Origin of the sequence: Cryobacterium algoritolerans, from assembly GCF_004402785.1 — a bacterium.
Taxonomy (GTDB): Bacteria; Actinomycetota; Actinomycetes; order Actinomycetales; family Microbacteriaceae; genus Cryobacterium; species Cryobacterium algoritolerans.
In genome coordinates this window covers 1-56569 of the sequence record NZ_SOFP01000071.1, presented here as the reverse complement: position 1 = coordinate 56569, position 56569 = coordinate 1, and the positions used below count along the sequence as shown (strand labels likewise).

Annotated in this window: 52 protein-coding genes, 1 tRNA gene and 1 riboswitch (1 of these 54 cut by a window edge); of the genes, 23 read left to right on the top strand and 30 right to left on the bottom strand. The window is 68.8% G+C overall.

Translation table 11 applies throughout. The annotated features are described in order from the left end of the window. From pstS to pstB, 4 genes are all read left to right on the top strand, one after another. Positions 1-529: the end of a phosphate ABC transporter substrate-binding protein PstS gene (gene pstS / locus E3O19_RS14450; protein WP_134568715.1), read on the top strand. Its footprint begins 566 nt before the window's first position; only the last 529 of its 1095 coding nucleotides appear in the window; its start codon lies beyond the left edge, outside the window; the stop codon is at positions 527-529. Between the two features lie 135 nt (positions 530-664). After that, positions 665-1609 carry a phosphate ABC transporter permease subunit PstC gene (gene pstC, locus E3O19_RS14445; RefSeq protein ID WP_134568713.1) on the top strand — a complete coding sequence of 315 codons (945 nt, stop codon included), beginning with the start codon at positions 665-667 and terminating at the stop codon, positions 1607-1609. Next, a complete protein-coding gene (pstA, locus tag E3O19_RS14440) occupies positions 1609-2697 on the top strand; it encodes a phosphate ABC transporter permease PstA (RefSeq protein ID WP_134568711.1) in 1089 nt (362 codons plus the stop codon). The genes pstC and pstA overlap by 1 nt, the downstream gene beginning before the upstream one ends. A 38-nt stretch (positions 2698-2735) precedes the next feature. Then, positions 2736-3515 carry a phosphate ABC transporter ATP-binding protein PstB gene (gene pstB, locus E3O19_RS14435; protein WP_134568709.1) on the top strand — a complete coding sequence of 260 codons (780 nt, stop codon included), beginning with the start codon at positions 2736-2738 and terminating at the stop codon, positions 3513-3515. Positions 3516-3721: 206 nt separating this feature from the next. On the opposite strand, the gene E3O19_RS14430 is transcribed toward pstB, so the two are convergent. The 4 genes from E3O19_RS14430 to E3O19_RS14415 all read right to left on the bottom strand — a co-directional run bounded on the left by E3O19_RS14430 (position 3722) and on the right by E3O19_RS14415 (position 7023). Next, positions 3722-4609, bottom strand: coding sequence for an aminodeoxychorismate lyase (locus E3O19_RS14430; RefSeq protein WP_134568707.1), 888 nt, complete (start codon positions 4607-4609; stop codon positions 3722-3724). A gap of 23 nt (positions 4610-4632) precedes the next feature. Next, on the bottom strand, positions 4633-5523 hold the full coding sequence (locus tag E3O19_RS14425) for an anti-sigma factor (protein WP_241981392.1): 891 nt from the start codon (positions 5521-5523) through the stop codon (positions 4633-4635). Next, the gene (locus tag E3O19_RS14420) at positions 5520-6116 is read right to left on the bottom strand and encodes a sigma-70 family RNA polymerase sigma factor (RefSeq protein WP_134568705.1); all 597 of its coding nucleotides are present in this window, start codon (positions 6114-6116) and stop codon (positions 5520-5522) included. Before E3O19_RS14420 ends, E3O19_RS14425 begins: the two co-directional genes overlap by 4 nt. 277 nt (positions 6117-6393) lie before the next feature. After that, complete coding sequence (locus E3O19_RS14415; protein ID WP_134568703.1) at positions 6394-7023, bottom strand: DNA-directed RNA polymerase subunit beta; 630 nt, start codon at positions 7021-7023, stop codon at positions 6394-6396. Positions 7024-7131: 108 nt separating this feature from the next. Here E3O19_RS14415 and E3O19_RS14410 point away from each other — a divergent pair. The 4 genes from E3O19_RS14410 (at position 7132) to E3O19_RS14395 (ending at position 9481) form a co-directional block, all read left to right on the top strand. Beyond that, positions 7132-7204: transfer RNA gene (locus E3O19_RS14410), tRNA-Lys, on the top strand. Positions 7205-7302: 98 nt separating this feature from the next. Beyond that, complete coding sequence (locus E3O19_RS14405; protein ID WP_134568701.1) at positions 7303-7686, top strand: hypothetical protein; 384 nt, start codon at positions 7303-7305, stop codon at positions 7684-7686. Between the two features lie 22 nt (positions 7687-7708). Then, entirely contained in the window at positions 7709-8881 is a 1173-nt protein-coding gene (locus E3O19_RS14400; RefSeq protein ID WP_134568699.1) for a cation:proton antiporter, read from the top strand. A 147-nt stretch (positions 8882-9028) separates the two neighbouring features. Beyond that, positions 9029-9481 (top strand): hypothetical protein, encoded by a 453-nt coding sequence (locus E3O19_RS14395; RefSeq protein WP_166804589.1) that lies wholly within the window; start codon positions 9029-9031, stop codon positions 9479-9481. Positions 9482-9505: 24 nt separating this feature from the next. On the opposite strand, the gene E3O19_RS14390 is transcribed toward E3O19_RS14395, so the two are convergent. The 3 genes from E3O19_RS14390 to E3O19_RS14380 all read right to left on the bottom strand — a co-directional run bounded on the left by E3O19_RS14390 (position 9506) and on the right by E3O19_RS14380 (position 14267). Next, the gene (locus E3O19_RS14390) at positions 9506-10735 is read right to left on the bottom strand and encodes a GAF domain-containing protein (RefSeq protein WP_134568695.1); all 1230 of its coding nucleotides are present in this window, start codon (positions 10733-10735) and stop codon (positions 9506-9508) included. A 113-nt stretch (positions 10736-10848) separates the two neighbouring features. After that, entirely contained in the window at positions 10849-12150 is a 1302-nt protein-coding gene (locus tag E3O19_RS14385; RefSeq protein ID WP_134568693.1) for a DUF445 domain-containing protein, read from the bottom strand. Between the two features lie 173 nt (positions 12151-12323). Further along, entirely contained in the window at positions 12324-14267 is a 1944-nt protein-coding gene (locus E3O19_RS14380; RefSeq protein WP_134568691.1) for a primary-amine oxidase, read from the bottom strand. Positions 14268-14421: 154 nt separating this feature from the next. Here E3O19_RS14380 and E3O19_RS14375 point away from each other — a divergent pair, with 154 nt between their 5' ends. The 3 genes from E3O19_RS14375 to E3O19_RS14365 all read left to right on the top strand — a co-directional run bounded on the left by E3O19_RS14375 (position 14422) and on the right by E3O19_RS14365 (position 17782). Next, positions 14422-15018, top strand: coding sequence for a TetR/AcrR family transcriptional regulator (locus E3O19_RS14375; RefSeq protein ID WP_134568689.1), 597 nt, complete (start codon positions 14422-14424; stop codon positions 15016-15018). 120 nt (positions 15019-15138) lie between these two features. Further along, positions 15139-16101, top strand: coding sequence for an AraC-like ligand-binding domain-containing protein (locus tag E3O19_RS14370; protein WP_241981395.1), 963 nt, complete (start codon positions 15139-15141; stop codon positions 16099-16101). 181 nt (positions 16102-16282) lie between these two features. Continuing rightward, positions 16283-17782 (top strand): APC family permease, encoded by a 1500-nt coding sequence (locus E3O19_RS14365; protein ID WP_134568687.1) that lies wholly within the window; start codon positions 16283-16285, stop codon positions 17780-17782. 27 nt (positions 17783-17809) lie between these two features. Here the strand turns inward: E3O19_RS14365 and E3O19_RS14360 are convergent, their stop codons facing one another. After that, positions 17810-18814, bottom strand: coding sequence for an aldose 1-epimerase family protein (locus E3O19_RS14360; protein ID WP_134568685.1), 1005 nt, complete (start codon positions 18812-18814; stop codon positions 17810-17812). 9 nt (positions 18815-18823) lie between these two features. Continuing rightward, positions 18824-19675, bottom strand: coding sequence for a DeoR/GlpR family DNA-binding transcription regulator (locus tag E3O19_RS14355; RefSeq protein ID WP_134568683.1), 852 nt, complete (start codon positions 19673-19675; stop codon positions 18824-18826). Positions 19676-19760: 85 nt separating this feature from the next. Here E3O19_RS14355 and galT point away from each other — a divergent pair, with 85 nt between their 5' ends. Both galT and galK read left to right on the top strand, forming a co-directional pair. Then, a complete protein-coding gene (gene galT, locus E3O19_RS14350) occupies positions 19761-20981 on the top strand; it encodes a galactose-1-phosphate uridylyltransferase (protein WP_134568681.1) in 1221 nt (406 codons plus the stop codon). Next, complete coding sequence (gene galK, locus E3O19_RS14345) at positions 20978-22141, top strand: galactokinase (protein ID WP_134568679.1); 1164 nt, start codon at positions 20978-20980, stop codon at positions 22139-22141. Before galT ends, galK begins: the two co-directional genes overlap by 4 nt. Before the next feature lie 23 nt (positions 22142-22164). Here the strand turns inward: galK and E3O19_RS14340 are convergent, their stop codons facing one another. Next, entirely contained in the window at positions 22165-22641 is a 477-nt protein-coding gene (locus E3O19_RS14340) for a YbaK/EbsC family protein (RefSeq protein ID WP_134568678.1), read from the bottom strand. Positions 22642-22860: 219 nt separating this feature from the next. On the opposite strand from E3O19_RS14340, the gene E3O19_RS14335 reads away from it, so the two are divergent. Next, positions 22861-23409, top strand: coding sequence for a gamma carbonic anhydrase family protein (locus E3O19_RS14335; RefSeq protein WP_134568676.1), 549 nt, complete (start codon positions 22861-22863; stop codon positions 23407-23409). 33 nt (positions 23410-23442) lie between these two features. Here E3O19_RS14335 and E3O19_RS14330 read toward each other — a convergent pair whose 3' ends face one another. Then, a complete protein-coding gene (locus E3O19_RS14330) occupies positions 23443-25140 on the bottom strand; it encodes a flavin monoamine oxidase family protein (protein WP_134568674.1) in 1698 nt (565 codons plus the stop codon). After that, positions 25137-26639, bottom strand: coding sequence for an APC family permease (locus tag E3O19_RS14325; protein ID WP_134568672.1), 1503 nt, complete (start codon positions 26637-26639; stop codon positions 25137-25139). Before E3O19_RS14325 ends, E3O19_RS14330 begins: the two co-directional genes overlap by 4 nt. Before the next feature lie 169 nt (positions 26640-26808). Here E3O19_RS14325 and E3O19_RS17870 point away from each other — a divergent pair, with 169 nt between their 5' ends. Both E3O19_RS17870 and E3O19_RS17865 read left to right on the top strand, forming a co-directional pair. Next, positions 26809-27036: a hypothetical protein gene (locus tag E3O19_RS17870; protein ID WP_166804588.1), complete on the top strand. Its 228-nt coding sequence runs from the start codon at positions 26809-26811 to the stop codon at positions 27034-27036. Between the two features lie 12 nt (positions 27037-27048). Then, positions 27049-27477: a hypothetical protein gene (locus E3O19_RS17865; protein ID WP_166804587.1), complete on the top strand. Its 429-nt coding sequence runs from the start codon at positions 27049-27051 to the stop codon at positions 27475-27477. On the opposite strand, the gene E3O19_RS14315 is transcribed toward E3O19_RS17865, so the two are convergent. The 9 genes from E3O19_RS14315 to E3O19_RS14275 form a co-directional block, all read right to left on the bottom strand. Continuing rightward, on the bottom strand, positions 27399-28226 hold the full coding sequence (locus E3O19_RS14315; protein ID WP_241981390.1) for a nitrilase-related carbon-nitrogen hydrolase: 828 nt from the start codon (positions 28224-28226) through the stop codon (positions 27399-27401). The two genes, E3O19_RS17865 and E3O19_RS14315, sit on opposite strands and share 79 nt — an antisense overlap. A gap of 220 nt (positions 28227-28446) precedes the next feature. Beyond that, entirely contained in the window at positions 28447-29331 is an 885-nt protein-coding gene (locus E3O19_RS14310; protein WP_134568668.1) for a bifunctional methylenetetrahydrofolate dehydrogenase/methenyltetrahydrofolate cyclohydrolase, read from the bottom strand. Between the two features lie 162 nt (positions 29332-29493). Beyond that, on the bottom strand, positions 29494-30792 hold the full coding sequence (glyA, locus tag E3O19_RS14305; RefSeq protein ID WP_134568666.1) for a serine hydroxymethyltransferase: 1299 nt from the start codon (positions 30790-30792) through the stop codon (positions 29494-29496). Between the two features lie 42 nt (positions 30793-30834). After that, positions 30835-30924, bottom strand: a riboswitch (ZMP/ZTP riboswitch). Positions 30925-30927: 3 nt separating this feature from the next. Beyond that, the gene (gene mnhG, locus E3O19_RS14300; RefSeq protein ID WP_241981389.1) at positions 30928-31287 is read right to left on the bottom strand and encodes a monovalent cation/H(+) antiporter subunit G; all 360 of its coding nucleotides are present in this window, start codon (positions 31285-31287) and stop codon (positions 30928-30930) included. Then, on the bottom strand, positions 31284-31547 hold the full coding sequence (locus E3O19_RS14295) for an MrpF/PhaF family protein (protein WP_134568665.1): 264 nt from the start codon (positions 31545-31547) through the stop codon (positions 31284-31286). The genes mnhG and E3O19_RS14295 overlap by 4 nt, the downstream gene beginning before the upstream one ends. After that, positions 31547-32137 carry a Na+/H+ antiporter subunit E gene (locus E3O19_RS14290; protein WP_134568663.1) on the bottom strand — a complete coding sequence of 197 codons (591 nt, stop codon included), beginning with the start codon at positions 32135-32137 and terminating at the stop codon, positions 31547-31549. The genes E3O19_RS14295 and E3O19_RS14290 overlap by 1 nt, the downstream gene beginning before the upstream one ends. Further along, a complete protein-coding gene (locus E3O19_RS14285; protein WP_134568748.1) occupies positions 32134-33693 on the bottom strand; it encodes a Na+/H+ antiporter subunit D in 1560 nt (519 codons plus the stop codon). The genes E3O19_RS14290 and E3O19_RS14285 overlap by 4 nt, the downstream gene beginning before the upstream one ends. Before the next feature lie 5 nt (positions 33694-33698). Continuing rightward, on the bottom strand, positions 33699-34145 hold the full coding sequence (locus E3O19_RS14280; RefSeq protein WP_134568661.1) for a sodium:proton antiporter: 447 nt from the start codon (positions 34143-34145) through the stop codon (positions 33699-33701). Further along, entirely contained in the window at positions 34142-37069 is a 2928-nt protein-coding gene (locus tag E3O19_RS14275) for a Na+/H+ antiporter subunit A (protein ID WP_134568659.1), read from the bottom strand. Before E3O19_RS14275 ends, E3O19_RS14280 begins: the two co-directional genes overlap by 4 nt. A 143-nt stretch (positions 37070-37212) precedes the next feature. Here E3O19_RS14275 and E3O19_RS14270 point away from each other — a divergent pair, with 143 nt between their 5' ends. Further along, on the top strand, positions 37213-38811 hold the full coding sequence (locus E3O19_RS14270; RefSeq protein ID WP_134568657.1) for an amino acid permease: 1599 nt from the start codon (positions 37213-37215) through the stop codon (positions 38809-38811). Between the two features lie 23 nt (positions 38812-38834). Here the strand turns inward: E3O19_RS14270 and E3O19_RS14265 are convergent, their stop codons facing one another. Continuing rightward, positions 38835-40124, bottom strand: a complete 1290-nt coding sequence (locus tag E3O19_RS14265) for an MFS transporter (protein ID WP_134568656.1) — start codon at positions 40122-40124, stop codon at positions 38835-38837. Positions 40125-40299: 175 nt separating this feature from the next. Between E3O19_RS14265 and purU the strand changes: the two genes are divergently transcribed. Continuing rightward, positions 40300-41172 carry a formyltetrahydrofolate deformylase gene (gene purU / locus E3O19_RS14260; protein ID WP_134568654.1) on the top strand — a complete coding sequence of 291 codons (873 nt, stop codon included), beginning with the start codon at positions 40300-40302 and terminating at the stop codon, positions 41170-41172. Positions 41173-41276: 104 nt separating this feature from the next. Beyond that, a complete protein-coding gene (locus E3O19_RS14255; RefSeq protein WP_241981388.1) occupies positions 41277-41627 on the top strand; it encodes a YrdB family protein in 351 nt (116 codons plus the stop codon). A 5-nt stretch (positions 41628-41632) separates the two neighbouring features. Here the strand turns inward: E3O19_RS14255 and E3O19_RS14250 are convergent, their stop codons facing one another. From E3O19_RS14250 to E3O19_RS14235, 4 genes are all read right to left on the bottom strand, one after another. Beyond that, the gene (locus tag E3O19_RS14250) at positions 41633-42850 is read right to left on the bottom strand and encodes an MFS transporter (RefSeq protein ID WP_134568652.1); all 1218 of its coding nucleotides are present in this window, start codon (positions 42848-42850) and stop codon (positions 41633-41635) included. A gap of 145 nt (positions 42851-42995) precedes the next feature. Next, positions 42996-45995, bottom strand: a complete 3000-nt coding sequence (locus E3O19_RS14245; RefSeq protein WP_241981387.1) for a S8 family serine peptidase — start codon at positions 45993-45995, stop codon at positions 42996-42998. Positions 45996-46293: 298 nt separating this feature from the next. Then, positions 46294-48189 carry a heavy metal translocating P-type ATPase gene (locus E3O19_RS14240; RefSeq protein ID WP_134568650.1) on the bottom strand — a complete coding sequence of 632 codons (1896 nt, stop codon included), beginning with the start codon at positions 48187-48189 and terminating at the stop codon, positions 46294-46296. Between the two features lie 110 nt (positions 48190-48299). After that, positions 48300-49514: an NADP-dependent isocitrate dehydrogenase gene (locus E3O19_RS14235; RefSeq protein WP_134568648.1), complete on the bottom strand. Its 1215-nt coding sequence runs from the start codon at positions 49512-49514 to the stop codon at positions 48300-48302. Between the two features lie 143 nt (positions 49515-49657). On the opposite strand from E3O19_RS14235, the gene E3O19_RS14230 reads away from it, so the two are divergent. Beyond that, entirely contained in the window at positions 49658-50110 is a 453-nt protein-coding gene (locus E3O19_RS14230) for a GNAT family N-acetyltransferase (protein ID WP_134568646.1), read from the top strand. Between the two features lie 30 nt (positions 50111-50140). Further along, positions 50141-50527, top strand: coding sequence for an MGMT family protein (locus E3O19_RS14225; protein ID WP_134568644.1), 387 nt, complete (start codon positions 50141-50143; stop codon positions 50525-50527). Here the strand turns inward: E3O19_RS14225 and E3O19_RS14220 are convergent. Next, complete coding sequence (locus tag E3O19_RS14220) at positions 50428-51315, bottom strand: CPBP family intramembrane glutamic endopeptidase (protein ID WP_166804586.1); 888 nt, start codon at positions 51313-51315, stop codon at positions 50428-50430. The genes E3O19_RS14225 and E3O19_RS14220 overlap by 100 nt on opposite strands. 168 nt (positions 51316-51483) lie before the next feature. On the opposite strand from E3O19_RS14220, the gene E3O19_RS14215 reads away from it, so the two are divergent. Both E3O19_RS14215 and E3O19_RS14210 read left to right on the top strand, forming a co-directional pair. Then, positions 51484-51924: a cupin domain-containing protein gene (locus tag E3O19_RS14215; RefSeq protein ID WP_198413925.1), complete on the top strand. Its 441-nt coding sequence runs from the start codon at positions 51484-51486 to the stop codon at positions 51922-51924. A 197-nt stretch (positions 51925-52121) separates the two neighbouring features. Next, the gene (locus E3O19_RS14210; RefSeq protein ID WP_134568640.1) at positions 52122-52541 is read left to right on the top strand and encodes a cytoplasmic protein; all 420 of its coding nucleotides are present in this window, start codon (positions 52122-52124) and stop codon (positions 52539-52541) included. A 101-nt stretch (positions 52542-52642) separates the two neighbouring features. Here the strand turns inward: E3O19_RS14210 and E3O19_RS14205 are convergent, their stop codons facing one another. The 3 genes from E3O19_RS14205 to E3O19_RS18160 form a co-directional block, all read right to left on the bottom strand. Continuing rightward, entirely contained in the window at positions 52643-54448 is a 1806-nt protein-coding gene (locus E3O19_RS14205; protein WP_134568638.1) for an ABC transporter ATP-binding protein, read from the bottom strand. Next, the gene (locus tag E3O19_RS14200) at positions 54445-56166 is read right to left on the bottom strand and encodes an ABC transporter ATP-binding protein (RefSeq protein ID WP_134568742.1); all 1722 of its coding nucleotides are present in this window, start codon (positions 56164-56166) and stop codon (positions 54445-54447) included. The genes E3O19_RS14205 and E3O19_RS14200 overlap by 4 nt, the downstream gene beginning before the upstream one ends. Positions 56167-56318: 152 nt before the next feature. Then, positions 56319-56569 (bottom strand): hypothetical protein (locus E3O19_RS18160; protein WP_206750943.1); only part of this gene is annotated, 251 nt, incomplete at its 5' end.

Here is a 56569-nt window from a genome sequence, read left to right as displayed (position 1 = left end):
CACGAAGAACTTCTCCGACTACCTGAACCAGACCGCACCCGACGTGTGGACCGAGAAGCCGGCTGACCCCTTCCCGTTCAAGACCGGTGAAGGCGCCAAGGGCACCTCCGGTGTCGTCGACGCCGTCACCAACGGCACCGGCACCATCGGCTATGCGGATGCGTCCAAGGCCGGCAAGCTCGGCGTTGCGAAGATCAAGGTCGGCGACAAGTTCGTCGGCTACACGGCCAAAGCCGCTGCCGCCGTCGTGAACGACTCGCCCCTCGTCCAGGGCCGCGACGCGAGCGACATCGCCATCAAGATCGACCGTCTCACCACCGACCCGACGCACTACCCGCTCGTGCTCGTGAGCTACGCGCTGGTCTGCACCGAGTACGCCAAGCCCGCCCAGGGTGAGCTCGTCAAGGCCTACGTCAGCTACATGGCGGGCACCGACGGCCAGTCCGTCGCAGCCTCCGCCGGTGGCGCAGCGCCGCTGTCCGCCGACCTGGCCGACAAGGTCGCCGCGGTCCTCAAGACCGTCAAGTAACACCGCTTGAAGTCTGCCCGGCCCGGGAGTCGCATTGCATGCGCCCCTGGGACCGGGCACACTTAGGTTTGCGGCCAGCGGCTCGAACCTGCTCCCCCCAATCCAGCACCTCACCACTCCAGGGAGACGCCCGGCATGACCACCATCGTTGCCCGTGACTCCATCCGGGCGCCCCAGCGGGCCGGCGATCGGATCTTCTCGACCGCGACCGTGGTGGCCGGCAGCCTCATCCTCGCCGTGCTCGCCGCCGTGGCAGCCTTCCTCCTGATGCAGAGCCTCCCGGCGTTCGTGGCCACACCCGCCGACTTCAACGGCGACGCCACCAACTTCTGGGCCTACGTCTGGCCTCTGGCCTTCGGCACGCTGTGGTCGGCACTGCTCGCGCTCCTGATCGCCATCCCGCTGGCGATCGGCATCGCCCTCTTCATCTCGCACTATGCCCCGCGCAGGCTCTCCCAGGGCCTCGGCTACATCATCGACCTCCTGGCCGCCGTGCCGTCGGTGGTGTTCGGCCTGTGGGGCATCGGAGTGCTTGCCCCGCTCCTGCAGCCCTTCTACACGAGCCTGGTCGAATGGTTCGGCTGGATCCCGCTCTTCGCCGGCCCCGTCTCCGGGACCGGGCGAACGATCCTCACGGTCTCGATTGTGCTGGCCGTGATGGTGCTACCGATCATCACCGCCATCTGCCGGGAGATCTTCCTGCAGACCCCCGTGCTCTACGAGGAGGCCTCCCTGGCCCTCGGCGCGACCCGCTGGGAGATGATCGCGATGGCGGTGCTGCCTTTCGGCCGCTCCGGCATCATCTCCGCATCCATGCTCGGCCTCGGCCGTGCCCTCGGCGAGACCATGGCCGTCGCCATGGTGCTCTCGCCCAGCCCGCAGGTCATCTTCCAGCTGCTCACGTCCCAGAACCCGACGACGATCGCCGCGAACATCGCCCTGAACTTCCCGGAGGCGCACGGGACCGGCGTGAACATCCTCCTCGCCACCGGGCTCGTCCTGTTCGTGATCACCCTGGCCGTGAACATGGTCGCCCGGGTCATCATCAACCGCCGCAAGGCATTCTCTGGAGCGAACTGATGAGCACCACGACTGTGGCGGCGCCCCTCCCCAACTCGCTCACCGCCGGCAAACTGCCCAAGCATTCCTCGCCGGTCGTGCTGCTGGCGAGCTGGCTGGTCACCGCGGCCGTCTTCCTCATCGTGCAGCTCTCCAGCGCCGGCACCAGCTTCAACGTCGCCGGCACCCTGTTCTTCGGTACGGTGCTCTACTGCGTCGCGATCTACCTGCTCTCCTATTTCGTAGAGGGCGTGCGGAAGGCCAAGGACCGGCTGGTCACGGCGCTTGTCACCGCCGCGTTCGTAATCGCCCTGCTCCCCCTGATCTCCCTCGTGGCCACGACGGTCATCAACGGGCTTCCGGCCTTCCTCACCCCGACGTTCTTCACGTCCTCCCAGCGCAATGTCGTCGGCGCCGGAGGCGGCGCGCTGCACGCCGTCATCGGCACCCTGTTCATCACAGGCCTCGCAACGCTGATCTCCGTGCCGATCGGGCTACTCTCGGCGATCTACCTGACCGAGTACGGCCGCGGCCGGCTGGCGCGGGCGATCACCTTCTTCGTCGACGTGATGACGGGCATCCCGTCGATCGTGGCCGGCCTGTTCGCCTTCGCGCTGTTCTCGCTCCTGTTCAACGACCCGGGGATCCGGTTCGGGTTCGGCGGAGCGATCTCCTTGTCGGTGTTGATGATCCCCGTGGTCGTGCGCTCCAGCGAGGAAATGCTCAAGCTCGTGCCCAATGAGCTGCGTGAGGCCGCGTACGCGCTCGGCGTGCCGAAGTGGCTGACCATCCTCAAGGTGGTGCTGCCGACATCCCTCGCTGGAATCGTGACCGGCATCATGATCTCGATCTCCCGGGTGATCGGCGAGACTGCGCCGCTGCTCATCATCTCCGGTTTCACCGCCAGCATGAACTACAACCTGTTCAGTGAGCGGATGATGACGCTGCCGGTGTTCGTGTACACCCAGTACGCCAACCAGGGCACAGACACGCAGGCCTACCTCGACCGCGCCTGGGCCGGCGCGCTCACGCTGATCCTGATCGTGATGCTGCTCAACGCCCTCGCCCGGCTGATCGCCAAACTCTTCTCCCCCAAGCTCGGCCGATAGCCTCCACCCGGCCGCTGGCCTCCAACTCGAAGGAATGCATGTCCAAGCGCATTGAAGTCAACGACCTCAACGTCTACTACAGCAAGTTTCTGGCTGTCGAAGGCGTGTCGCTGACGATCGAGCCCCGCACCGTCACCGCCCTGATCGGGCCCAGCGGGTGCGGCAAGTCCACCTTCCTGCGCACGCTGAACCGCATGCACGAGGTCATTCCCGGCGCGTACGTCAAGGGTGAGGTGCTCATCGACGGGAACAACCTCTACGGCCCCGGCGTCGACCCGGTGCTCGTGCGGCGCCAGGTCGGCATGGTCTTCCAGCGCCCGAACCCGTTCCCGACCATGTCGATCGGCGACAATGTGCTGGCGGGCGTGAAACTGAACAACCGGCGGATGGCGAAGTCAGACGCCGACGACCTGATCGAGAAGTCGCTCCAGGGCGCCAACCTGTGGCAGGAGGTCAAGGATCGCCTCGACAAGCCCGGCTCGAGCCTCTCCGGCGGCCAGCAGCAGCGCCTCTGCATCGCCCGGGCGATCGCGGTGCAGCCCGACGTGATCCTGATGGACGAGCCCTGCTCTGCCCTCGACCCGATCTCCACCCTCGCGATCGAGGACCTGATCGAAGAGATGAAGGCCGATTACACGATCGTCATCGTCACGCACAACATGCAACAGGCCTCGCGGGTCTCGGATCGCACCGGGTTCTTCAACATCGCCGGAACCGGCAAGCCGGGCAAGCTGATCGAGTACAGCGACACCACGACGATCTTTTCGAACCCGAGCATCCAGGCCACAGAGGACTACGTCTCCGGCCGCTTCGGCTGACCCGCCCGCTCCCCGCCCGCTCCCCGCCCGCTCCCCGCCCGCTCCCCGCCCGCTCCCCGACTCCGTGCCCTCTCCCCGCCTCCGTGCCCTCTCCCCGCCTCCGTACCCGACTCGCGAGAGTGCAGTTTTCGCCCTTTCGGGGCTGCTGAGAGGGCGAAAAGTGCACTCTCGCGGATGAGGATGAGGGATGAGTCGGGTGGGGTAGATCAGGCTGTGCGGGCGAGGAGGTAGGCGTTGAGGGATCGGGTCAGGTCGATGTCCGTCGGGCAGGGCTCGCCGTCGATGGACGTGACGACCACAGCGAGGCGCACGCTCGAGACCAGCCAGACCGCCTCGGCGTTCCTCAGCTCCTCGACCGTGACATCCCGGTATTCGGTCGACTCCCCCGCAGCCTCGAGGTACTCGAACACGCTCTGCTGGGTGGTGCCGTGCAGGATGGCGCCGCTCGGCGCCGGCGTGACGTACACGCCGCCTGTCCGGATGATCACGCTTGACGTCGGCCCCTCCATCGCGTAGCCGTCGTGGGTGGTGAAGATCGTGTCGTCGGCGCCGCGGCGCTTCGCCTCGCGGATCGCGGCCATGTTGATGGCGTAGCTGAGCGTCTTCGCGCCCATCAGCAGCCAGGGCGCCACTTCGGCCACCCCGCGGGGGTAGCCACGGTCGAGGGTGACGACGCGCACGCCCTGCTCCCGCACGGCACGGTAGTCGGGCGCCGCCGTCGCGTGCAGCCACGCCGTGGGGGCCGGCCCTGACTCGACACCGCGGCTGAGCACGAACTTGAGCGCGAGTTCTCCCTCGCCGGGGATCCGATCGACGGCGTGCGCGATCGCCGCCCGCCACTGCGCGGCGTTGGGCACGGGCAGTTCGCAGATCTCGGCCGAGTTGCGCAGCCGGCTGATGTGCGGTTCGACCTCCTGCGGGTGGCCGTTCACCACGCTGAGGGTCTCGAAGATGCCGTCACCGCGCTGGGTGCTCAGCTCTCCGACCCGCAACGCCGGCGCCGTCGATTCCATCTCGTGGAATGTGTCCGCGAACTCGGTTCGGGTGGAATCCGCCGGAACCGGGTCGATCAGCAGGGTGAAAGGCAGCGTCATACCCCGAGCCTACTTCGATCGAATCAGGAACTCTGGATGGCGACAATCGGGTCGGTCGTCGGCTGCTTGGAGCCGCCCTTGGGCTCGACGGTGACCCCGATGAGGTCGCCGACCGTGATGCTGCCGTCCAGTACCCGCCACACCGTTCCGGTTCCGGAGGAATCGAAGGTGCCGGCCGACACCGCTCCCGTCCCGCCGATGTACCAGAGCTGGTAGTCCTTGTCGGAGGGCAGTTCCGGCAGGTCATCGACCAGCAGTGCGGAGAGTTTGCGTTCGGTGGACCAGACCAGGGTGGCCTTGTGGCCGTCTGAGGTTGTGGTCGAGGCGCGCTTGGAATCCGGCGCCGAGTTGATCTGGGCCAGCCCGGCCGCCTGCTGCTGCGGGAACTGGTCGGAGTTGAACGCCTGACCGGCGAACGCGCCACCCACGAAGAGTGCGACGGCCGCGGCCGCAGCGACGAGCATGCTGACCGGTCCACGGAACCAACGCCGCCTGGCCCGTTCGGACGCGGTGCCCCCTGAAGACGCCGCCACCGGCGTGACGGGGCCGGCGGATGCCTCGGCGGGTCGCTCGGCGGCGGGCTCGACGACATCCGGCGGCACGGGCACGGCGCGGACGACGGCGGGTGCAACCGTCGGCGCCCGGAGGGGGGGCAGCTGCGGGGTAGTGGCGAGCCGGGCCATTAGGGATGCCTTGAGCGCCGCGGACGGCTGGACCGGGGCGGTGGCCAGGCCAAGGGCTACGGCGGTGTCGCTGAGTTCTGCCGCCTCGATTCTGGCCTGTTCCGACTCCGCGAGGTGGGCCTCGTAGCCGGCAGCCTCGCCCGGGTTGAGCGCATGGAGGGCGTAGGCGCCGGACATCTCGCCGGGGTTCTCGCCTACGTTGTCGACGCGGTTGTTGCCTGTGCCGGTCATGCTGCCACGCCCAATTCGTCCCGCAGCCGGATCATGCCGTCTCGAAGGCGGGTCTTTACGGTGCCGAGCGGGATATGCAGGCGTTCGGCGACTTCGCTGTGACTGAGACCGCCGTAATACGCGAGGCTGATCGCCTGGCGTTGCAGTTCGGTCAATCTGGACATCGCCTTTTCCACCCTTTCGTGCTCGATACGTGTTTCGACGGTTTCGGACACGTTGTCGTACTCCACCGCGAGGTCGCGGATGCCGATCTTCGTGTCCCGGTCGCGTCCGGCCTGGGACGACCGGATTCGGTCGACCGCACGCCGGTGCGCCATGGTCAGGATCCAGGTCGAGGCACCGCCACGCTGCGCCTCGTACCGCGACGCCGACTGCCAGATCTCCAGGAAGATCTCCTGGGTCACTTCTTCCGACTGCGCGTGGTCGATCAGCAGGCGTTTGACCAGACCGAGCACCCGAGGGGCCATCTGGTCATACAGGTCTCCGAAAGCCGTTTCGTTTCCCTGAGCCACGCGGCCCAGCAGCACCTCCTTGGAGGCAGGAGCAGTCGACTCAAGGTCGAAGTCGAAATCAGCAGTCATGAGACCCAGCATGTCAGGTCTTTTCCCGTTCCATGTCTAGGGTTCGGTGCCGAACCCGGGTTGGATTGGGGGAAAGACGAATCAACGGCGAAGTGAACACAAAGTGAAGGCCGGGCCGCAGAACGCCTCTCGGCGCGAGGCCGCTCGGAGCGGCGAATATTGGAGCCCGGGGTTACTGCGGCCCGACCAGCATCCAGTGTAAACGACGACCTCGGGTTATTTGTTCCCCAGCTCAGGAAGGTGCCGGCGGCCCGGGCCGGGGAGACCGACCGGGCCGGTCCCGAGCGGTTCAGTCCAGGGACTCGCTGCGCCACAGCCTGGCGCAGGAACCGAGCTCCTGCGCCGTGGTCGAGAAGCGCAGCGCTCGGGTCGTGAGCTCGGTTGCTCGCAGTGGCTCGCTCGTCTCCGAATCGTCAGCGACGCTCGTGCAGCCGATCGAGATCACCCGACAGAACGCCGCTGCGCGGTCGAGCGCCACCGCAAAGTCACCGGTGAAGATCCCGCGCAGGATCTGGTCGGCCAGCGCGATGATCTCTCCGGGGCCAGTCGGGGCCGCTGCACCGGCAATCACCGGGTCAATCGCCACGGTGACCTCAGTGCCCCGCTGATAGAGGAGCGCCGTACCATGCGGGTCCTGCCTGATCAGGAGTCGCACCAGGTAGATCCGCCAGAGTGCGCCGGGAAGGCTGCGCGGGGTCGCACTCGCCCACAACTCCGCGACGGCGTCCACGCCGTGCTCATCGGTGTAGGCGACCAGCCGGTCGACGACTGCGGGATCCGGGTCGTTGCGCACCCGGGCGAGGAGGGCATGGGCTGTCTCGTGGGCGACACGACTGATCGACGCCGGGTCGTCGCCACCCTGGAACGACTCGAACTTGCTGCCGGAGAACTGGGTGGGCTTGTGGAAATCGTCGGCCATCGCATCCTCCTGCTGTTCGCTTCGGCGCCGCCGCCCCGACACTCTTGGGGCGCAGTTCAACGGTACCCAGAAAAACCCTTCGCGAATCCACGCTAGATTATTAACCGCGGGCCTCTAGCTCAGTTGGTAGAGCAAAGGACTTTTAATCCTTGGGTCGTCGGTTCGAGCCCGACGGGGCCCACTTTCTCGCGGCACCCGGCCGACGGATGCCCTCTGCTGCTACTACGCTCGAGGTATCGACCGGGCCGGAGCCGGGTCGGCACCGCGAACGGAGGCGCAATGTCCAGGAAAGTGAAGTGGCTCGACCAACCCGAGGCCGAAGACTTCCCGAAGGCCGCCAACTTCCTGCATCTGCTCGTGAACGACGGCGCTGTCGAGGCCACCGTTGGCGCGCTTGAGGCGGCGCCGCTCACGCACCAGAAGGCCAAGGACATCCTCCGGGCGAGCGGCCTGCCGTTACTCGACGCCGCCAATCCGCACGTGGCCGCCTACCTGAAACTGATCCGTGACGGGGTGAGGCTGTCCCCGATCCTGCTTGTCCGCGGCAATCTGCCCGCCGGGGTGCCGCTGCACATTGCAGACGGGTACCACCGGGTGTGTGCCACATACCTCACCAACGAGAACACCGACATCCCCGTGCGGCTCGCCGATCTGACGCTCTAACCGCCCCCTGGAGAGCGCCGAGATGACCTTCCACACCCTGGCGATCATCTCCGTCGTCGCGCTGCTCGGGCCGCTTCTGGCCATCCCCCGTCGCTGGCGCCTGCCGGTGATGCTCGGTCAGCTTCTCGCGGGCATCATCGTCGGGCAGAGCGGCCTCCGGCTGGTGGATTCGACGGACCCGTCGATCACGCTGCTGGCCGACGTCGGATTCGCGCTGATGATGTTCGTCGCCGGATCCCACGTTCCCCTGCGGGACGGTCAGAAACGGTCTGCGCTCGGCAAGGGGGCGGCCCGCGCGACCGTCACCGCCGTGTTCGCCGCCGGGCTCGGGGTGGGGATCGCCGCGCTCTTCGGCATCAACCACGCGCCGCTCTACATCGTGCTGCTCGCCTCGTCGTCTGCCGCCCTGGTCTTGCCGATCATCGACTCCCTGCGACTGAACGGGAGCCCGGTACTCGAGGTGATCGCACAGGTCGCCATCGCGGACATCGCCGCGATCGTGGCACTGCCCCTGGCGATCGACCCGCCCAATGCCGGCCGGGCGGCGCTCGGCGCGGCCGCGGTGGCCGGCGCATCCGTGCTGCTCTATCTCGTGCTCTCCCGACTGGAGAAAACAGGGGCGCGGCTCCGCCTGCACCACCTGTCGGAGTCCCGTAAGTTCGCCCTGGAGCTGCGAATCCAGCTCGCGATCCTCTTCGCCATGGCGGCCCTGGCCGTCTACAGCCATGTGTCGATCATGCTGGCCGGGTTCTCGTTCGGACTGGCCGTTGCCGCCGTCGGCGAACCGAGGCGACTGGCCAGGCAGCTGTTCGCCATCGCCGATGGATTCCTCGGCCCGCTGTTCTTCGTCTGGCTCGGCGCCTCTCTCCACCTGCTCGACCTCCTGAACCGGCCGCAGATGATCGTGCTCGGCCTGTCGCTGGGGCTCGCCGCCGTGCTGGCGCACGCCGTCACGCGCTTCCTCGGGCTGCCGCTTCCGCTCGGCCTGATGTCGGCCGCGCAACTCGGGGTGCCGGTCGCCGCGGTCACGATCGGCACCCAATCGAACCTGTTGCTGCCCGGTGAGGCCGCGGCGCTGATCCTCGGGGCCCTGGTCACTATCGGGGTGTCCGCCATCGCGGGCGGACGGGCAGCCACGCACCGGGAGCCCGAGCCGGTCCCCCCGCAGCGCCCCCCGGCGGTCACGGCGCCCTGACACTGCGGGCCCTGTTCGCGGCACGCGGACGACGCTCTGCGGAATTCCCGGCGGGCGTACAGCGTTGATGGGGTAAGTGTTCGGGTTTCCCGCTCATACTGCAGAACAGAACGGGCACGGCCCGGCGACGAACTAAGGAGGTCGCACGTGGAAAGAGTAAACGAAGAGGTAGAGGTCAACACCGGAGTGATCGAGAAGTACCGGCGCCACAGCAACGGGCGTGGACTGGTCTCCCCCGCCGCACGGGTGCACGCGAGTGCGTTCGTGTCGAGCACGGCCTATGTCGAAAGCGGCGCGCAGGTCAGCGCCGAGTCATGGATCGGGCCGGGAAGCTGGATCGACCACGGGGCAGTCATCGGGTCGCGGGTCTTCATCGGCCAGAACGTGCACGTCGGCGCGGACGCGCAGGTGGGAAACGGAGCCCGGCTGGGCAGTCACTCCCGAATCGGCCGGAACGCCCGCATCCCGGCCGGCGCCGTTCTCGACCGGGACGTCCGTGTGTCCGACAACGCGGTGGCCGCCGCAACAGTGTCGCGCAGCGCCCACGCCGCACACGGGCAGGCCGACCTGCCAGGGGCCGGACTCCGTTCGGCCGCCTGATCCGGCGTTAGACGGGGCCCGGCGTTACACGTGGCCCGGCGGATGCCGCAGCTCGCGCTGGACCATCAGCGCGAGCTCCCGCAGCAGGACCAGGTCCACCGCTCCGTCGCGGCGAGGCTCCGGGTCGAAGACGCAGAGCGCGCCGATCCGTTCCCCGGAGGGGGATTCGATCGGGAACCCGGCGTAGAAGCGGATGTGAGGCTCGCCGACGACGAGCGGGCTCTCCCGGAAGCGATCGTCGAGTAGGGCATCCGCGACCACCATCGGTTCCGGTCCCTGGATCGTGACCGTGCAGAAGGAAGTGCTCCGCGCCACCTCATCGGGGTCGAGGGATATCCTCGCCTTGTGCCACTGCCGATCAAGGTCGATCACGGTCACCGCGGCGGAACGGGTGCCGAACATGATTCGGGCGAGGTCGGCGATTCGGTCGTACCGTTCCTCCGGCGCCGTGTCGACGATGCCGAGCCGGTCGACCGCATTCTGCCGCATGGCCTCGCGGGTGGCAGCATCCTTCAGAACGAGCGGGGCGACCTCCTGCGCGGAGGCGAAGCGCTCCGTCTCCAGCGCAGGCACCATCGACGCCGCGAGCAGTCCCGCCCAATGGGAGTACACCCCCGGGGAGCGATAGCGATCAGCGCCGGGGAGCGGTGCTCCGTCGAGGGGCACGAAGTTGGCGTGCGGGACATCGGCGCAGATAGCGGCCGTGGCCAGGTTCAGCCTGCGCGCGTGCCCGTCTGCCAGGTCGCCGAGCGAACTATCGAAGATCGGAATCGACCGGATGGGCTGGATCCCGGCAACGAACACCCGGGTGCTGCCCGAGCTGCGCTGCACCAGCTGGCGCAGGAGCCTGCTCAGCTCGAGCCGCCACACCCGCTCAGACGCCAGGGTGACCGACTCGTTCACGCCCAGGGTGACGACGATCGCGTCGAATCGGGTCAGCCTCAGGTCGTCGAGTTCGGCAAGAGCGGTGACCGCTGTCATCCGGGACCGGGCGACAACGTCGACGTCGACTCCGCGCCCGGTTCGCGCCGATACGGCGCGCGCCAACGCCCCGGGGAGGGCGAGGTCGTGGCTCATCACCCCGCGGCCGACCGCCGGCCCGGACCCGACGATGAGGATACGGTCGGCGTCGACGCCCGCGGAGTGCGCTTGCGGGGCATCCGTGGGCATCGGGATGTTCGTGAACTCCCTCTCGGCGGCCGTGGCCCAGGCACGCATCGTCGGCGCCAGCGACCTGCGAATGAGTTCGTGCACCGGTTCCTCTTGCGCTCCCACTCGCGAGGGAGGTCCACGCGGATTGGCCCAGTATCCCCCATCCGTCGAAATTGTATGCAATTGGACGGCGGGTGCCGCCGCCCGGGCCCGGCTCAGGTCAGTGACACGACGGCGTGCGCGGCCGCGAAGATGGCCAGTCCGGCGAGGGCGCCGACGACCGTGCCATTGATGCGGATGAACTGCAGGTCCTTGCCGACCTGAAGCTCGATCTTCTCCGAGGTCTCGGTCGCGTCCCACCGTTCGACGGTCTCGGTGATGACGCCGGCGATCTCGTGCCGGTAACTCCGCACCAGATAACTGGCCGAATCCGCGATCCACCGGTCGATCCGCGCGCCGAGGGCACCGTCGTCGAGCAGCCGCGCGCCCACCTCGATCACCGTGGAGCGGATGCCGGCGCGCAGTGCGCTTGCCGGGTCGCCCAGGGCATCGACCAGCGAGGCCTTCACCGACTCCCAGGTTTCGCCGGCGAATTCGCGCAGCCGAGCGCTGTCGAGCAACTCGCGCTTGAGCGTCTCCACCCGGGTGATCATGGCGGGGTCGTGTTGCAGGTCGCCCACGAGTTCGACGAGGTAACGGTCGATGGCGCTGCGCAGCGGGTGCGCGGCATCCACCCGCACCGCGGCGAGGAAGGCCAGCACCTCCCGGTGCGCCTTGTCGTCGACGAGCTTGTCGACGAATCCGGGCATCCAGCTCGGCAGGCGCTGCGACACGGCCCGGCCGAAGGCCTCAGGGTGTGCGAGCAGCCAGCCCTCGGCTCGCTCCAGCAGCAGGTCGACGGCAGCGTGCTGTTGCCCGGATTCCACCAACCGTTCACCGACCCGGCCGATCGGGGGTGCCCAATCGGCCTGCACGAGGTGCTCGCGGGCGACGGTCTCGATCAGGTCCTTGATGGCGTCGTCGCTGAGCAGTTCGAGCAGCCCTGTGCCGGCCACCGCGACCTCATCGGTCAGCCGACCGGCGTTCTCCGGCGACGACAACCACGCGCCCAACCGCCGGGAGACTCCCATCGATTCGAGCTTGCCGCGCACTACGGCCTCGGAGAGAAAGTTCGTCTCGACGAACTCACCCAGGCTCGCTCCGATCTCGTTCTTGCGGCTGGCGATGATGTTCGTGTGCGGGATGCGCAGGCCCAGCGGGTAGCGGAACAGTGCCGTCACCGCGAACCAGTCCGCGAGAGCGCCGACCATGCCGCCCTCGGCGGCGGCCCGCACGTACTGCAGGGCCGGGTAGCGCTCCTGTAGTGCGAAGGACACGGCGAACACGACGCCCATCACGAGAAGCAGGCCCACCGCGAGCCGTTTCATCCGCACGAGGGCCGTCTGCCGTGCGGTATCGGACGGGCTCAGGTTCGACGGGACTGGCGTTCGTCTCAACGCTGACGCTTGCTCGACCATCACCCCAGCTTGCCCGATGCGGCGCGGGCGGCGAAACCCCCGGCGTGATTGCCGAGACCGGGGGCGTCGGGCGACCTGGTTTGACAGTCACGACCACCGGGCCGGCTCGACCACCGACGGTGGTCGAGCCAGTCGAGACCCTGGGGCGGCACGACCACCGGGGCGGAGAAGGGTCAGCAGTGGCAGTGGTCCTCGCCCGCTGCGGCCGGGGTGCTCGCCGGCACGTCGAGCACGGGGCTGCGGTCGAAGAAACCGTCCGGTTTGAGCTTGAACCCGGCCGTGTCGACCGGCATGATCGGCCAGTCTTCGATCCGCGGATAGTGGGTGAGACCGAAGGTGTGCCAGAGCACGATGTCCTGCCCGTCCAGGTCACGATCCGCGGCCATGTATGCCGGAAGACCGGCGCCACCCGCGTGCTGGTTGACGAAGTCCCCGGTGGGGTAGCGCTCATCCTCGGCAAAACGGGTGACCCAGAGGTCCTTGGTCGCGAACGCCGCCCGGCGCGCGACGGACGACGCCTCGTCCGCGAGCAGGGTCGGCTGCCCCTGGGGGTAGAGCTTGTAGCCGACGGGCTCGCCGAGGCGGTTGAGCACGGTCGGGTTCGAGACCAGCCAGGTGCGGCCGTGTCGCATGTCCGCCTCTCGCACCCCGTCGGCCTCGCGGGCCAGCACCGTGCGTTTGCGGGTGAAGGCATTGCCGCGTTCGTTGCCGAAACCCATCGGCACGCGCACCGCCTCCTCCTCTTCGACCCGGTTGGTCAGTCCGTCGACGGCCATGTCCAGCCGGGCACTGAACAGGTGCTGGTGGAAAGGCGCACCGAGCCCCGGGGCCAGCTCCGAGGCATACGGGTAGCCCTTGCCCGGGTACGCGCTGGTGAAGACGATGCCGGTGGCCTTTGCCTCGAATTCGATGGTGCCGTCGAGGTAGAGGTACCAGTAGAAGCCGTAGTCGTAGTTCCCGATGGTCGTGAAGAAGGAGATCACGAGGCGACGGTTGCGGCGGGTGTAGTCGATTCCGGTCCAGAGGTCGCTGTGCTTGGCGAGGATGCTCCAGTCCTCCTCGTGCATGCAGATTCCGTTGCGGATCTCACGGGGGTTGCCGAAGCCATCTGTGATGACAGGGCTGAGGTAGGTGATCTCACCGAGGCAGTCGCAGCCGAGCTCGAGCGAATTTGCGTACTGGCCGACCAGGTACTCGCCGGTGTCGAAGTAGTTCTGCCACGACCGCACGGGCGACGGATCGCCGTAGGGCACGACCATTTCCGCGATCGACGCCCGTCGGATGATCGACCGGCGCACCCCGGCGTCGTCAAAGCCGATGTTGTGCAACACGACACCCTCGCGCACATCGAAGCCCACATCAAGGCTCCACTTCTCCCACTCGACGTGGTTTCCGCCGGTGACGGTGAAACTCGGGCCCTCCGGCTGGGTGATCTCGATCGGTTTGAGCGTCTCGCGCAGCGGACCGGTGAGCGTTGGATCGGTGTAGTTACCGTGCTCGGCCGGGATCGGCAGCACGCCGTAGTCGATGACCTGGTCCACGGTCTTGCTCACGATGTCGACGTAGGCGACAAGGCCGTCGATCGGGTGGGCCCACGGGCTGTCCTCCGGGAACTGTTGGACGAAAGCGAGCCCGCGCAGGATGCGACGGCCCTTCTCCTCCGGATACTCGAAGACTCCGGCCGACAGCGGGGCGACCCGCACGGTGGCGACATCCAGTCCGCGTGCGGCGAGCGCCGCCAGCCAGCGCGCGTCGTGGATGAGGAGCTCCTCAACCGCGCCGAATTCCTCATCGAGCACGGGCAGCTCGCCGGTCACCGCGGTGTCGAGCTCGACCACGGATTCGACAGCTCGCCGGGTCACCGAGACGGTGACGTCCTTGGGCGCCACGCCGGAGATGTCATGCAGGAACGCCCGGAAGCGCCGGTCCGCCTCCCCGGGCGCCGTTGCCCTCGGCGGGTCGAGCAGGCCGAGGTACGCCACCCGCACGCTCTCCCCGAGCAGGCCGGCCTCACTCAGGATCACCCTGACCGACTCGAGTTCGACGGCGGAGGTCAGCGCGTGCGCACCGTCCAGGGGAGGTGAGGCCGTGGTGGCGTCAGCGGAGGCGAGTGTCATGGGAACCCTTTCGAGGTTGTGGGCCGGGCAGGTGAATGCGCCGGGCATCCAAATGCGTCACTGCATTTATTTCCTATGGTTGTAGAAGAATAGGGCTCAGTAAGCTCGGGGGCAAGGGTCAATTCCTTCGAGTTCTTTTTCGAGATGGGGAAGCATGCCAAAGGTTGTCGACCATGATCAGCGTCGGGTCGAGTTGGTCGACGCGACCTGGCGCATCATCGCCAGGCACGGCATCGAGGGTGCGACGATGCGCGAAATCGCGGCAGAGGCCGGGTTCGCGAACGGCGCTCTGAAGCCCTACTTCCCGACCAAGGACGACCTGCTCACCTTCGCGTTCGGGCACGTGTTCAGCCAGACCAGCGAACGGATGCGCGCCGCCACGACCGGAAAAACCGGACTCATCGCGCTGCGTGCCTACTGCCACGAGATCCTGCCGCTGGACGACATCCGCATCAGCGAGGCCCGCATCGTCATCCCGTTCTGGCAGAAGGCGCTCAGCGATCCGGCCAAGGCGCAGCTGCACGACGCGTCGATGCTGCAGTGGCGGCAGGCCCTCCGCGCCCTGCTCACGGAGTGTCGCGCGAACGGGGAGATCCACAGCACGGTCGGCGACACGGACATCGTTGGGCACCTGATGACGGTGGTGCTGGGCGCCCAGATCACCGCGGCCCTCTCCCCCGCCGACCACTCACCGAACCAGCTGATCACCCAGCTCGACGGCTACCTCCATTTGCTGGCGACGGGCGACTGATCCGCACGGCGGTTTTTCGACGTACGTTGAAAAAAGAGTGACTTTCCCGGCGAACCCGGCTAGGTTACTGCCACAGCGTGTCTGCACACGACGGCAAAGGAGCCCACCGTGACGATGACCATGGCCACCCCGCCCGCCCCGGCCGGCGACAGCGACGACGCCGTCCACCGCGCCGAGGCGAACTCGTTCGGCCAGTGGCGCACCCTCGTCTCTGATTCGTTCGTTCCACTCGAGGTGCGTTCCGACACGCGCGACTTCCACGGCACACTCCGTTCGCGGGTGCTCGACGACCTCTCCATCGTCGAGGTCACGGCCACCGGGCACCAGGTCCTGCGCACCCCGTCGCTCATCGCCAGGTCCGACCGGCAGTACTTCAAACTCAACCTGCAGCTCTCCGGCAGCGGGATCCTGATCCAGGACAATCGCGAGGCGACCCTGCGCCCGGGCGACCTCGCTGTCTACGACACGAACCGGCCGTACACCCTGGCCTTCGAACGGGACTTTCGCACGCTCGTGCTCATGTTCCCGCACGACGCGCTCGACCTGCCCGCGGATGCCATCGCGCAGCTCACCGCGGTGAGAATGGCCGGCGACGCGGGCCTTGGCCGGATGATCAGCCCGTTCATGGTGCAACTGGCCGAGAACCTCGATGCCCTGTCCGGCTCGACCGGCCACCGGCTGGCGTACAACGCCGTCGACCTGGTCGCGACAATGTTCGAGAGCGAGCTGAGCATCCGTCGCGACCCTGCACCCGGGACCCGCGGCGACCTGCTCACGAGCATCCACCGCTACATCGAGGCCGAACTCGGCGACCCGGAGCTGTCACCGGCGGGGATCGCCGCGGCCCACTTCATCTCCCTCCGCCAGCTGCACAATGTGTTCCATCCGGCCGACACCACGGTGTCCGGCTGGATCAGGGCACGCCGGCTCGAACACTGCCGGCGGGACCTCCGCGACCCCATCCTCGCGCCGCGCTCGGTCGGGGTGATCGCCGCACGGTGGGGGTTCATCGATGCCGCCCATTTCAGCCGGATCTTCCGCACGGCGTTCGGCGAACCGCCCAGCACCTACCGCCGCGGCTGACCGGGCCCGCATCCGTTTCGTCGCTGGTCGTCAACTGCCGTACCCGGAATGGCAAGTCCGCTCCGACGCGTTCGGACAGAGTCGTCACACAGGATCCGCAGACGAGACCGGATGCATGCCGCACCCGCCCCCGGCGCCCTCACCCCCGAATTCCGTTGTCATCTCAATGAGGAGCACACCAATGACGACCACCCACATCGAGGCCGAACCGGAGACCACCCTGCACAAGGGGAGGCTCGGCGTCATCGGCATCGTATTCTTCGTGGTCGCCGCAGCGGCCCCGCTCGTCGGGATGACCGGCGCGGTTCCCGTGGCGATCGTGCTCGGAAACGGGGCGGCCGCCCCCGGCGCGTACCTCATCGTCGGCATCACCCTGCTCCTGTTCAGCGTCGGCTACGCCGCGATGAGCCAGCGGGTGACCAACGCCGGCGCCTTCTTCGCCTACGTGGGCCGGGGCCTCGGCAAGCACCTCGGCACCGCGTCGGCCTTCGTGTCGATCCTCGCCTACCTGGCCATCCAACTCGCGATCTATGGATTCTTCGGCGGGCTCCTGGCCGCCCAGGTCGGGCTGCTCCCCTGGTGGGCCTGGACGTTGCTCGCCTGGGTCCTGGTGACCCTGCTCTCCCTGCTCAGTGTCGACGTTGGCGCCAAGGTCCTCGGCGTTCTCATGCTGCTCGAGCTGACCGCCCTCATCGTCACCTCCGTCGCGATCCTGGCCAACGGCGGGCCGGAGGGGATCGACGTCTGGGCGTCGTTCAACCCGACCGCGATCCTCGCCGGCGGACTCACCGGCTCGGCCGGTATCGCCTTCGCGTTCGCATTCGCGTCCTTCATCGGCTTCGAGGCCACGGCCATCTACGGCGAGGAATCCAAGGACCCCAAGAGGGTTGTTCCACGCGCAACCTACCTGGCGGTCGGCGTGATCACCGTGCTCTTCGCCCTCACCGCGTTCGCCATGGTGACCGGGATGGGAGCATCATCGGTGGTCGAGAAGACCGTGGAGCTCTCCACCCTCAACGGCGTACCGCTTGCCGACCCGGCCGCGGTGCTCTTCGCCCTCGCCACGCAGTACGTCGGCCCGTGGATGGCGACCCTGATGGGGATCCTCGTACTGTCCAGCCTGTTCGCCGGGTTGCTCGCCTTCCAGAACGCGGCGGGCCGATACCTGTTCGCGCTCGGTCGGGGCGGGGCCCTGCCCGCGCCGCTCAGCCACGTGAACCCGCGCGGCGCTCCGAGCACGGCATCCGTGGTCACGTCGGTCGTCACGGGACTCGTCATCGCCGTCTTCGCGCTCTTCCAGCTCGACCCGGTGCTGAACATGTTCTACTGGTTCAGCGGCCTCGCCGTTGTCGCGATCGTGCTGATCGAGATTCTCGTCTGCATCGCCATCATCGTCTACTTCAACCGGAACAAGGGCAGTGAGAATCTGTTCCAGACGGTCATCGCGCCGATTCTCGCCGCGATCGGCCTCGTCATCGGCGAGTACCTGCTGATGAGCCGGTTCGGCCTTCTCGCCGGCACGGTCGCCGAGGGGATCGACCCCACGACGACCTCCTGGGGGCTGAGCCCGATCGGCTGGGTCCTGGTGGCGTTGCCGTTCGCGCTGCTCACCGCCGGTTACGTTCTCTCCCTCGTCTCCCACAGCGAGAACGAGGAACTGGTCACGGACATACTCTCGTAGCATCGGTCGACCAGATCACCGGACGTTTCACCCTGCCAGGCCGGTGTGACGGATGCCCCAGCGCACCGTCCAGGTCTCGCCGGGTGGCAGCCAGCGCAGTCCGGCCCCCGTGTTGAAGGCGTTCGCCGGAGCCGTCATCGGCTCCACCGCGACCGCGCGCCCCGGGGTCGGACCGCCGGGGCCGTCGACCGGGAAGGCACGGGGCGTGAAGACCTGCACGTAACGCATGTTCTCATCCCCCCAGACGGTGACGCTGCGGCCGTTCGGCGCGGTCAGCGAATGTTCCACTGCAGCCCTGTCGCCGTCGAACGCATCGCCGTCGTCGTCCAGCTCGTCGGTGTCGCCACCGGAAACGGTTTCCCTCATGGTGACGGTGAAGCCGTCGTCGAGGTCGAGGTCCCGCACCGTTCGCCCGGCCCGCAGGTCGTAGCCGGTGCCGTCCACCGGCGCTTCGCCGACCGGGTTCAACCGCTCGTCCACCTCGATCCGCGTGCGGGTCGGCACCGTCAGCGTGAGGTCCTCGGTGGGAACCCCGCCGATCTTCAGATAGGGGTGGGCTCCGATGGCTACCGGGGCGGTATCCGTGCCGACGTTGCGCACGGTGTGGGTGACGTCGAGCCCGTCGTCGGTGAGGGCGTACGTGACGGTGGTGTCGAGCTGGAAGAGGTAACCGGTCTGGGGGAACACCGTCGCGGCGAGGGTGACGGCCGCCGTGCCGCGGTCGAGCAGTCGGTAGGGAGAGCCGGCGAGCAGGCCGTGGATGGCGTTGTGCTCGAGCGGCTCGTTGATCGGCAGCTGCTGCTCCAGTCCGTCGTGCATCCAGACGCCGTCGCGGATGCGATTCGGCCACGGCACCAGCACCGTGCCCGCGCCCCTGGGCGGAATCGAGCTTGCCGGGAAGGTCTCGACCAGGTCTATTCCGTCCACGGAATATACTCGAAGCCCCGCGCCGACCTCGGTGACGATCGCCAGCGCCGGCCCGCTCGGGGTGGCCGCTCGCAACTCGTACTGTGTGCCTGTAGCTGCTCGCATGCGTTCAGCCTATTCCGGCTGGAGAACGGTCAGACCGGCGTCGCGGAGGGGTTCTAGGCCGTCCGCCGGGGCGTCGGCATCCGTCACAAGGGTGTCGAAGGCGGTCAGCGCGCCGATCCGGCCGAGGTGCACCTGGCCGAGCTTCGAACCATCGGCCACGACGATTGCCCGCGTCGCGGCAGCGAGCATGAGTGTCTTGATGCCGGCCTCCGGGAGGTTGATGTTGGTCACACCGTGCTCCGCGTCCACCCCGTTGCAGCCGATGAACGCCAGGTCGGCGTGCACCTGGCCGAGCACCGTCGCGGCCAGGGGCTCGACCAGGGAATGCTGCAGTGGGCGCAGGGAGCCGCCGGTGACGATCACCGTGAACCGGGGAATGGCCGGTTCGAGTTCGAGCGCGATGCTCAGGCCGTTCGTGATCACCACGACGTCGGTCAGTTCGGTGCGGGCGAGCAGCGCCCTGGCCACCGCGAGCGTGGTCGTTCCCACGTCGAGGATCACGCTCTGCCCGCTCGAGACGAGCGAAGCGGCGAGCACGCCGATCTGCTGCTTGGGCAGCACGGATGCCGCGAGAGCCTCCTCGAACGAGGACTCCCGGTCGGGCCTGGCCCCGGTTCCCGTCGGAGCCGGCACCGCGCCGCCGTGCACCCGCTGGAGGGACCCGGCCGCTTCGAGGGCATCGAGGTCGCTCCTGGCGGTCACTCCGGACACCCCGAAGGCCTCACGGAGCTCGCTGACCCGCACGAATCCGCGCTCGTCGACGAGCATCTGGATGCTTTCACGCCGCTGGTGCGGCGGGAGGGCCTCGCGATCGAGCTGCGGTTGCGGGTTCTGGTCCTTCGGCAGTGCGGATTCGGACATGGTGCCATCTTCACTTAGTTTGCTTTAGTTTTCAATTCGAAACTTGTAGTTTCAGATTTGCAAATTTGTTATCGTGGTCAGTGCCATGAATACAAAAAACTTCGTCGCCGACACCGGCATCATCCGTCACCGCCACACCCTCGCGGACGGCCGCGACCTGATCTACTTCGATGACCCGGACAGCACGCTCCCGCCGGAGCGCGCCCCCGACCTTCGCGAGCTCGATCCGCGGCCCGCGACGGCCCGGATGCGCCAGGACCCGCTGAGCGGTGAATGGGTGTCGATCGCCGCAACCCGCCAGAACCGGGTGTTCCTGCCGCCGGCGCATCTCGATCCGCTGGCCCCGGCGACGCCGGAGAACCCGTCAGAGGTGCCGAGCAACTATGACGTGGCCGTGTTCGAGAACAAGTCGCCCTCGTTCGGCCCGTTGCTGACGGATGCCGACGCGCCCACCGGCCAGGACGACCTGACCAGGATCGGCCTGGGCCGCATCCGCACCTCGGTCGGACGCTGCGAGGTCGTCTGCTTCAGCCCCGCTACCGAGGGCTCGTTCGGCAGCCTGTCGGTCACCCGCGCCCGCACCGTGATCGAGGCGTGGGCTGAGCGCACGCACGCGCTCTCGGCGCTGCCCGGGATCGAGCAGGTGTTCCCGTTCGAGAACCGCGGTGAGGCGATCGGTGTCACGCTGCACCACCCGCACGGCCAGATCTACTCGTACCCCTACGTGACTCCCCGCAGCCAGCGGGTGATCGCCGCCCTCGACTCCTACGGGCCCACCCTGTTCGCCGACATCCTCGCCTCCGAACGGGCCGGGGACCGGGTCATCCTGACCGGTGAGCACTGGAGCGCATTCGTGCCGTTCGCCGCCCGCTGGCCGATCGAGGTGCACATGCTCCCGCACCGCCAAGTGCCCGATTTCGCCGGCACCACACTGGCCGAACGCGACGAACTGGCGGTGCTCTACCGCCGGCTGCTGCGCGCACTCGACGCCATTTACCGCACGCCGACACCGTACATCGCCGCCTGGCACCAGGCCCCGGTGAACACCCGGCGCGACGAGATCCGGCTGATGCTGCAGGTGACGAGCCCGCGCCGGGCCGAGGACAAGCTCAAGTTCCTGGCCGGTTCGGAGGCCGCCATGGGCGCCTGGATCGGCGACGTCACGCCCGAGCAGGCGGCCGTGACGATTCGCGCGGCGCTCGAACGATCCGATGCGGCCGATGCGGCGAATGCGGCGAATGCGGCGGCGGATGCCGTCGGCCAGGCCGAGCGGGCCGCCAACCTCCCCGGAATGGCCCAGTCATGAGCGAACTCCACCAGACGGTGACGACCGGTTTCGAGACCCGGTTCGGCCGGGCACCCACCGGGCTCTGGTCGGCCCCCGGCCGGGTCAACCTGATCGGCGAGCACACCGACTACAACGACGGCTTCGTCTTCCCGTTCGCGATCGACCGCCGCACGGTCGTGGCACTCGGACTTTGCGCCGACCGGCTGATCCGGGTGGCGAGTTCCTTCGCCGACGATACCGTCGAGCTGTCGCTGGACGATCTCACCCCCGACAACCTCGACGGCTGGTCTGCCTACCCGCTCGGCGTTGCCTGGGCGCTTGGCCGGTTCGGCGCCGACCTTGCCGTCGTTCCCGGCTTCGAGGTGTTCATCGATTCAGACGTGCCGATCGGCGCCGGGCTCTCGTCCTCGGCCGCGATCGAAAGCGCGGTCGCGGTTGCCCTCAACGACGTCTGGCAGCTCGGGCTGGACCGACGCGTGCTGGCCAGGGTCGGGCAGCTCGCCGAGAACCGGGCCGTCGGGGCGCCGACCGGGATCATGGACCAGTCCGCCTCCCTGCTCGGCAGAGCCGACGCGGCCGTGTTCCTCGATTGCCGGAGTCTCGACGCCGAGGTGATCCCGCTCGGTTTCGACGCGGCCGGGCTCGAACTGCTCATCATCGACACCCGGGTGAGCCACGCGCACTCCACCGGCGGTTACGCCTCCCGCCGGGCATCCTGCGAGGCCGGCGCCGGCCTGATGGGGGTTCCGTCGCTGCGGGACCTCGGCGTGGACGACCTGGGCCGGGCCCGCGAGCTGCTCGACGACGAGACCTTCCGCCGGGTGCGGCACGTGGTCACCGAGAACCAACGCGTGCTCGACACAGTGCGGACCCTGCGCGAGCAAGGCCCGCTCGCGATCGGCGCCCTGTTGGACGCCTCACACGTGTCCATGCGGGACGACTTCGAGATCTCGGTGCCTGAGCTCGACCTTGCGGTCGAGACCGCCCGGGCCGCCGGGGCGATCGGGGCTCGGATGACCGGCGGTGGGTTCGGTGGAGCGGCGATCGCCCTGACCCCGAACGCCCTGATCCCGGCCGTCACGGCCGCCGTCACGGCCGCCTTCGCCGCCCGCGGCTTCGGCACGCCCGACCTGTTCGTCGTGCGCGCCGCCGACGGCGCCGGTCGCGAACAGGACTGACGCCGGCACCCACACCGGACGCGTCAGGGAGCCACGGCGGTCGGTTCCCCGCCGGTGATCCGCACCAACTCGTCGAACGTGGTGGGGAAGACCGTGTGGGCATGCCCCGCGGCGGCCCAGACCACCGGGAATTCGGCGAGCGCGACATCCACCAGGGTGCGCAGCGGCGACGGATGCCCCACCGGTGCGACCCCGCCGATCACCTGCCCGGTCGCATCCCTGACCACCTCCGGTGACGCCCGCCCGATAATGCCGCCGAGGCGTTGCCCCAACCACTCGGTGTTGACCCGGTGGGCGCCGGACGTCAGGACGAGCAGCGGCTCGTCGTCCAGCGTGAAGACGAGCGAGTTCGCGATCGCGCCGACCGAGATGCCGAGCGCCGCCGCGGCGGCCGGGGCGGTCGTGGCCGCGTCGTCGAACCAGCGGATGTCGGGATCGAGACCGTGCCCGCGGAGGGCATCACGCACCCGATCGACGGCGGGATGAGTGGTCTTGACCATGCAGCCAGACTAGACGTCCCTCCCGCCCGCTGCCGGCATCCGCCGCACCTGCCCCTCTCAGTGGCGCCGAATCTCCGCCGAACTGTGAGCAAAGCCCACTTTTAGGGCCAAAAAGAGCGCATTACTCACAGTTCGGCGGAGTGGAGATCGAGCGGATACGCGGGCGCGGGCAGACGCGAGTCCGGCGGCGCGGGAAAGCGGCGCAGTAGGCTGGCGCGTATGACTGCCGACAACACCGCCCGCATCATCACCCTCGCCGACCGCCCCGGACCGAGCGTGGCCGCCACCGCGTTCGTCGCCCCCGGCGCCGTGCTCGTCGGCCAGGTCATCCTGGCCGAGAACGCCAGCGTCTGGTACAACGCGGTGCTCCGCGCCGAGGCCGAGCCGATCCGGATCGGCGCCGGCTCCAACCTGCAGGACAACGTGTCCTGCCACGTCGACCACGGCTTCCCTCTGATCCTCGGTCGCAACGTCTCCGTCGGCCATGGCGCCGTGCTGCACGGCTGTACGATCGAGGACGACGTGCTCGTGGGAATGTCGGCGACCATCCTCAACGGCGCCGTCATCGGCGTGGGCTCGCTCGTCGCGGCCGGGGCCGTCGTGCTCGAGGGCAGCGTGGTACCGCCGCGTTCCCTGGTCGCCGGAGTGCCCGCGAAGGTGCGCCGGGCGCTGACGGATGACGAGGTGGCCGGCATCCGTCACAACGCCGAGGCGTATCTGGAGCATTCGGCCCTGCACTCGGCGTCCCTGGCCGAGCCGCAGGCCTGAGCCAGGGACGCCGCTCCCGGTCGTGCCGGGCGGTCAGTCCAGGACGACCGGCGCCAGCTCGTCCCAGACGTCCCCGGGGCCCGGGTTGCCCGGCGCCGATTCCCCGCCGAGGTGCCGCACGGTCCCCCAGACCGCGTTGAGGGCCGTGGTCACCGCGCCCTCCGCCCAGCCGGCCGTGAACGAGATGTCGTCACCGGCGAGGAAGACGCCGCGCTGGGCGGCAGGCAACTCGTGCTGCACGAAGTGCCCGAAGAGCCGTTCCTGGTAGCGGTAGTGACCGGGCAGGTTGTTCTTGAATGCGCCCATGAAGTTGGGGTCGGCCTCCCACGACACCGTGATCGGCTCGCCCACAATGTGGGAGGCGATGTCCACCGTGGGGTAGATCTTCTTCAGCGAGTGGAGCATGAGGTCGGTGCGCTCATCCGCGCTGAGCGAGAGGAACTTCAGCGCGTCATCGTTCCAGGTGTACGAGAGCAGGATGACCGCGGGCTTGTCCGGGCCGTCATCGAGCAGGTACGTCGCACGCGGCAACCGGTCGGTGAGCGTCATGCTCAGCACGTGCCGCCCGGTCGCCGGGTCGATGTCGTTCCAGAACGGGCGGTCCACCATGACGAAGGTCTTGGACGACTGCATGTAGTGGCTGCGCTCGATCGCCGTCCACATCTCCGGCGCGAAGAGCGTCTCCTCCGTGTCGATCCGGGCGGAGAGCAGCCAGGACTGGCAGGTGACGATGGCCGCCTCGAACTCGCGGGTCGCCCCCCACTTCTCCGTGATCCGGATGCCGCCGCCCTCGCCCCGCTTGATCGAGGCGACGGCTCCGCGCGGCACGCCACCGTTCAGGCCGGCGACCGAGGTGCCCTTCGGCCAGTGCACCAGATCGTCGGGGGCGTGCGACCAGAGACCGTCCGGGAGCCGCTGGGCGCCGCCGAGGATGCGCCGGTGCTTGTCGTCGGCGTCGGTGAAGACCACCCGCAGGATCTCGAGGATCGAGTTAGAGAAGTCGGTGTCCCAGCCGCCGGTGCCGAAGCCGACCTGCCCGAAGGCCTCCCGATGTGCGAAGGACTTCTCCCTGAAGGCAGCGCTGCCGGCGATGAAACCGTAGAACGTCTGCTCGTCGAGTTCGGCGACGATCCGGTTCCAGATCCGTTTGATCGTGGCAACATCGCGGCTGCGCAGGGCCTCCTGCACGGCGTCGAAGTCGACCTCTTCGCGCAGGGCCCGCCGCCAAGCCTCGGCCACCTCGGTGAAGAACGGCGGCAGGTCGTCTGCCGTCTCCGCATAATGGGCCGTGCCCTCCAACTCGATCAGCGTGCTCGGCGTCACAGCTGAGAGCGGGTTCGGGAACTCCCGGGTCTCCAGGCCGACCGTGTCGACGTAGTGGTAGAAAGCCTTACCCGACTCGGGGAAGCGCATGCCGCCGAGGTCGGCGACAACGCCGGGCGCCGCGGAGAACTCGGCCGTCTTCAGCCGGCCGCCGATGCGGGCGGCCTCGTAGACGATCGGCTTCAGGCCCAGCCGGAGCAGCTCGTACGCGGCGATCACGCCGGACAACCCGGCGCCGACGACGGCCACCTCGGTGCCCAGCTTGAGGTCGGGCACGCGGCCGAGCCCGGCCGGGTGCGCCAGGTAGTGGTCGTAGCTGAACGGGAAGTCCGGATTCAGCATGGTGATCGGCAGACGTGCGGCCTCGCCGGGAACGCGGGGGTGCGGAAGATCGGATGCCATTGTCATTTGAGTGCCTTCACGATCGACAGGGAGGAATCGGCTGCGTCCGCGTAATCCACGGCGCTCAGTGCGCCGACGACGGAGTGCTTCCGACCGTAGAGGAAATACAGGCCGGTGCCAATGAGCATCCAGATTCCGAAGACCAGCCAGGTCGTCCCGCCCAGGGTGAGCATGAGCAGGACGCACATCGCGAAGCCGGCGATCGGGACCAGCGGGTAGAACGGCACCCGGTAGGAGCGCCGGAGTTCGGGCCGGGCCCGGCGGAGGTAGATCACGGACAGGTTCACCAGTGCGAACGCGCAGAGGGTGCCGATGCTGGTCGCGTCGGCGAGTTCGCCGAGTGGGATCAGGGCCGCGGCGACCGCGACGACGATCCCGACGATGAGGGTGCCGGCGACGGGGGTGTTCGTGCGCGGGGAGATCCGGCCGAACACCCTGGGGACCATACCGTCCCTGGACATGGTCATCAGGATCCGGGTCTGGCCGTAGAGCACGGTCAGCACGATGCTCGCGATGGCGATCACGGCGCCGACGGAGAAAACCAGGGCCACCCACGGCTGGCCGGTGAGTTGTTGCAGGATGACAACGAGGGAGGCCTCACCGCTGTGGAACCAGGTCCACGGCCGGGCCCCGATCGCGGCGATCGCGACCAGGATGTAGATGACGGTGATGATCAGCATCGACAGGATAATCGCCTTCGGCAGGTCGCGTTGGGGGTTCCTGGCCTCCTCCCCGGCGGTGGAAGCGGCATCGAAACCAATGTAGGAGAAGAACAGCCGGGACGCGGCCGCAGAGATCCCCGCGACTCCCATCGGGGCAAGCGGTTCGAAGTTGCGGGCGGAGAACGCCGTGAACGCGATCGCGACGAAGATGAGCAGGATGACGATCTTGACGCCGACCATCACCGTGTTTACCCAGGCGCTTTCCTGGGCACCCCGGATGAGCAGCAGCATCGACAGAATGACGAGCCCGGCGGCGGGCAGATTCACCACTCCGCCGAAACCGGGCGGCTGGGCGATCGCGTCCGGCAGCTGCAGGCCGAACGTTGCGAGGCTCTCATTGATGTACTGGCCCGCACCGACGGCCACGGCCGCGATCGACACGGCATACTCGAGTACCAGGCACCACCCGCAGACCCAGGCGATGCCCTCGCCCATGGTCGCGTAGACATACGAGTAGCTCGAACCGGATGCCGGCACGCAACTGGCCATCTCGGCGTAGGACAGGGCGGAGAGCAACGCCGCGACCCCGGCGACCAGGAAGGCGATCCAGATCGCCGGCCCGGCGAGGGGAATCGACGCGCCGAGGATCACGAAGATACCGGTGCCCAGGGTGGCGCCGACGCTGATCATGGTGAGCTGCCAGAGTCCGAGGCTGCGCTTGAGGTCGCCGTGGGGCAGGGGCGACTCGTCGGGGTGCGGGAGCCGGTCGATCGGTTTGCGCCGGGCCAGCTGGGTGCGCAGGGAGGTTTTCGTCTCGGTTCGGGGCAGGCTAGTGGCCGTCATTGACGGTCCGTTCCGACGTTGAAAATGGTGGTGTCGTCAGCGTAGGTTGCGGAATCGCCCGGCCCTGCGGCCGGTTTGTCCCGCGCCGCCCGGTTCGGTGGCCATTCACACCGGCGGGCTGCGCGGGAATCAAATTGACGGGCTCCAATGCTGCAGGCATGACGGGACGATGCTGACAGCCTCAACCGACGGGCTGCCGACGATAACCCTTGCCCAGCTGCTCTCGCGGCTCACCGGGCGGATCCGGGCCGCTCCTGCGACGGCTTTTCCAATCCTACTGCGCCGGGTTGCCTGCAGCGAGCTGGCCGACCCTGCCCCGTACCTGCTCGGCGGCGAGCTGCTCCTCACCGCGGGCACGCCGATCACCCCGGGGGACGCGGCGGGCATCCGTGACTAGGTCGACCGGCTCGTGGCGGCCAGGGTCGGCGCCCTCGGCATCGGCGTCAGCCCGGTGCATTCCGAGGTACCGCGCGAACTGGTCGACGCCTGCGCCGACGTGGGTCTGCCCCTGCTGGTGGTCGCCGAGGGAACGCCGTTCGTCATGGTCACCCGCACCTTCGCCGAGATCCTCGAGCTCAAGCGGATCGAGACCCTCAAGTCGCTCGCCGACACAAACAAACGCCTGATGCGGGAGACGATGCAGCCCCGGCCCGAGCACGAACTCCTGATCGTCGCGGCGCGACCTCGACGACGCCGAGGTGCGCGCCGAACTGCTGATCGCGTTGCCCTACCAGCCCTGACCGGGTGCGGCGCCGATCGTCAGTCGGGCCGGCCGCTCCGGTCGTGCGCCGCGTCGGTCCAGGACCGGTACAGCTCGGGTCGGCGGTCGGCGAGATAGTCGACATCGGTGCCGGGGGCCGTGACGGTGGCGTAGCTGAGGCCCGTGGTCCGGCCGGCGTCCGCGACGATAGTGCCGTCCGGTCCGACGATCACGCTGGCCCCGGCCAGGTCGAGCCCGGCCTCGATACCGACGTGGTTCGCGTAGGCGAGCGTGACGGAGTTCTCGAGGGCGCGGGCCGGCACGAGCACCCGGGAGACGTTCTCATAACCGCGGCTCAGCGCCGTTGGCACGAGCACGAGGCCGGCGCCGTGCACGGCGGCGTCACGCACGACCTCAGGGAACTCGACGTCATAACAGATCAGCAGGGCGATCTTCAGGCCGAGGAAGTCGACGACCGGTGGCGGCGCGGTGCCGGGCCGGAAGCTTGCCCGCTCCTCCGCCCCGAACAGGTGCGATTTCGCGTACCGCGCCACCACCCGGCCGGCGCGGTCTACGAGTGTGGATGTGATCCGGCGGTCATCTGCCGGTCCTGGGCCGGGTGCGCTGTAGACGAGGGCGATGTCGTGCCGGGCGGCGATGCGTGCAAGATCCCGGTCGAGGTCGGCGGCCGCGGCGGTCGAGACCGAATCACGGATCAGACTGGGAGCGTACCCGGTCGCGAAGAGCTCGGGGGTGAGCAGCAGATCGGCGCCGGCCGCCCGGGCCTCCCTGGCCGCCTGATCGAGCACGGCGAGGTTGGCCACGAGGTCCAGCGGTTCGGCGCGGCCTTGGAACAGGGCCAGTCGCACGCTCGGCCCGGGAGGCACCTGGCCTGTCGATCCAGGGGCTGTCACCGGCGAGGGCGCGGGCGCCGCACCTCGAATCACTGTCGGCTCTGACATGGCTGGCGACCTCCGTGATCTCACGCTCGTTCTCCCGAGCGTAGTTCAGCGCCACCGCGCTGACCAGAACGGGTGGCACCGGAACTGCCGCGCGCTGGTGCAGATCGGCCCGCCCGGCGCTGCACCCGTCTCTTCGGCCTGGCCGTCAGGGGCGCAGGGCCTGCTCGGCGGCCTTCACAACGTTGCTCAGCAGCATGGCGCGGGTCATCGGGCCGACGCCTCGCGGGTTCGGCGAGAGGTGGCCGGCGACCTCGGCCACGTCCGGATGCACGTCCCCGGTCAGCCTGCCCGTGCCGGTCTGCGGGTCGGTCACCCGGGTGATGCCCACGTCGAGCACGGCGGCGCCCGGTTTGACCCAGTCGGCCTGGATCAGGTGCGGCACCCCGACCGCCGCGACGACGATGTCGGCGCGGCGCACTTCGCCGGCCAGGTCGACGGTGCGCGAGTGGGTGAGGGTTACCGTGGCATCCAGGCCCTTCCGGGTGAAGAGCAGACCGAGCGGGCGTCCGACGGTGAGGCCTCGGCCCACGACGACCACCTTCCGGCCGACGATCGGCACCTCGTAGCGGCGCAGCAGCTCGACGATGCCCGCCGGCGTGCACGGCAGGGGCGAGCGCAATTCGCCCTCGATGCCGAGCACCAGCCGACCGAGGTTGGTCGGGTGCAGCCCGTCGGCATCCTTCGATGGGTCGATGAGTTCGAGCATGGCGTTGTCGTTGTGGCCGACGGGCAGCGGCAACTGGATGATGTAGCCGGTCACCTCACGGCTGGCGTTGAGGTCCGTGATGGCGGCGCGAACATCCGCGCTCGTCGCCGACCCTGGCAGGTCGATCCGGATAGACTCGACGCCGACCTCGGCGCAGTCGCGGTGCTTCCCGGCGACATACGAGCGGGATCCCGGGTCGTCGCCGACGAGCAGCGTGCCGAGCCCCGGTACGACCCCGTGCGCCCGCAGGTCGGTGATGCGGTCGATGAGTTCCGACTTGATAGCGGAGGCCGTCTTGACTCCGTCGAGGGTGATTGCGCTCATGGTGGATCCAATCGTTCGAAGGTCGCGAGCACGGCAGACTGCCCCGCTGACCAAACCGATCCGCCCGGTCGAATTCGACGGAGATTCTGGCTGAGAACCTCGGATCCAGGCTTCACAAGCCCGATTGTCCGAAAATCTCCGTCGAATTCGACCAAACGGGGACTACTGCTGCAGGCCGGGGTACAGCGGGAAGGCCTCGGTGAGCACCCTGACCCGGGCGCGGAGGGCCTGGATGTCGGCGTCCGGCTTGAGGGCCTCGGCGATCACGTCGGCGACGACCGTGAACTCCTCGTCACCGAAGCCGCGGGTTGCCAGGGCGGGCGTGCCGATCCGCAGGCCGCTGGTGACCATCGGCGGGCGCGGGTCGAACGGCACAGAGTTGCGGTTTACCGTGATGCCGACCGCGTGCAGGGCGTCCTCAGCCTGCTGCCCGTTGATGGGCGAGTTGCGGAGGTCTGCGAGAACGAGGTGCACGTCGGTGCCGCCGGTGAGCACGTCGACGCCGCCCGCGCGCGAGTCATCCGCCATCAGACGGTCCGCAAGGATGCTCGCCCCGCGTAGGGTACGCTCCTGACGCTCCTTGAACTCGGGTTCCCCCGCGAGCTTGAACGCGGTCGCCTTGGCGGCGATCACGTGCATCAGCGGGCCGCCCTGCTGGCCGGGGAACACATTGGAGTTGAGCTTCTTCGCCAGCGTCATGTCGCGCGCGAGGATCAAACCGGAGCGGGGACCGGCGAGGGTCTTGTGCACGGTGGTGGACACGACATCCGCGTAGGGAACCGGGGACGGGTGCAGGCCGGCGGCGACGAGGCCGGCGAAGTGGGCCATGTCTACCCAGAGCATGGCGCCGACCTCGTCGGCGATGCTGCGGAAGGCCGCGAAGTCGAGGTGACGCGGGTACGCCGACCAGCCGGCGATGATGACCTTGGGCCTGGTCTCGAGGGCCTTCTCGTGCACGACGTCCATGTCGATCAGGAAGGTGGTCGGATCCACGCCGTAGGCCACCGGGTTGTAGAGCTTGCCGGAGAAGTTGAGCTTCATGCCGTGGGTGAGGTGCCCGCCGTGGGCGAGCTCGAGGCCCAGGATGGTGTCGCCCGGCGCGGCGATCGCGGCGAGCACGGCGGCGTTCGCGGTGGCGCCGGAGTGCGGCTGCACGTTCGCGTACTCGGCGCCGAAGAGGGCCTTGGCCCGGTCGATCGCAAGCTGCTCTGCCACGTCGACGTACTCACAACCGCCGTAGTAGCGGCGGCCGGGGTAGCCCTCGGCGTACTTGTTGGTGAGCACGGAACCCTGAGACTGCAGGATGGCACGGGGCACGAAGTTCTCGCTCGCGATCATCTCGAGGTAGTCGCGCTGGCGGCCGAGCTCCAGCTCGAGCACGGCGGCGATCTCGGGGTCGACGACTTCGAGCGGCTCGTTGAAGGTGGAGTTCAGAACGGTGGATGGCACGGAATCGGACACGGGGTCTCCTTAGACGAATTGGTTAACGACGTGATGATTAATCGTCGTGGCCCAGGCGTGCGGCCACTAACCGTGTCAGTCGCTCCCCGATGGTGACCCATCTTTCGTGCTACGCCAGTTGCGACAGGAATAATCCTACCAGTCGCCGCGGGGAGGATTTCGATCGGCCGGGGCTAACTCGTCGACGAAGAGCAGGTCCGGCCGCGGATGGCCCTGCGCGTAGGCGGCCCGCGCCACGAGATGGGCCGCCATCGGCGCGGTGAGAACCTGGAATGCGACGATGGCGGCGACAAGGGTGACCGTGCCGAGACTGAAGTCGTTCACCGCGATGTCGACCGTCACCGCGATCAGGCCGAGAATCTGCGGTTTCGTGGCCGCGTGCAGCCTGCTGAGCACGTCGGGAAAACGGATGACGCCGACCCCGGCCGCGAAGCACATCACGGCCGCCGCGAGTACGAGGACCGCGGTCAGGATCTCCCGTGCCAGGTCGTTCACGATTTTCCCTTTCCCGGGAGGAACCGGGCGACGCTGAGCGACCCGAGCACGGCGAACAGCGCGAGCACCAGCAGCACGGCAAGATTGTCGGTGTGGCGGTTGAGAGCCATTTCGGCGCCGAGCGCGCAGATCACCGTGGCGACGAGCACGTCGCAGGCGACCACCCGGTCCAACACGGAGGGACCCCGGATGATGCGGTAGACGGCGCAGAGCGCGCCGGCGCCGAACAAGAGTCCGGCGACGATGACCACGATCTCCATCAGCCGGCTCCCCCATTATTATCGGGGGCGGCATCCGCCCCGGCCGGGCCGGACCTGATCCGTTCGACGTCCTCCCGCGACCCGAAGGCCAGCACGATCCGCCGCTCGGTCTCGAGTACGCTCGCCCGGAACCGGTCGGCCTGCCCTGCCGTGTGCACGTTCAGCACGTGCAGGTAGAGGGTCGAGCCCACCCGGTCAACGTCGACCACGATCGAACCGGGCACGATCGAGGTGGCCACGGCGGTCCAGGTCAGGATCAGGTCATTTCGGGTGTTCAACCCGACGGCGAGGATGGCGTTGCCGGGGCGGTACCGCGGCGAGAGGGCGAGCGCGGCCACCTGCACCGAGGCCCGCACGATGTCGGCGAGGAGCCGGAGGAAGAACCGGGCGCTGTGCCACGGGTTCAGCCGCCCGCTCAGCTGCACAGCCGGGAGGTAGAAGATGACGGAGACCAGCCCGGCCAGCAGCGCCCCGGTGAGGAGCTCAAGCCAGCCGAACCGACCCCAGAGCAGCATCCACAGGGCGACGAGCCCGAGGAACAGTGGTGACTGGTTCACCGCTCCGGCGAGGCGTTCCCGCGGGGTGCTCATGGCGTTCCGTTCGGGAAGACGGCGTCGATGTAGGTGGCCGGCGCCTCGACGTCCGCCGCGGCGCGTGCGGCGAAGGCGAAGACGGGGCCGGCGAAGACCGTGAGGCTCAGCGTGAGAAGGAGCATGGCCGCCGTGGCGCCGACCATCAGCGCGGACACGGTCTTGGTGATGACGCTCCCCTGATCGTGCGGGTCGTCGGTGAGCCGGTCGAGCATGCTCGACTCGTAGTTCTCGACCTCCCGGCGGGGACGCCAGAAGGCCATGTTCCAGGCCCGGGCGAGCGCGTAGAGGGTGAGCAGGGAGGTGACGGCGCCCGCGGCGAGGCCGGCGTACGCGAGCGGGGTACCCAGTTCGGCACCGGCCTGGAACAACGCGAGTTTGCCGAGGAAGCCGGAGAACGGCGGGATCCCGCCGAGGTTGAGGGCGCCGACGAAGAAGAGCACGGCGACGACGGGGGCGGCCTTGAGCATACCGCCGAGCCTGGCCAGCGAGGTGGTGCCGCCGACCCGCTCGACCAGGCCGGCGCAGAGGAACAGCGTGGTCTGCACGGAGATGTGGTGCACCAGGTAGAAGATGGTCGCCGCGAGGGCGAGCGGGGTGCCGATGGCGATGCCGAAGATCAGGTAGCCGATATGGCTGACCAGCGTGAACGACAGCAGCCGTTTGATGTCGGCCTGGGCGAGGGCGCCGAGGATGCCGACCAGCATCGTGAGCATCGCCACCACCAACAGTGGAACCGAGAACGGGTTCTCGGGGAAGAGCAGCGTCTGGGTGCGCAGGATGGCGTAGACGCCGACCTTGGTCAGCAGGCCGGCGAACACTGCCGTGACGGGGGCTGGAGCGGTCGGGTAGGAATCCGGCAGCCAGAACGACAGCGGGAACACGGCGGCCTTCACCGAGAATGCCAGCAGCAGCATCAGCCCGAGGATGAGTTGTATCCCGGTCGGGAGCGCCGGGATGCGTTCGGCCAGCAGGGCGAGGGTCACCGTGCCGGTCGCGCCGTAGACCAGGGCGATCGCGCTGAGAAAGAGCACGGAGGAGACCAGGCTGACGACGATGTAGGTGACGCCGGCCCGGATGCGCGCTCCCGTGCCGCCGAGGGTGAGCAGCACGTAGCTGGCCGAGAGGAGCATCTCGAACCCGACGTAGAGGTTGAACAGGTCGCCTGCGATGAAAGCGTTGAACAGGCCGGCCGCCAGCACCAGGTAGCTGGGATGGAAGATCGACACCGGGGTCTCGCTGTCGCCGTCGACGATGCCCTGGCCGACCGCGAAGAGCAGCACTCCGAGTAGCATCAGGGCCGAGATCAGCAGCATCAGCGCCGACAACCGGTCGACGACGAGCACGATCCCCCACGGCGCCTGCCAGCCGCCGACGTGCACGACGGCGGGGCCGTGCCGGTCGACCAGCACGAGGAGCGCCGCTGCGGCCAGCACGACCAGGGTCAGCGAGACGACGCTCACCGTGATCTGCCGGCTGTGCCGCCGGCCGAGGGCAAGGGTGACCGCCGAGCCGATCAACGGGATCGCAACGACAAGGGGCACCAGGATGCTCATCGCGTTCATGGGGCATCCTCCGCGCCGGCGTCAAGGGACGCCTGCACGGCGGCATCGTCGTCGGAGGAGGACCGGAAGTTCTCCTCCGACGACGACGCGGTCTCGCCGGCATGCTCGTCGGTGAGGTCGTCGCCCTCGTCGCCGAGCCGGGCCAACCACCATGACCGGTAGATCAGGGCGAGGATGAGCGCCGTGATCCCGAAGTTGATCACGATGGCCGTCAGCATCAGCACCTGCGGAACCGGATCGGCCATGTTCGCGTCCCGGGCCGTGCCCGTGATGATCGGCGAGCCGCCCGGGCGGCCGCTCATGATGAAGATGAGCAGGTTGGTGGCGTTGCCGACGAGCACGAAACCGATCAGCACCCGGGTGAGGCTGCGCTCGAGCATGATGTAGACGCCCGCCGCGTACAGCACGGCCATCAGCACCACGAGGGTCAGGGACGCGCTCATGGCAGCACCTCCGTGACCGGCGTCGACGCGCTCACGGATGAGGAATCCGCCTCGGCTGCATCGCCCGCCTCGCTTTGCCGGTCGATCTCGCTGCCGAGGCTGCGGAGGATGTCCAGCGCGAGCCCGATCACGACGAGGTACACCCCGATGTCGAAGATGGTGGAGGTACCGAAGGAGAGGTGCCCGAGCAGGGGCACGTCGATGGCGGCGTAGGCCGACTCCAGCGGAACCCCGGCGAAGAAGAGGGACGCCACCGCCGTGCCGACCGCGAGGACGACGCCGAGCCCGAGGAGCTTGCCCGGGTCGATCGGCGCGGCCTCACCGAGTTCGTACCGGCCGCCGGCCAGGTAGCGGGAGACCAGCGCGAGGCCGGCCAGCAGCCCGCCGGCGAACCCGCCGCCGGGCGCGTTGTGGCCCGCGAAGAGCAGGTAGACCGACACGATGATGGCGGGGTGGAAGAGCAGGCGCACCAGCACCTCGATCAGGATCGACCTGTCCTCCGCCGGGATCGTGCGGCCGCCCAGCAGGAACGACTGCCGGCTCACGGCGTGGCCGGCGGATGATGCGTGCGGGTCGGCGACGACGCGTCGCCGGTTGCGCGGCGCCCGCTGGCTGCGGGACCCCTTCAGCCGCGGCAGGGGCACGGCCCGCCCCGAGACGAAAAGCAGGCTGGCGACGCCGGTGGCCACGACGATCAACACGGCGATCTCCCCCATCGTGTCCCAGGCCCGAATGTCCACGAGCATGACGTTGACGATGTTGGTGCCGTGAGCCTCGAGGGTCAGGCGCGGCAGCTCCGCCGCGATGCCCGGGTCCTGGCGGGCGCCGAGGGCGATCACCGCGATGGTGCCCATCACCGCGCCGACCAGCACGCCGATCAGGGCCCGCCGCCGCCGATGGACCGGGCGGTTGGCCTGGGCGATCCGGGTCGGCAGCCGCCGCAAAACCAGCACGAAGACGACGAGGGTCATGGTCTCGACCAGCGCCTGGGTCAGGGCGAGGTCGGGGGCGCCCTGGAGGGCGAACAGGGCCACCAGGCCGTACCCGGTGACTCCCGCGAGCAGCACCGACGTCATCCGTTTGCCCACCCGGGCGGCCCAGGCGGCCACGATCGCCGCCACCAGGGCGATCAGCGCCTGACCTGGGTAGTCCCAGGGCACGAGCGCCTCCGGCCAGCTTCGGTTCAGCGACGCCGCGAAACCGAGTGCGAGCACGAAGACGACGAGGATCGTGCCCAGGTACTGCGGCAGCCCGCCATGTTGGGCTAACCGGGTGACCCGGGCCGCCGAACGATCGACCGCGCGCACGAGGGACCCGTAGCCGCGCCCGGCGTCGATCCAGTCCGGAACCCTCGCCTGCGCCCTGGCCACTCGCAGCCGCTGCCAGAACAGTGCGGCGCCGGCCAGCACGACGACGACGCCGATCAGGAGGGCCGGTTCGAGTCCGTGCCAGAGCGCCAGGTGGTAGTCGCCGCCGCCGGCCAGCGTGTCCGCGTAGCTCGAGAGCAGCGGATCGAGGAGGCCGCTCAGCGGTCCGAGCGCGAGGGTGGCGACGGCGAGGAGGCCCGGCGCCAGGGCGAAGTCCCACCGGCTCGGGTGCAGCGCGGTGGTCGCCATCGCGGGGCGGCTGCCGAACGCACCCCAGAAGAAACGGATGCTGTACGCCACGGTCAGCACCGAGCCGACGCCAGTGCCCACGAGCGCGACCCAGCCCCAGCCGTCACCGGCCAGGCCGGCCGCGAGAAACGCCGTGAACACGGCTTCCTTGGCGACGAAGCCGAGCAGCGGCGGCAGCCCGGCCATCGACGCCACGGCGATGAGCGCAATCACGGCGAGAGCGGGTTCACTGCGGCCGAGGCCCGAGAGACGCCGCAGGTCCCGCGTTCCGGCGCGGTGGTCGATGATGCCGACGACGAGGAAGAGCGCCGCCTTGTAGAGGGCGTGGGCGAGCAGGAGCGCCGCCCCGGCGAGCGCCGCGTCCCGGCTGCCGAAGCCGACCACGACCATGATGAAGCCCAGCTGGCTGACCGTGCCGTAGGCCAGCACCAGTTTGAGGTCGTGGTTGCGCAGGGACCGCCACGCGCCGACGAGCATGGTCCAGACGCCGATCGTCACCAGCACCGGCAGCCACCCGTCGACGTCCGCATAGCCGGGCGCGAGCCGGGCGACCAGGTAGATGCCGGCCTTGACCATCGCCGCTGCGTGCAGGTAGGCACTGACCGGGGTCGGGGCGGCCATCGCTGCGGGCAGCCAGAAGTGGAAGGGCACCAGCGCCGACTTGGAGAGGGCCCCGACCAGGATCAGAAGCACCGCCCAGCCGGCGATCGGACCGGTGACCGGCTCGGCGACGAGCAGGGCGAGCGAGGTGGTGCCGGCCTGCACGCTGAGCAGCACCACGCCGATCAGCATGACCAGCCCGCCGAACGTGGTCACCAGGAGCGCCTGCAGCGCCGCGCCCCTGCTCTCCCGCCTGGCGGTGTAGTGGCCGATCAGAAGGTAGGAGAGCACGCTGGTGATCTCCCAGAACATGAACATCACAACGATGTCGTCGGCGGTGACCAGCCCGTACATGGTGCCGGCGAAGGCGAGCAGGCAGCCGGCGAAGCGGCTCAGTGCCGACTCGTCCGCGGTGAAGTAGAGGGCGCAGTAGAAGAGTACCAGCGCGCCGATCCCGGTGACGACGAGGGCCAGCAACCAGGCGAGGGCGTCGACGCGGAAGGACAGGGCCACTCCGAGCTGCGGTATCCACGGGATGCTCTCGACGGCCGCCCCGCCGTGTGTCACGAGCCCGGTCTGGCCGAGGGTGAAGACGAATGCCGTCGCCGGGAGCAGGGCGATCAGGTAGAAGACTCGAGGGCCGAGACGGCGGGTCAGGGCCGGCGTGACAAGCGACAGGACCAGGAAAATCAGGAGGATTGTCGCCATGCGGCCTCCCGGCTCTCCCCGTCAGAATGTCGGATTCAGTGTAGTGGATGCCTGCCTCGGGCCCCGTCCGGGGGTTTGCGACAGGAGACTGGGAACGTCGTCGCGATAGTGTTGGCGAAAAACCGGACAACGGAAGCGGCCCCATGACGAGCACCACCCACGGGCCCGAACGGCCTCCAGCCTCGCACGAGACCGCGCACGGAGAACGTCGGGAAAACCAGGGCCTCCCCAGGGAGACCCCGCTCGAACACATCTCGGATGCCCTCAGCGTGCACGAGGACGACGGACTCCACAAGGGGCTCAAGGCCCGCCAGGTGCAGATGATCGCGATCGGCGGGGCCATCGGCACCGGCCTGTTCCTCGGCGCGGGCGGCCGGCTCGCCAGCTCCGGGCCGTCGCTGGTCTTCGTCTACGCGATCTGCGGCTTCTTCGCCTTCCTGATCCTCCGGGCCCTCGGCGAGCTTGTGCTGCACCGCCCGTCGAGCGGTTCCTTCGTCTCCTACGCGCGCGAGTTCTTCGGGGAGAAGGCCGCGTTCGTGACCGGCTGGCTCTACTGGGTGAACTGGGTGATGACCGCGATCGTCGACGTCACCGCCGTGGCCCTATACATGAACTTCTTTGCCAAGTACTGGGCGCCGTTCGGCGACGTACCCCAGTGGCTGTTTGCGCTGATCGCCCTGGCCGTTGTCCTGTCACTGAACCTGCTCTCGGTGAGCGTGTTCGGTGAGCTCGAGTTCTGGTTCGCGCTGATCAAGGTCGTGGCGATCGTGTCCTTCCTGCTGGTGGGCACCTGGATGGTGCTCTTCGGCACGCCGATCACCGGCCAGGAGGCAGGGTTCAGCCTGATCAACGACAACGGAGGCTGGTTCCCGAACGGGTTGCTCGCCTCCGTACTCGTGGTGCAGGGCGTCGTGTTCGCCTACGCGTCGATCGAGCTGGTCGGCACCACCGCCGGGGAGACCGAGCACCCGGAGACGGTGATGCCGAAGGCGATCAACACCGTGATCGTGCGGATCGCCGTCTTCTACGTCGGGTCGATCCTGCTGCTCTCGCTGCTGCTGCCGTACACGGCGTACAGGGCAGGGGAAAGCCCGTTCGTCACCTTCTTCGGCACCATCGGCGTCGACGGCGTCGACGTGATCATGAATCTCGTGGTGCTCACGGCCGCCCTGTCCTCGCTGAATGCGGGCCTGTACTCGACCGGGCGCATCCTGCGCTCGATGTCGCTGGCGGGATCTGCGCCGCGGTTCGCCGGCAAAGTGAGCCGCACCGGGGTGCCGTTCGGCGGCATCCTGCTCACCGGCGTGGTCACGCTGCTCGGCGTCGGCCTGAACGCGATCGTGCCGGATGAGGCCTTCGAGATCGTGCTCAACATGGCTGCCATCGGCATCATCAGCGCCTGGGGCATGATCGTGCTCTGCCAGCTCCGGCTGCAGGCGTGGGCGAAGAAGGGCATCCTCGAACGGCCGGCCTTTCGGATGTTCGGGGCCCCGTACACGGGCTACGCCAGCCTGGCCTTCCTCGTCGCGGTGCTCGTGCTGATGGCGTTCGACTGGCCGGTCGGCACGCTCACCATCAGTTCCCTCGTGCTGATCGTCCCCGCCTTGATCGTCGGCTGGTATGCCTGTCGCGGGCGCATCCTCGAGATCGCGGCGGCCCGCGACGGCTTCACCGGCCAGATGCCGGTGATCGCGAACCGGCCGCTCTCCGACCGGGACGGGCCGGGACAGAAGACCGAGTAGCGCCGGGCCGGTCGTCGAGCGGCTCAGGCGGTGCGGCGGCGCGTGACCGCGTCGCTGACGATGACCAGAACCAGCGCCAGCACCAGGATGCCGATGTAGGTGACCGGCACGACGTCCATGCCCAGCGTGTTCAGCAGTGCGGCACCGAGCAGCGCCCCGCCGCCGATGCCGACGTTGAACGCGGTGGTGTAGATGGCACTGGCGGTGTCGCGGATGCGCCGCGAGGCGGTGCGTAGCAGCCGCGTCTGCAGCAGCGGCGGCAGTGTGCCGAACGCCAGCCCCCACAGCACGAAGGCGGCGATGGCCACCGGCAGCGCTGCGGCGAAGATCGCCAGCACGCTGACACTGAGCGCGGACACGGTGAGGCCGATGACCAGCCCAAGCTGGGGCCGGGGGCCGAACACGGTGCCGGAGAGCACCAGCCCGACCGCGCCGGCGACTCCGTAGGCGAACAGGAGCGGGGCGACGGCTGAGCTGTCCACGCCCAGCCCCTCGATCAGGAACGGGGCGATGTAAGTGTAGAAGGTGTAGTGCCCGACCATGGTCAAGGCGGTGATCATGCAGAGTAGGATCACCGCCGGCATGGTCGGATCCCGGCGAGGTTCGGGGGGCACCGCTGCGGACGCGGGCGCGGCGGCAGCGAGCGCGGTCACCTCGGCGGGCGTGCGGCGGGCGCCGTAGTGCGACACGCGTGGAAGGAATCGCCAGACGACAACCGCTCCCACCAGCATCAACCCGGCGAGCACGACGAACGAGAGTCGCCAGCCCAGCAGATGACCGGCGGCTGTGGCCAGCGGAACGCCGAACACGAACGCGAGGGTTCCGCCGGATACCGTGATCGCCACGGCCCGGCCGATCTGCTCCCGGGGCACCAGGTGCGCAGCGTAGGCACCGACCACGGCCCAGAACAGCCCGTGGGCCATGCCGCCGAGGATGCGGCCGCCCACCATGAAGGCGTAGTTCGGGGCGATCGCGGTGAGCACGTTGCTGACGGCGAGCACGACCAGGACGAGCACGATCAGGCCGTGCCTGGGCAGCCGGCGGGTGAGGTGGGCGAGCGAGGTGCTCGTGAGCACCACGGTGAAGGCGAACCACGAGACGAGAAGCCCAACCTGGGCCTCACTGACACCGAGGCCCCGGCTCATGTCCGGCAGCAGGCCGGTCGGCAGCATCTCGGAGGTGACCGACAGGAACACGGCCGCGGCGAGGGCGATCAGGCCCACCCACGGGAAGGAGCCAGGCGTCTGGCCGGGGCGGTCCGGCCCGTCGGACGGGTCGGACGACGGCAGGGTGATAGGCGCGGTGAATGACATGGTGTGCTGTGGCTCACAGACGGGAACAGTGGCGCCCGCCGCTCTGTCGCCGCGGGGCCGGTCCGGTTTGACTGCGCGCCGACGTGCGCGCCCGGGGCCGGCATGCTGCGCCGACCAGTCCCCAGTCTACCCGACGTGCAAACCGGGTGGCCGGGAAGGCCGGTAGCCTAGTCGGATGACTTCCTCGCTGCCGACCCGCACACGTCACCACTGGGTGATCACCCTCGTTTGCGTCGACCAGCCGGGCATCGTGCACGCGGTGAGCGGCGCCATCGTGCGGGCCAACGGCAACATCACGGAGAGCCAGCAGTTCACCAGCGCCGACACCGGCCGCTTCTTCATGCGGCTGCAGGTGGAGTCTCCGGCACCTCGCGAGGAACTCGAGGCGGAACTCGCACCGGTGGTGGCGAAATACGCGATGGAATCGGTCATCGACGTCGTCGGCCGGCCGGTCCGCACCCTCGTACTCGGGTCGACGGCAGGCAACTGCGTCAACGACCTGCTCTTCCGCCAGCGCGGCGGCCAACTCCCGATCGAGGTGCCGCTGGTGCTGTCCAACCACGGCACCCTGCGTGACCTGGTCGGCTTCTACGGCGTGCCGTTCGAGTCCCTGCCGATCACGGATGCCGCCAGCAAGGCCGCGTTCGAGGCGCGCGTGATCGAGGCGATCGAGGAGGAGGACATCGAACTGGTCGTGCTCGCCCGGTACATGCAGATCCTCTCCCCCGAACTCTGCGCGGTTCTCGAGGGCCGCGCCATCAACATCCACCACTCGTTCCTGCCCGGGTTCAAGGGTGCGAACCCCTACAAGCAGGCGCACGCCCGCGGCGTGAAGCTGATCGGCGCGACGGCGCACTTCGTCACCGGCGACCTCGACGAGGGGCCGATCATCGAGCAGAACGTCGTGCGCGTGGACCACTCGCGCACCCCGGCCGAGCTCGTTTCGATCGGCCAGGACGAGGAAAGCCGCACTCTCACCCAGGCGGTGACCTGGTTCGCCGAGCACCGGGTGCTCCTCGACGGAGCCCGCACCATCATCTTCCGGTAGGCAGGGCTGCCTGATGTCGGATTTCTGTGAGCGGCTGGTCTGGACAGGCTCGACCACCGGTGGTCGAGCCTGTCCGGACCCGGCGGCTCGGTAGGATTGGGCACGTGACAAATTCCCGCGTGCAGGTCGGCGCCAACGACATCCTGCGGTTCCTGCTCGAACTCTTCGCGTTCGTCACCCTCGGCTTGTGGGGCTTCGCTGCGTGGCCGCTCCCCTGGCCCGGCGTGCTCATCGGCATCGCGGCCCCTGCGTTCGCGGTGTTGATCTGGGCGCTCTTCCGTTCCCCCAAGGCCGTGTTCACCCTCGACCCGTTCGGCAAGGCCGTCGTGGAGATCACCGTGTTCGGCGCTGCGGCGCTGGCCTGGTGGGACCTCGGTCTGCCGCTGGTCGGCGTGGTCTTCGCCGTCGTGGCGACCGTGAGCGGCGTGCTCACCGGCCGTTCGGAGCTGCGCTAGCCGGGTCAGGGCCGGCGGGCCTCGCGCGGCATCCGGGTCGCGTAGAGCGAGGTCGCGACGAAGAACAGCGCCCCGACGAGGAACGCCATCGGGTACGACAACCGGTCGGCGAGGAACCCGGCGACCAGCGGGCCGATGATCGCGCCGAAGTCGGAGAACATCGAGAACACCGCGACGGGACGGCCGCCGCCTGACCCGGCCGCGTCGCCGACCGCGGCCGCCGGCGCGGTCCCCATGAACGCCGATGCAACCCCGTAGACGCAGAGCAGCCCGGTGAGGACGACGATGTTGGGCGCGAACGGCACCGCCATGATGGTGACCGCGGCAAGCGCGTACGCGCCGATGATGGCCGGGCGGCGGCCCACCGTGTCGACGAACCGTGCCGCGGGCGCGAGCGCGATGGTCTGTGCCACGGCCGCGAAGGCGAAGGCGATCCCGGTCCACGAGCTCGGACCCTTGAGCACCTCGACCACGAGCACCGGGATGAGCGCGTTCCGCACCCCGAAGGAGGTCCAGCCCTGGGCGAAGTTCGCCAGGCAGGCCGCCCGGAACCGGGGGTCGCGCAGCACGGTGCGGAACGGGACCCTCGGCACCGGGACGCCCGACTCGTCGGCCCCGGTGCGCCGGCTCGGGCCGAGCAGCAGCAACCCCAGGATGCCGGCGACACTCAGCGTTCCGGCGTAGAAGAAGAACGGTGCGGTCAGGGAGATCGTGGCGAGGAGGCCGCCGAGCGCCGGCCCGGCCATGCCGCCGAGGAGAAACCCGCCCTGGTAGAAGCCGATCGCGCGACCGCGGATCCCCGGCGAGGTCGAGCCGAGCAGCAGGGTCATCGCGGAGACCGTGAACATGGCCGAGCCGATGCCGCCGGCCCCGCGCAGCAGGAGCAGCTGCGGGTAGTTCTGGGCAATGCCGACCAGCCCGCTGGAGAGCGCGACGATCCCGATGCCGGTCGCCAGGATCGCTCGTTCGCCGGCCCAGTCGATCATTCGGCCGCAGAACGGGCTCGAGACGAAGCGCATCAGGGCGAACGCGGAGACCACGGCACCGATCTCCAGGTTGCCCACCCCGAAGCTGCGCACGTAGACCGGTAGCACCGGCACGACGACGCCGAAGCCCACCATCACGAAGAAGGCGATCACGCCCAGCACGTACACCTCGCGGGACAGCCGCGGTCGGCTCCCGACGGTTCTCTCGCCGCCTCGGCGGATGGGTGCGAATCGCATTACCTCAGGGTAAGCCTTCGGCGGCGCCAGCAGGCCCGGCGCGGGAGGCGACGCCGAGTGCGCGACGGATGCGAGGCATCCGTCGCCCACTCATCGTTCCGCGCAGCCGTTCCGCCGCGCGCAGCCGTTCGCCGTGCGCAGCCGCCTAGTTCTTGACCGCCACAATCGTCGAGAAACCGCTGGCTCCGTAGCGCACCAGGCCCAGGTAGTCGGTTCCGGCCGCCAGCCCGCTCCAGGAGGCCGCGTAGCTGACCGGCACGCCCTGCACCCCGGGGAGGGGGTTCGGGGCGACGGTGAACGATCCGGCACCCACGCCCGGCGCTACCGTGAAGGTGGTCAGGCTGTAATTGTCGGTGCCGCTGAAGACCGACACGACGACCTGGTAGTACCCGGCGACCGGGTTGCGCAGGTCGACGTGCTCATCCGTGGAAGCCGTCGCCGACTGCCAGCCGGCGACCTGCGTGCCGCCCTTGCCGCTGAGCCGGTAGACGCTCAGGTCCAGGTCGGCGGAATCGGTCAGCGAGTCAAGGTCGAAGCGCTGCACTGCCGTTCCCGCCGGGACCTGCACGGTGAAGGTGATCTCCCGGCCGGCGGTGCCAACCCCCGAGTAGGGCTTGTTCACACCGCCCTTATTCTCCCTGAGCAGCACGCCGGCCGCGAGGCCGTCCGTGGCCAGGGGGATGTCGGCGGTCGTGCCGGGGGTCACGCTGATGTCGATGGAGCCGGTCAGGCCGGTTCCAGCGGCGGCGACCGGCGCCTCGAGAGTGACGGGTTTGACCGCCACCGGGCTGCGCACGACCGTGGCGCCGCTCGTCCAGCTGAGCGAGCCGATCGCGAACGTATCGACCGGCGCATCCTTTCGGGTGAACGTCGCCGTGTACGACTGGCTCTGCCCCGCCGCGCCGAAGGTCAGCGTCGACGGGCTGACCGCGACGTCGATGCCGGCGAGGCCGCTCACGGAGGAGTCGAACGTACCCGCCTGCGTCGACGTCACCGTGCGGGTGATCGTCTCAGGCCTGGTCAGCGAACCGATGCCGATCGAGGCCAGATTGAGGTTCGACGGGTCGACCGCGGTGACGGCGTCCAGGCCGCCGCCGGTGTTCCCGGCGCCCTTGATGTAGGACATCCAGTCGCTTTCCCCGTTGAGGTAGACGAGCCCCGGGTCGAAGAACTTCGTCGGGTCAACGTGCCCGGCGCCCTGGCTGAACGGGTCGGTCACGGCAGCGCCGGCCGCGTTGACCGTGTCGTAGGCGGTGGTCATGAAGGCCGATTTCACCTCGGCCGGAGTGGCCGCCGGCTTCACACCCAGGTACAGGGCGGCAAGCCCGGCCATATGCGGCGACGACATCGACGTGCCGGACAGGAACTGATAGGTTCCCGCCTGGCCGGCGGCGTTCGCGCCGTCGGCGAGAATGGCGACACCGGGGGCGGAGATGTCCGGCTTGATGATGTCGCTGCCGTCGGCCAGGACCGGTCCGCGCGAGGAGAACCCGGCGACCTGCGGGGTGGGCGGAGCGGTGCCAAGCGTGTTGCCCGGCGTGAGCGTCACCGTCGCGCCGGCCGTGCCCGCGTAGGCGAATGTCGTGGCGAAGGCTTCGGCATTGAGGTGCACCGTCGGAACCGAGTGCAGGTCGAGGTCGAGCGAGCTGGCCGTCTTGTTCACCAGCAGCATGCCGATACCGCCGGCGCGCTTCACCTCCGCCGACTTCGCCAGCCGGTCGTAGATGCCACGCTGGCAGAACACGATCTTGCCGGCCACCTTGGCCGGGTCGAGCGAGTTCGGGGCGCAGAGCAGCGGATCGGTCGCGCGGCGGGCGGCCACGAGGTCACCGCGCACCAGAGCACCGGTCACCGTGGCAGCGGGGACCGTGATCGAGCCGCCCGCATAGGCGAGGCCGCTGCCGACTGTTGCGGTGGCCTGATAGCTCGGGATGGTGCTGGCCGCGACGGTGGTGATCCACGGCGACGCGTTATCCAGCGTCGACGCGCCGGGGCCGGCGTTTCCGGCCGAGGCCGCAACGAAGACGCCCGCGGTTGCTGCGCCGAGGAAGGCGACGTCGGTGGCGGAGACCGTGGTCTGGGCCGCGCCGCCGCCGATCGAGAAGTTGATCACGTCGACACCGTCCGCCGTGGCCTGGTCGATCGCCGAGAGGAGGTCGCTGGTGGCGCAACCGTCGTCGTCCCGGCTGGCCGGGTCGGGGCCGGACCAGCAGACCTTGTATACCGCGATCTTCGCCGCCGGCGCGATGCCCGAGATGGTGCCGAAGTCGATTCCGCCCACCGACGCGGCGACGGCGTGGTTACCGACCGCGGTGCTGCCGGTGTGTGAGCCGTGGCCGTCGCCATCGCGTGGCGAGAGATACTCGCCAACACTCGTCGCGCCGATCCGCGCCGCTCCGAAGCCGTCGACGTAGTACCGGGCGCCGACGATCTTGGTGCTGCAGTCGGTCGCGGTGAACTGCACGCCGGTGACGCAGGCGCCGGTGAAGGTGCCGCCGTCTGACTTGGCGAAGCTGATGCTGCCGTCGGCCGCGCGGTACGGTGCTGCGCCGCTGCTGGTGCCGAGTGGGGCCCCGGCGAACGACGGGTTCTCCGGAGCGATGCCGGTGTCCACGATGCCGACGACGATGCCGGCGCCGGCGGCCTGAACGCCGCCGACGGTGTCCCAGACTCCGCCGGCGCCGGTGGCGTCACCGAGGCCGAGAAAGTCGGTCGACGACTCGGCCGTGATCTTGCGGAGCGAGTCCCTCTCGAGCGCGACGACCTCACGGTTCGCATACAGCGTGGCGGCCTGCGCCGAGGTGAGGTCTGCCGCGAAGCCGTTCAGCGCCGTCGTGTACGAGGCGCTGACGCTCGCACCGGCGGCAGCGGCGACCCTCTTCTGTTCGATCGCAAGGTGCTCGGAGTAGGCCTTCGCGTTCTTCGACCGGGCGTCGAGTTGCCGGCCCGGGGCTGGCGTGGTCGCGTCGAACCCGGAGACGCCGCCGGAGTAGGTGGCCACGGCGCTGCCGGCCAGGGTGACCACGTAACGCCCGGCTTCGAAGGTGGCAGCGGGTTTGCCGGCCGCCGACAGGGGAGCGGCCCCGGCGGCGACCGTTCCGCCGAGGAGGGCCGCGGTGGCCACCAGCCCGACAGTCAGGGTCACCGCGGTGGCACGGCGCAGAGCGCGAGCCGAACGTGGGGCATGGTCCCAAAGTATGAAATGCCGACTTCTTTTGGTCACGTGCATCATCCAATCCGCTCATCAATGAATGGTTGGCCCCCAACAGAGGGACGTGAACCTGAAGCTAGCGGAATCTCGCGGCCGACAGCGCAACTTGCACAAGGTGACATCCGAACTGGGGTCAAGACGCCCAGTTCGTCGCGGCGGCCCGGCTCACGACGCACGCTCGGTCGGCAGGCTCAGCGCGAGCGGGCTCCGACGTCCGGCAGCGGTCGGCGGTTCAGCGCAGGAGGATCCCGGCTGTCACAGGTTCGCGGGCGGCGATCTGGGCCTGCGCCGCGGCATCCCGTCGGCCGCCGATCGCCCGCAACGCGTTCAGGATCGTGGCCAGGTCGACGAATTCCTGCAGCAGCGCCCCGACCGTGGCGGGGATGAAACCGAACGCGGCCAGGAGCATCAGGCCGATGCTCATGACGATCCCCAGCCAGATGCTCTGTAGCGCGATCCGGATGGTGTCCTGGCCGATCGCGACGGCGCGGGCCGTGCGGGACAGATCGTCGATCAGGATGACGACGTCGGCCGATTCGCTGGCCGCGGTCGCCCCCCTGGCGCCCATCGCGATGCCGACGTCGGCGACGGCGAGAACCGGCGCATCGTTGACCCCGTCGCCGACCATGATCACCGGGCGGCGGGCTAGGCCGCGCACGGCGTTGACCTTATCGGCGGGGAGGCAGTCCGCCTGCACCTGTTCGATCCCGACCATCGCAGCGATGTGCTCGGCCGTGGGCCGGGCGTCGCCGGTGAGCATGACGGTCTCGACGATGCCCAGGGCGCGGAAATCGGCCATCGTCTGGCGGGCGTTGCCTCGAAGCCTGTCGCTGGCGACGATGCTCCCGGCAAACCGGCCGTCGACGGCGAGGTAAATGGCGAGTTCACCGCCGTCGAGCGGGGTGGCCACGGCATCCGGAGCTCTGTCCCTGATGAAGGACAGCTTGCCGACGGTGACCTCGGTCGAGCCGAGGCGGGCGACGACACCGTTGGCGGGGACCTCGTGGGCGGTGTCGGTGGAGGTCAATTCGAGCCCGCGAGCCCGGGCCGCCGCGATAACGGATGCCGCGAGCACGTGTGACGAGTACTGTTCGGCAGAGCCAGCGAGCGCCAGCAGCTCATCCTCGCCGAAGCCTGCCTCCGGCAGCACCCGGGCGATGGTGGGGGTGCCGTGCGTGAGAGTGCCGGTCTTGTCGAAGACGACGGTCCTGGCCCGTGACAGGGTCTCGAGCACCCCGCCGCCCTTGACGATGATGCCGTTGCGGGCGGCGCGGCTCATCCCGCCCATGAACGCGACCGGAGCGGAGATCAGCAGCGGGCACGGGGTGGCCACGACGAGCACCTCGGCGAAGCGCGCCGGGTCGCCGCTGAAGAGCCAGGCGAGCCCGGCGATCAGGAGCGACACCACGGTGAACGGCACCGCGTACCGGTCGGCGAGGCGCACCACCGGCGCCTTGCTTGCCGCGGCCTCCTCGACCAGCGCAATGATCTGCTGGTACTGGCTGTTGGCCGCGGTCGCGGTGGCGCGGATGGTAGCCGCGGCCTGGCCGTTGATCGACCCACTGAGAATCGCATCGCCCGTGACACGTTCGACCGGGAGGCTCTCCCCGGTGAGGGAGGATTCGTCGAAGGCGGCGCTGTCGGTGACGAGTGCCCCATCGACGGGCACGATCTCGGCCGGGCGAACCAGCAGGTGATCGCCCACGCGCACCTCCGTGGCAGGCACGTCATCAACCTCTGTGAAGTCGGCGTTGTGCCGGTGCGCGATTTGCGGCGCGCGCTGGAGCAGGGCGTTGAGCTCCCGCTTGGCGCGGTTCACCGCGAAGTCCTCCAGCGCCGCTCCTCCGGTCAGCATGAGCACGATGATCATGGTGGCGACGTATTCGCCGACGAGCACGGTGGCGATGATGGCGGTGATGGCGAGAAAGTCGATGCCGAAGGTCCCCCTGCGCAGCTGCCGCACCATGCCGACCGCCTCGTACGCTGCCACCGCGAGCCCGAACCCGCTGAACAGCCAGCCCACCGCCTCGGGCAGCCCGGCCGACTCGAGAACCACACCGACCAGCCCAAGGAGGACCGTGGCGGCGACCAGAGGATAGCGTCGCACGGCGGCGAGAAGAGTCGACATGCTCATATTCTTCCCCCCGGGCGGTGAGCCGCGCCAGCAAGGAAAGGCTCACCTCAACCCCGGAAGGCCCCGACCGCTGCTCGGGGCCTTCCGCCGCTCAGGCGCGGTGGTCAGGCCAGGCGGGTGTGGAGGTTGTCCGCGATCGCCGCGAGGAATTCCTCGGTGGTCAGGTAACCCTGGTCCGGGCCGACCAGGAGTGCGAGATCCTTGGTCATCTTGCCACTTTCGACCGTCTTGATGATGACGTCTTCGAGGGTGTGCGAGAACTCGGCGAGCGCCGGGTTCGCGTCGAGCTTGGCTCGGTGGGCGAGGCCGCGGGTCCAGGCGTAGATCGACGCGATCGGGTTGGTCGAGGTGGGCTTGCCCTGCTGGTGCTGGCGGTAGTGACGGGTCACGGTGCCGTGCGCAGCCTCCGCCTCGACGACCCTGCCGTCGGGGGTGGAGAGTACGCTGGTCATCAGGCCGAGCGAGCCGAAGCCCTGCGCCACGGTGTCGGACTGCACGTCGCCGTCGTAGTTCTTGCAGGCCCAGATGTAACCGCCCTCCCACTTCATGGCGGATGCGACCATGTCGTCGATCAGGCGGTGCTCGTAGGTGAGGCCGGCGGCCTCGTAGCGCTTCTTGAACTCGGCGTCGAAGATCTCCTGGAAGATGTCCTTGAACCGGCCGTCGTAGGCCTTGAGGATGGTGTTCTTCGTGGAGAGGTATACCGGATAGTTGCGCTCGAGGCCGTAGTTGAGCGAGGCGCGGGCGAAGTCGATGATCGACTTGTCGAGGTTGTACATCCCCATCGCCACGCCGCTGCCCGGCGCCTGGAAGACCTCAAAGTACTGGGGTTCGCCGCCATCCTTCGGGGTGAAGGTCATGCTGAGCGTGCCTTCACCCTCGAACCGGAAGTTCGTTGCCTTGTACTGGTCGCCGAACGCGTGGCGGCCGATGATGATCGGCTTGTTCCAGCCGGGCACGAGACGCGGGATGTTGGAGATGATGATGGGCTCGCGGAAGATGGTGCCGCCGAGGATGTTGCGGATCGTGCCGTTGGGCGATGCCCACATCTTCTTCAGGCCGAATTCCTCGACCCGGGCCTCGTCGGGCGTGATGGTCGCGCACTTGACGCCGACGCCGTGCTTCTGGATGGCGCGGGCCGCGTCGACCGTGACCTGGTCATCGGTCTCGTCGCGCTTCTGGATCGACAGGTCGTAATACTCGAGGTCGATGTCGAGATACGGGTTAATCAGGGTGTCCTTGATCGCCTGCCAGATGATGCGGGTCATCTCGTCCCCGTCGAGCTCGACGACAGTGCCTTCAACCTTGATCTTCGCCAATGAATTCTCCTCAGAATGTCGGGGGGCCTGAATGGCCACGTCAATTCTACCGGAGGGACTCAACTATCTTGACATCGAGACAGTTCTCCGGTCGGCGGAAACCCCGACTACCGGCACCCCCGGGCGCACGTTAGCCTGTTGCTATGGGTGAACTACGACTGGAAGAACTGTCCGCGCGCAATATTGTTGCGGCCAATACCCTGAGCCTGAAGCCGGGCCAGGAACAATACATTGCTCCGGTCTCGTACTCGGTCGCGGCATCCGTGATCAACCCGGCCACGTCCTGGCAGCGTGTCGTGCTGCTCGACGGCGAGGTGGCCGGTTTCATCCACGGCAACTTCGACCCCGATTCGGTGCACGAGGAGTTCCGCGCCTGCATCTGGCGGATCAACGTGGACGCAAACGCGCAAGGCAGGGGTGTCGGCAAGTTCGCCGCGGAGGCTCTCGCCGAGGAGGCGCGGGGGCGCGGCTTCGACCACATCACCGTGATCTGGGAGCCCGGCGAAGAGGGACCGGAGTCCTTCTTCCACAAGATCGGCTTCCGCGACATCGGCCAGACCGCCTATGGCGAAGTGATCGGCTCCCTGCAGCTCTGACCGAGCCGCAGCCCTGACCGAGCCAGCCTGATGCGCATCGCCCCGGACAGCCCATTCGTGACCGACGTGCTCGACATCGTCGACTCGATCCCGCCCGGACGGGTGATGACCTACGGGGATGTCGCGGCTGTGCTCGGCTCCCGCGGCGCCCGCGTGGTCGGCCAGGTGATGTCGCACTACGGGTCGGATGTGCCGTGGTGGCGGGTCATCCGTGCCGGCGGGCATCCGCCGGTCGAACACGAGGCGCGCGCCCTGGCGCACTACCGGGCCGAGGGCACACCGCTGCTGAACGCGCTGGCCCCCGGTTACCGGGTCGACTACGCCGTGGCGCGCTGGTCGCCGGCCGGACGCGACCGCGGCCCTGCCGGGGCGGGGATGGTGCCGCGCACGAGCGAGCGGCCACGCAGCGCACGGTAAGCGGCAACGAGGATCGTGAGCGCAACGAGGGCGAGCGCGTCCTGCCACCCGCCGGGGACGATGCTGAGCGAGCCCGACGCGATGAATGACGCGTGCAGGAGGGCGACCGCGAGGATGCTGCCGCCGGTGTCGACCAGCAGCCCACCCGCAAGGTAGCGCAAGAGGGGCGCGGAACCGATGACGAAGGCCCAGCTGATCCAGGCATCCGTGAGGCTCGTCCCGGCCAGGCCCGAGGACTCGAAGGCCAACGGCAGACGGATGAGCGCGAACGGCACAGCGGTGAGCAGCGAGCCGATGAGCAGCCCGTGGTCGGCCATCAGGCGCGACTGCACGAAGCCGGACCAGGCCGTCTCCTCCCACGCGCTCGCGGTGAGCGCGATGAGAACCAGGATCACCAGGTAGTCAAGAGTCACCGCTCCCCAGCCGTCGGGCGAGGTGCGGAAGGTGCCCGTGGTCAGGCCGACCGCCACGGTGAGGGTGGGCAGGGCCAGGAGCACGAGCAGCCATCGGCCGAGGCCGAAACGCCAGCAGGCCAGCCCGGCCGGCAGCCGACGCGCCAGGGGTGCCCCGCTGATCCACGAGGTGAGCAGGAGGGCGAACCCGAACAGGATGACGAGTTCCGCGAGTTTGCCGGGCGTCAGGTCCAGCCCCTCGACGAGCAACAGGGTTTGCAGCATCAGGGTCAGGCCGACCGCGACCGCGCAGAACAGGATGACCGGGCGGCGGGCGGCGAAGGCCCGGAGCGAGGAGGACGGCCGCCGTGAGTGGGTGGAAACTGACCGGCTCATGAGAACTCCCATCGAGTGAATCATCCGGATGCCCCACCTCCCGTCTAGTCCGGCTCTGCGTGCGCGTCAAGGTGCCCCCGGCACCCGCGGCGATCGGCACCGGGAACGTCTGCCGCCGGTCATCTCGGAAGCCTTGTTCGGCGGAGCCCAACGGTGTTACCGTGCCACATGGATAGCGAAAAAAAAGTCACGGATCCCCTGGATCCCCTTGTCACCGACCCTGGGCTCTACCGGGTGCTCCTCGAAAACGACCGGGTTCGCGTGCTCGAATTCCTCGACGCCCCGGGCGATGAGACCAACCCGCACGAGCACCCCGACAGTGTGATGATCACCCTCAGCGGCTACTCCCGGCGGTTGTCGTCGGAGGGCCGTGAACTCGACGTCGAACTGCCCGCCGGCGAGACGCGCTGGCTGCCGGCCCAGGAACACGCCGGCCTCAACATCGGCAGGACCCCGACGCACGCGATCTTCGTCGAGCTCAAGGAGGCGGCCGTGCGCGCCACGGACCCGAGTTACCACCCACTGGGCCCTGTGGCGCCTCGCCCGCTGACCGGCACCCCCCTGTCCGACGCCTCGAGCGACGAGGAGAAGGCCTGGGGATTCGCATGACCTGACCCGCGCGAACGCCCGGGCAGACCGGCTCGTGGCGCTCCTTGCGGAAGCCGGCGCACGTTCCACCGTGCGCCCCCTTCCACAACCTGCGCCACGAGGCTGCCGGGCGCACGTCGTGGGCCCGGTGCACACCCTCCCTGCGGGCTCCGGACCGCCCCCTGTCCCTTCCGGACGCCCGGTGTTAGCCTGCCGCCATGACGAACGACCCTGAGGTGACCCACGAATCCGTCCCGGGCGACGATCCCGTGCAGACCAATCCCAGCCACTACCGCGTGATCCTGGAGAACGAGCGCGTGCGCGTACTGGAGTACCTCGACTCCCCCGGCGACAAGACCACGCCGCACGCGCATCCCGACAGCGTGATGTTCACCTTGAGTTCCTTTAGCCGGCGGCTGTCGGCGAATGGCCGGGAGGTTGATGTCGTCCTGCCGGCGGGTGAGGCCCGGTGGCTGGCGGCGCAGGCGCACTCCGGGGAGAACACGGGCGACACGGAGACGCACACGATCCTTTTCGAGCTGAAGGAACCGTCGCCGACGCGCTCATCGCCCGCGCCGGCCGGGGCCGGGCAGCCGCTCGGCCCACTCGGCCCACTCGGCCCGCTCGCCCCCGAGTAGCCGCGTGCCGGGCATCCGTCGCGGCGGGGAAGCGGGCGCGCGTTCTCCCGTGCGCCCGCTTCCCGAACGTGCGCCACCAGGACGGAGCGCGACGGTCGTGATCAGACCAGAGACTCCCGCCAGGCGGCGTGCAGCTGGGCGAAACGCCCCGCGCCCGCGATGAGGTCCGCCGGGGCGCCGTCCTCGACGATCCGGCCGTGCTCCATCACGAGCACCCGGTCGGCGATCGCCACGGTCGACAACCGGTGCGCGATGATCACGGCGGTGCGGTCGGCCAACAGGGTCTGCAGGGCCTGCTGCACCAGCCGTTCACTGGGGATGTCCAGGCTCGAGGTGGCCTCGTCGAGGATGAGCACGGCCGGGTCGGCGAGGAAAGCCCGCGCGAACGAGATCAGCTGCCGTTGCCCGGCCGACACCCGGCCGCCGCGCTTGTTCACGTCGGTGTCGTAACCGCTGGGCAGCCCCTCGATGAAGTCGTGCGCACCCACGGCCCTGGCCGCGGCGAGGATCTCGGTCGGCGTGGCATCCGGTTTGCCGATCGCGATGTTCTCGGCGACGGACCCGCTGAACAGGTACGCCTCCTGGGTGACCATGACGATCGCGCGGCGCAGGTCCTTCGGGTGCAGGTCACGCAGGTCGACCCCGTCGAGGGTGACCCGGCCGTCCGACGGGTCGTAAAACCGGGCCATCAGCTTGGCCAGGGTCGACTTGCCGGCCCCCGTCGACCCGACCAGGGCGATGGTCTGCCCGGCCGGGATCGTCAGGTCGAACCGGGGCAGGATGACCCGCTCGCTCTGGTAGGCGAAGCTCACCTGCTCGAATGCCACCAAACCGTGCGCCGTCCAGAGGTCGACCGGCGTCACGGGGTCCGGCACACCGGGGTGTTCCTCGAGCACGCCGGAGATCTTCTCCAGCGCCGCAGCGGCCGACTGGTACGAGTTGTAGAACATCGCCATGTCCTCCATCGGGTCGAAGAAGCGCCGGGTGTAGAGCAGCGCCGCAAGCAGCGCGCCGATATAGAGCTGCCCGTCGGCGACCCGGAACCCTCCGACCAGGAGCACCACGGCGACCGCGACGTTGCCGATCAGTACGAGGCCGGGGTCGAAGATGCCGAACAGCTGGATGACCCGGCCGTTCACCTTCCGGTAGTCCTCGACGAGTTCGCCGAACACCTTCTCGTTGCGCTTCTCCGCCCGGAACGCCTTGACCGCGCGGATGCCCGTCATCGTCTCCACGAACTGCACGATCAGGCTGGCCGACGCGGTCCGGGACTGCCGGAACAGGGTCTGCGAGCGCACCTGGAACCAGCGGGTGAGGATGAGCAGGGGCACCAGCGCTCCGAACAGGACCAGCCCGCTCAGCCCGTCGAGCACGAAGAGGGCGATCGCGGTGAACGTCATGTAGAGCAGGCCCTGCACGAGCTGGTTGATCCCGGAGTCCAGCAGCTCCCGGATCGCGTCGAGGTCGCTGGTCTGCCGGGAGATGATCCGCCCGGACGTATAGGACTCGTGGAACTCCAGGCTCAGCCGCTGGGTCTGCAGGAAGACCCGTTTGCGCAGGTCGATCAGCACAGCCTGGCTGATCCGGGCCGACATCAGGGTGTACCAGGCGATCAGGCCGGCGCCGATCACGCCGGTGATCAGGTAGATGACTCCGGTGGCGGCGAGCGGGAACCAGTCCTGGTTCAGCAGCGCCGGCAAGCCCTGGTCGATCCCGTAGGCGATCAGCGCCGGACCTGCCACCTGCGCGGCGGTCGAGAGCACGACGATGAGCATCGCCGCGATCACCGGCGAGCGCACGAGCGCGAGCAGCGACCCGAGCAGGCGCAACGACCTGGCCCTGATCTGTTTGCTCTCGGCGGCACTGAAATTGCTGCGCTCCTCGCCTTCGACTCCGGTGACGCTCACAGCGTCACCTCCTTTCGTGCGGATTCGCGTCGTTCTTCGTCTTCCAGGCTGGAGATGACGAACTTGTAGTGCTCGCTCCGGTGGAGCAGGTCGGAGTGCCGCCCGACCGCGGTGATCCGGCCGTTCTCAAGCAGCGCCACCCGGTCGGCGAGCATAACCGTGGACGGCCGGTGGGCCACGACCAGCGCCGTGGTGGAGGCGAGCACGTCGCGCAGCGCGGCCTCGACGAGCGACTCGGTGTCAACGTCGAGCGCCGACAGCGGGTCGTCGAGCACGAGCACCGCGGGTTTCGCGGCGACGGCGCGTGCGAGTGCGAGCCGTTGCCGTTGGCCGCCGGAGAGGGACAGGCCCTCCTCGCCGACGAGGGTGTCCACGCCTTGCGGGAGGTCGTGCACGAACCCCGCCTGGGCGACCTGCAGCGCCTCCTCGAGCGCGGCATCCGCGTCGCCGGATCGTTCGGCCCACTCTGGGCGGCCGAGCAGCACGTTATCGCGCACGGATGCCGAGAACAGGGTCGCATCCTCGAACGCCATCGCCAGGTGGCGGCGCAGTTCCTCGCGGCCGAGGGCGCGCACGTCTACCCCATCAAGGGTCACCGCGCCCGCCGTCACGTCGTAGAGGCGGGTGGTCAGCGCCGTGAGCGTCGATTTGCCTGAGCCGGTCAGCCCGACCAGGGCCATGGTCTCGCCGGGTTCGAGCACCAGGTCGACGCCGTCGAGCAGGTCGGGGAACCGGGCGGGCGAGTCGGGGTAACGGAAGTGCACGCCCTCGAAAGCGAGCCGTCCGCGCGGGTGGTCGATCGTGGCCGGGTTCTCCGGGTCGGTGATCGTGTTCGGGGCGTCGAGCACGTCGAAGAACCGGTCGGTGGCGGTGCGGGTGTCGAAGGTCATCGACAGTAGGAAGCCGATCGACTCGACCGGCCAGCGCAGCACGGTCGCCGTGGCGAAGAACGCGACCAGCCCACCCACGGTGAGCTCCCCCTGGCCGGCCAGCCAGACGCCCGCAACGAGGCAGAGGGCGAAGGCGACGTCGGGCACGAGCAGCAGCCAGAGCCAGATGCCGGCGATGGCCCGCGCCTTCTCGATCTCGGTGCCACGCAGGCTTTCCGCCTGTGCGGAGAAGTTCTTGAGCGCGAACGAGCCACGCCCGAACGCCTTGAGCACGCGGATGCCGTGCACCGACTCCTCGACGGCCGTCGCCAGGTCGCCGGCCTGGTCCTGGCTGCGCCTGGCCACGACCGAGTACTTCTCCTCGAACAGATAGCCGACGATCCAGAGCGGCACGGAACAGACCAGGAAGATGACGCCGAGGACCCAGTTCATCGAGACCAGGATGACGGCGCCGATGACGATGGTGACCAGGTTGACCACGAGGAGGACGAGTCCGAAGGAGATCCAGCGCCGGATCTGGTTGAGGTCGCTGACGGCGCGGGAGAGTAGTTGGCCGCTCGGCCACCGGTCGTGGAAGGCGACGGGGAGGTCCTGCAGCCTGGCGTAGAGGGCGTTGCGCATCCGGGCCTCGATGTGCGTGCCCGGGCCGAGCACGAACCAGCGCCGGAGCGCGATCAGCACCGCCTCGAGCACGCCGAGCCCGAGGATGACGATCACGGCTGACCAGATCTCTGCAGAGTCCTGCCGGGACAGCGCACCGTCGACGAGCCGTTGCAGCACCTGTGGGATGGCGAGCGCAACGAGCGCGGCGAGAAGCGCGGCGAGCATGCCGAGGCTGAGGCGCGGCAGGGCCGGCCTCGCGTAGGGGTAGAGACGCAGCAGGGTCTGGAGGGTGGTCCTCCGGTGCGGTGCGGTGTCCCCTGCGGCGTCGAACGGATGTTTCTGGTCGGTGAGCGTGGTCACGTGTGAGTCCTGAAATGTCAGTGTGCTGGTGTGCGGGTGTGCGGTGCGGCGCCGGTGCCGGTCAGTGCCACCGGGGATCGTGGTCCCTCGGCGACGGGGAAGGCCTGGGGGCTTCCGGTGCGCGGGCAGCGGGCTGGTGCGAGTGCCGACCGTTCGGTGATGCCTGGCCAGCGTTGCCTGATCGGTCGTGCCTGGCCGGTCGTGCGGGCCGGTCGTGCGGGCCGGTCGTGCGGGCCGGTCGTGCGGGCCGGTCGTGCGGGCCGGTCGT

Bases quoted from the DNA above. Each gene is read 5' to 3' on its own strand.
- pstC (WP_134568713.1), top strand. From the start codon at position 665: ATGACCACCATCGTTGCCCGTGACTCCATCCGGGCGCCCCAGCGGGCC.
- pstA (WP_134568711.1), top strand. From the start codon at position 1,609: ATGAGCACCACGACTGTGGCGGCGCCCCTCCCCAACTCGCTCACCGCC.
- pstB (WP_134568709.1), top strand. From the start codon at position 2,736: ATGTCCAAGCGCATTGAAGTCAACGACCTCAACGTCTACTACAGCAAG.
- E3O19_RS14430 (WP_134568707.1), bottom strand. From the start codon at position 4,609: ATGACGCTGCCTTTCACCCTGCTGATCGACCCGGTTCCGGCGGATTCC.
- E3O19_RS14425 (WP_241981392.1), bottom strand. From the start codon at position 5,523: ATGACCGGCACAGGCAACAACCGCGTCGACAACGTAGGCGAGAACCCC.
- E3O19_RS14420 (WP_134568705.1), bottom strand. From the start codon at position 6,116: ATGCTGGGTCTCATGACTGCTGATTTCGACTTCGACCTTGAGTCGACT.
- E3O19_RS14415 (WP_134568703.1), bottom strand. From the start codon at position 7,023: ATGGCCGACGATTTCCACAAGCCCACCCAGTTCTCCGGCAGCAAGTTC.
- E3O19_RS14405 (WP_134568701.1), top strand. From the start codon at position 7,303: ATGTCCAGGAAAGTGAAGTGGCTCGACCAACCCGAGGCCGAAGACTTC.
- E3O19_RS14400 (WP_134568699.1), top strand. From the start codon at position 7,709: ATGACCTTCCACACCCTGGCGATCATCTCCGTCGTCGCGCTGCTCGGG.
- E3O19_RS14385 (WP_134568693.1), bottom strand. From the start codon at position 12,150: ATGGTCGAGCAAGCGTCAGCGTTGAGACGAACGCCAGTCCCGTCGAAC.
- E3O19_RS14380 (WP_134568691.1), bottom strand. From the start codon at position 14,267: ATGACACTCGCCTCCGCTGACGCCACCACGGCCTCACCTCCCCTGGAC.
- E3O19_RS14375 (WP_134568689.1), top strand. From the start codon at position 14,422: ATGCCAAAGGTTGTCGACCATGATCAGCGTCGGGTCGAGTTGGTCGAC.
- E3O19_RS14370 (WP_241981395.1), top strand. From the start codon at position 15,139: ATGGCCACCCCGCCCGCCCCGGCCGGCGACAGCGACGACGCCGTCCAC.
- E3O19_RS14365 (WP_134568687.1), top strand. From the start codon at position 16,283: ATGACGACCACCCACATCGAGGCCGAACCGGAGACCACCCTGCACAAG.
- E3O19_RS14360 (WP_134568685.1), bottom strand. From the start codon at position 18,814: ATGCGAGCAGCTACAGGCACACAGTACGAGTTGCGAGCGGCCACCCCG.
- E3O19_RS14355 (WP_134568683.1), bottom strand. From the start codon at position 19,675: ATGTCCGAATCCGCACTGCCGAAGGACCAGAACCCGCAACCGCAGCTC.
- galT (WP_134568681.1), top strand. From the start codon at position 19,761: ATGAATACAAAAAACTTCGTCGCCGACACCGGCATCATCCGTCACCGC.
- galK (WP_134568679.1), top strand. From the start codon at position 20,978: ATGAGCGAACTCCACCAGACGGTGACGACCGGTTTCGAGACCCGGTTC.
- E3O19_RS14340 (WP_134568678.1), bottom strand. From the start codon at position 22,641: ATGGTCAAGACCACTCATCCCGCCGTCGATCGGGTGCGTGATGCCCTC.
- E3O19_RS14335 (WP_134568676.1), top strand. From the start codon at position 22,861: ATGACTGCCGACAACACCGCCCGCATCATCACCCTCGCCGACCGCCCC.
- E3O19_RS14330 (WP_134568674.1), bottom strand. From the start codon at position 25,140: ATGACAATGGCATCCGATCTTCCGCACCCCCGCGTTCCCGGCGAGGCC.
- E3O19_RS14325 (WP_134568672.1), bottom strand. From the start codon at position 26,639: ATGACGGCCACTAGCCTGCCCCGAACCGAGACGAAAACCTCCCTGCGC.
- E3O19_RS17870 (WP_166804588.1), top strand. From the start codon at position 26,809: ATGCTGACAGCCTCAACCGACGGGCTGCCGACGATAACCCTTGCCCAG.
- E3O19_RS14310 (WP_134568668.1), bottom strand. From the start codon at position 29,331: ATGAGCGCAATCACCCTCGACGGAGTCAAGACGGCCTCCGCTATCAAG.
- E3O19_RS14295 (WP_134568665.1), bottom strand. From the start codon at position 31,547: ATGGAGATCGTGGTCATCGTCGCCGGACTCTTGTTCGGCGCCGGCGCG.
- E3O19_RS14290 (WP_134568663.1), bottom strand. From the start codon at position 32,137: ATGAGCACCCCGCGGGAACGCCTCGCCGGAGCGGTGAACCAGTCACCA.
- E3O19_RS14285 (WP_134568748.1), bottom strand. From the start codon at position 33,693: ATGAGCATCCTGGTGCCCCTTGTCGTTGCGATCCCGTTGATCGGCTCG.
- E3O19_RS14280 (WP_134568661.1), bottom strand. From the start codon at position 34,145: ATGAGCGCGTCCCTGACCCTCGTGGTGCTGATGGCCGTGCTGTACGCG.
- E3O19_RS14275 (WP_134568659.1), bottom strand. From the start codon at position 37,069: ATGGCGACAATCCTCCTGATTTTCCTGGTCCTGTCGCTTGTCACGCCG.
- E3O19_RS14270 (WP_134568657.1), top strand. From the start codon at position 37,213: ATGACGAGCACCACCCACGGGCCCGAACGGCCTCCAGCCTCGCACGAG.
- E3O19_RS14265 (WP_134568656.1), bottom strand. From the start codon at position 40,124: ATGTCATTCACCGCGCCTATCACCCTGCCGTCGTCCGACCCGTCCGAC.
- purU (WP_134568654.1), top strand. From the start codon at position 40,300: ATGACTTCCTCGCTGCCGACCCGCACACGTCACCACTGGGTGATCACC.
- E3O19_RS14250 (WP_134568652.1), bottom strand. From the start codon at position 42,850: ATGCGATTCGCACCCATCCGCCGAGGCGGCGAGAGAACCGTCGGGAGC.
- E3O19_RS14240 (WP_134568650.1), bottom strand. From the start codon at position 48,189: ATGTCGACTCTTCTCGCCGCCGTGCGACGCTATCCTCTGGTCGCCGCC.
- E3O19_RS14230 (WP_134568646.1), top strand. From the start codon at position 49,658: ATGGGTGAACTACGACTGGAAGAACTGTCCGCGCGCAATATTGTTGCG.
- E3O19_RS14225 (WP_134568644.1), top strand. From the start codon at position 50,141: ATGCGCATCGCCCCGGACAGCCCATTCGTGACCGACGTGCTCGACATC.
- E3O19_RS14220 (WP_166804586.1), bottom strand. From the start codon at position 51,315: ATGAGCCGGTCAGTTTCCACCCACTCACGGCGGCCGTCCTCCTCGCTC.
- E3O19_RS14215 (WP_198413925.1), top strand. From the start codon at position 51,484: ATGGATAGCGAAAAAAAAGTCACGGATCCCCTGGATCCCCTTGTCACC.
- E3O19_RS14210 (WP_134568640.1), top strand. From the start codon at position 52,122: ATGACGAACGACCCTGAGGTGACCCACGAATCCGTCCCGGGCGACGAT.
- E3O19_RS14200 (WP_134568742.1), bottom strand. From the start codon at position 56,166: ATGCTCGCCGCGCTTCTCGCCGCGCTCGTTGCGCTCGCCATCCCACAG.